The following is a 52,922-nucleotide window of genomic DNA, read 5'->3' as shown; positions in this document are numbered from 1 at the left end:
GAGCACGAGGCCTGCGGCCTCGCGTTTGAATTCAGCGGAAAAAGAACGACGTTGTTTGGTCATCAGACACCTCTATCTGGCGAGCATTCTCGCCTAAATGGGTGTCCGGTTTCATTAGACCACTACATCACCGCCTCACACGTCGCGAAGAACAAATGCCGCCGGCAATGGTGGAACTCCTTCGCGCAATGCTTCCCACAAATGCAAGGAGGCGCTGGTGTGATAACGCTTTCGGGAACGAATCAGGTATGCAGAGCGATGCAAATCGGGTGCAGAAATCGGTCGAGCCCCGTCAAGCATGTTCAAGCTGAGCGCCGCCATGGTGTTCATGACAGCCGTCACATTGTTGTAGCGCGTAGCCTCTGCCAAATCAGACAAAATATCTGACTCAAGATAAATGCACGGCTTAAGACGGGCCTTGGCAAAGGCTGCGTCTAATTGCCGTCGCATCATGTACTCGCTGGGCAGCAAAGCCAATTTACCTTGGGCAAGCGTTACCAAATCAATGCTTTCTCCGTTGTGCGGCGCGTTGCTGATCGCCACAAACTGCTCCTGGAAGCACTTCGTAATCTCCAGGTCCGCAGAAGGTTCAGGATCAAATGTCACCGCCAGTTCAAAATCTCCGCGCAGGACACCATCGGTCAATGCCTGCGCGCTACGCCGGCGTAGAGATACCGACAAAGCCGGCCATTGCTCCTGAGCCCGGCGGACAACCGGTAAAACCCAACATTCGCCATAGGATTGTACGAGCCCTACGCGCACCAACCCGCCAACCTCTTGCGAGCGATCGCTGATGCTGCGCAATGCCGCTTGGAGATCGCCAAGGCAAGCTGAAATCTGCAGATGAAGTTGATTGGCCGGTTGTGTCGGTCTGGCGCGCCCCCCACTGCGATCAAATAGCCTAAGTCCGAGCGTCATCTCCAGAGCTGCAATTTGTTCAGACAAGGCAGGTTGCGAAATCGAACATGATTTCGCGGCTTCGTTAAAGCTGCTGCATTCCATCGCTGCGCTGAAATAGCGCAATTGGCGCAACGAAATGGCTTCTAGAGGGTCGCGATTTTTAATAGGTTTTTCCGATGGCTTTTAAAGAAAAAAGTGAATTTACCTTGGCAAATCCTATTGGAGATACTGGTGGCCGTCAAATGCGGTGGTAGCCAGCCTTTACACCGCAACCTTTTTTCTCTCTCCTGGCCAAACGGGTTTGCCATGCCACATATCAAAATTGAAGCAAGCGCTGGGATTATCGATGTCATCGACTGGGCAAATGTCTTGAACAAGTTGCACACCGGGCTGGCCAATGAGGGCTGGGCCAGGCTGTCAGATCTTAAATCCCGCATCCACCCCTGTACCGCGGCTGTTTCAGCTGATGATCCGAGCGCCCAACAAGTCATCGCGACGTTGGTTCTGACTAATCCAAGGCCTGCTGAAATGCAGCAAGCGATGATCCAGATGGTTCTGGAGTACCTTGGACAAGCCATTGATGCCACCCACCCGGATCAGTGGGTTCAATGCTGCGTCTTTCTGCAGCCGGTTCCCAAACACGATTACATCAAGCAGCAGTGGAACCCTCCGAGTTCAGCGTAACCGAGCAATACCACAACGATTTGTGAGTCACATTTTCCTAACAACAAGAAGCAGACAAAATGAAAAACTCTATTTTCCGCATTGCACTTTTGCTCGCAGGCAGCCCTCTTTTATTGGCGGCTTCACCCACTCAAGCCCAGGATGTCGTCCGTCTCGGCAATCTCAAACTGGCACATTTCGGGGCCGTCTCGTACATGAAGGACCATTGCAGCAAATACGGTTTGAAGGTTGAAGAGCGGGTTTTTTCTAAAGGTACTGACATGCTTCCGGCAATCATCTCGGGTGACCTCGACATCGCCGCTTTTGGCTCGGAGGCAGCCATTTCGGGGCGCTCTAACGGTGTGCCAATCTTTGCTCTGGCTGGTTTCTCGACCGGGGGCGCGCGCATCATCGCCGGAGCCGACAGTGGCATCAAAAGTATGAAAGACCTTAAAGGCAAGCGTGTCGCCGTCACTCGCGGTACTGCGCTGGAGCTAATGCTCTATGGAGAGCTTGAGCTTGCGGGCCTGACCTGGTCTGACAAGCCGGGCAAGGATGTGCAGGTAGTTTTCCTCGCTTTTGCCGATCTCAACAATGCCTTGGTCACCAAGCAAATAGACGCGATGAATCAAGCCGAGCCGCAGGCAACACAAGCACTCAGCAAGAACATCGGAATCGAAATCACCAAGCCCTATAACACAGCCATGGGTAGCCCTTCTCGTCTGCTCGTCATGACCGAAAAAATGTACAAGGAAACCCCCGACGTCGCGCAGCGTGTTGTTACCTGTTTTGTAGAGTCGACCGTACTATTCAACAAAGATATGGCTTTGGCCGACAAATACGTGCGCGAGCAGATGTTCAAGGGACAACTCACTCCACAGGACTTCAAGGACGCCATGGAAAATGCGCAATACACGTACGACGTTACCCTTGAGCATATCGACATCACCACCAGTTACATGGCCAAGTATGGTGCGGGCAAGATGAGCAAGCCACCGAAGGCGGCCGAGTGGGTCAAGCTTGACTTGCTGCAAAAGGCTAAGGCCGATCTGAAGGTGACGCAATGATGCACAAACTCAAGAGCTTAGCCGAGGGGCTGCTGGTCCCGGTCGTGATATTGATTCTCTGGGAAGCTGGTTCGCGTTTCGGGTTGTTCTCGGCGATTCTTCTGCCTTCTCCCACTGCAGTCGCAATCAAGTGGTGGGCCTATCTGCTGCCGCTGCAATCGCAGGAACCCCACCAGAGCTATCTCGCCTGGCTATTCTCCGGCGAACTACTGCATGACGCTTACTCCAGCCTCTACCGCGTGATCGTCGGTTTCATCATCGGTGCCGCGCTGGCGTTGCCCGTCGGCCTTCTAATGGGGGCCAGCAACCGTATCTACCAGCTGCTCAACCCGTTGATGCAGATACTGCGGCCGATTCCACCCATTGCTTATATTCCGCTGGCTATCCTCTGGTTCGGGCTGGGCAATCCACCGTCCTTCTTCCTGATTGCCATTGGTGCTTTCTTCCCTGTATTGATGAATACCATTGCCGGTGTCCGTCAGGTCGATGGAATCTACCTGCGCGCTGCACGTAATCTCGGGGTTAATCAGTGGACGATGTTTAGCCGCATCATCCTGCCAGCCGCGACGCCCTACATCCTGGCGGGTGTGCGCATCGGTATCGGCACCGCGTTTATCGTCGTGATCGTTTCCGAAATGATTGCGGTCAACGACGGCCTGGGCTTCAGGATTCTTGAGGCTCGGGAATTCATGTGGTCGGACAAAATCATCGCAGGCATGATCACCATCGGCATGCTCGGACTCCTTATCGATACCGCTGTCAGTCGACTAAATAACCATTTGCTGCGCTGGCATCGCGGCCTGGAGCAATAGCATGGCCCAAATCATCATCAACAACGTACAGAAGGTCTTTAAGACGCCGGGCAAGGATGTCATTGCGTTGAAGAATATCAATCTGGAGATCAAGCAGGGGGAGTTCGTTTGTTTGCTCGGCCCTTCGGGCTGTGGCAAGTCAACGCTACTCAACGCCGTGGCTGGCTTTGCGCTGCCTTCGGGTGGGGAGATTACCGTTGAGGGCAAGAACATCATCGGGCCTGGCCCGGATCGTGGCATGGTGTTTCAGGAATACGCACTGTTCCCGTGGATGAACATTTCTCAGAATATTGCGTTTGGCCTTGAAGTACAGAAGAAGTCGAAGTCGGAGATCGATTCGACGGTCAATCAGTTGCTGGCGTTGTTGCACCTCACTGATTTCCGCGACCGTTTTCCGAAAGATTTGTCCGGTGGCATGCGCCAGCGTGTAGCCATTGCCCGTGTGTTGGCGCTTGATTCGCCAATCATGCTGATGGATGAACCCTTCGGTGCTCTCGATGCGCTGACCCGGCGCAATTTGCAGGATGAATTGCTGCGCATCTGGGAGAAGCTAGGCAAGACGATTCTCTTCGTCACCCACTCGATAGAGGAGTCGATCTATCTCGCTGACCGTATTGTTGTAATGACTTATCGCCCAGGTACGGTCAAGCGCGATCACATTGTCGAGATACCCCGGCCGCGTGATCCGGCTTCGCCAGAGTTCAACAAACTGAAACGCGAACTTGGCCTGTTGGTCATGGAGGAGCAGCAGCGCCATTCCAATGATGAAATGAAACTTGCCACGGGCGACTGATAAAAGACCGAGAATATTGTTCAGAAGCAACATCTGAACCCCATTCAATCAGTTTTTAAACACCCAATCGTCACACCGCGCTATGACAAGGTGTGACGATTATCTTTTAGAGTATTGGCCTCTCGTGTCTTGTTGCTGTCTATCTGGCGATCGAAGGAAAAATTCTGGTCCAACATTTCGATAACGCTGAACTACCAGTCCTCTAGTGTCTGGCTATCCAATTGCGCAACGCGAGAAATAATGTAATCGCGCAAAGTGCGTATCAACGGGGTGATCTGGCGTCGGCTCGGCAACACCATGAAGAGTGGCGCCGGCTCGGTCGTCCAATGGGGACACAAGGCCTGGAGATGCCCTTGCGCAAGATCCTTGGCCACGTCTAAACGCGCCTTGTAGGCGATACCTTTACCCAGCAGCGCCCAAAGCCGCACGGCGTCGCCGTCGTTGGACACATTGATGCTCCTGACGCGCACGGTAATCTGCGGCTCATCCCCCAAAGAGAAGCGCCATCTGTCACGCACGTTGTCGCCTAGCATAAAGCACAGGCAGGCGTGGTCGGTCAGTTCGTGGGGGCTTGAGGGCGTGCCATGCCTGGACAGATAAGCGGGTGAGGCGCAAAGCACTCGACGGTGCGTCGGTGCCAGCGGGAGAGCCACAAGGCTGGAGTCTGGGGGTTGACCATAGCGGAAGGCCGCATCGACAGGCTCGCTGTACACATTGGCCATGCGATCTGACAGTTGCAGGCGGATTTCAACCTGTGGGTGCACATTCTGGAAGTCGTTGAGCCAGGGCAGCAGCAGGTTACGGCCGAAGTCGGACGATGCCGCGAGCTTGAGAACGCCCTGCAGAACCGGATCGCCCACGGTGATTTGCTGCGCGGCTTTCTGCAGTGTCTGTAAGGCCGGACGGCAATCTTCCAGGAAACGTTCGCCGTGTTCTGTCAGACGCAGGCTGCGAGTCGACCGCACGAATAGTTGCACGCCCAGTTCCGCTTCCAGACGTTTAAGCGCAGCGCTTGCCGCGGCCGGCGTCAGGTCGAGCTTGCGAGCGGTCGCAGATAGGCTTCCGGTGTCAACGGTACGTACAAAAATCTCAAGATCCTGTAGGGCTTTCATCGGTACGCGGGGCTCTCTGCTGGGCATATTTTCAAATATTATTTGAATATACCTTCTCGAAATAGGCTGTTCTTCAAATTATTTTGTTCGTGGATGATCAACACTCATCCACGGGATGTCAGGCGCTCAACAACCTGATCCGATTGCTCTTTGCCCTGCATGCCGCTTGACGTATGGCCGTTGTGATCAACGACTCAAAGTGAAAGCCAAATCTGAGAGAGACTTATGAAAGCCGATGATCGAGACCAACCGTCTATCCAGACGCCCGATAATCCACAGCGACGCACTTTTCTCCAGCACGCGGGGGTAGGTGTCGCCGCCCTCGCAGCCACGACTTTAGTCAATCAGGCATCAGCAGCGTCGGTTCCCGCTCTCGAGGACGGCAACAAAGGCAAGGTCGCTGGCAAGCAGGGGAAGTTTTGGCCCGGTGATACGCGCCTGGTAGTTTCAGTGTCGATGCAGTTCGAGGCCGGTGGTCAGCCTGCGAAAGGCACGGACAGCCCGTTCCCTCGTGTAGATTTTCCAGACAGTGTGCCTTCGGATGCTGCCGCGAATACCTGGTTTGCCTACGGCTACCGGGAAGGTATACCGCGAATGCTTGATCTGTGGGATCGCTACGGAGTGAAAGTCACTTGTCACATGATCGGCGAAGCCGCTCAGCGTCACCCGGAGTTGGCCAGGGAAATAGTGAGGCGCGGCCATGAAGCGTCTGGTCACGGGCCGCGCTGGAGTTCTCAATATGCGATGGGGCGAGATGAAGAGCGAGTGTTTTTACAACAAGCGCGGGACATGGTCGCAGAAGTAACGGGCCAGAGTCCTGCGGGGTACAACTGCAATTGGTTACGGCGTGGCCCAAATACGCTATCACTGCTGCAAGAGTTGGGTTATCTCTATCATATTGACGATCTTAGTCGTGACGAGCCTTTTATTGAGAAGGTGAATAATAAAGACTTTGTGGTAGTTCCGTATACATTGCGCAATAACGACATCCTGTTGGTTGAGGGTCGTAATTATTCACCAAGTCAGTTTTTGGAACAGATAAAATTAGACTTTGATCAGTTGTATGAAGAGAGCAGTACTCGCCGTCGAATGATGTCTGTCAGCGCCCATGATCGCATCAGTGGCTCCCCTCAAATGGTTCGTGTATGGGGAGAGTTTTTGAAATATGCTAATAGTCATGCGGGCGTGAAGTTTATGCGTAAGGATGAAATCGCTCGCTACACCCTGGAAAGTCCACTCTCGTATAGAGAGTCAGAAACGATATAGGTTAGATCAGGTTTGCCCACCCTATAGGTTTTGAAGAGATTTAAGTTTCATCCCGATCAAGGATCATGAGAACCCGCGATATTCGACCATAACGCGAATGTTCTGGATGGTTTCGGTGAACATAAGTTTTACGAGCAGGCTCGCTCCTGCAGAAGCCAGAACTGATGAGCGCCGGGTAAAATTTTCAAGGACCTTGAAAAAGATGGTTTTAAATGGCTTTCGGTAGGCTGTGATTTTATCATCACCCCGATAAATTGCGTATGAGGCGCTGTATGTCCATGAATATAAAAGTTGTTAATTGGCTGTCATTGTTGATCACCACCATGCTGGTTGTATTGTCGGTTAGTTCGTTTTTTATCTACTCCATTTCGAGCTGGACGCTAATGTCGCTAGTGGGGTTGATCGTGTTGCTGGTGTTGTCTTTTTTTTCGCTATGGCAACGTCCATACTCGTTTTTTGCATGGCTTGCTACGATGTTTTCATTGCTTGTAGTCGGTCGTTTATTTTCCACTATGCGCCTCAGCGCCTTGAGTGAAACCGGATCAGCGCTCGATCCGCTACTTCTGGCAGAAACGGGTCCTGGATTACCTTGGGTAACCTGGACGTGTGTAGGGTTATTTGTCTTGTTGATGCTAAAGCTCTGGAGCATTATTCAGCACGATCGCAGTGTGGCTGGTACAAGTTCAGAGCAATGGGGCATGACCGCAATCAGGGTTTATGTCGGTTTGATGTTCATTGCTCATTTCGCCGGGCATTTGTTCGCCGGCCCCCAGGCGTTTGAAGTGTTTCGTAATTACTTCGGGAGTATAGGCCTGCCGTATCCAGCCTATTTTGTGGTGCTGGCCGGGCTAATAGAGTTGGCTGTAGCGTTTGGGCTGGCGTTTGGCTTTCTAACGCGTTTGGCGGCCTTCGGCGGCGCCGTGTACCTGCTGGTGTCCGTTGGAATGGGCGGACACTACGGCGTGGGTTACATATGGGTGTTGCCTACGGGGGGCTGGGAGTTTCCTGCTCTCTGGGCCTTTGTTGTAGGGGTTTTTGCATTTACGGGAGCCGGTCCTGTTTCTGTTGATAATTACCTGCGAACTCCGCGCCGCTGATATATGACGGTTAGGGCTCTACAACAGCCACTTTGATCTCTGCTGGCTTTGTTAAGGGGTTGCGATTGCCTGCGCCAATTGCGTCTGCCTACCGAGCAGGCCAATAGCCGTGCGCATTATCCGGATTAACTGGAATATGTTTCCCGAACTGAGTCGATTATCAAGAAATCCCCTCGTGGATATTCTGTAGTCATTGCCCCCCGACGATTTACCAGGAGACACTGATGTCCACACTTTTCACACTAGGCGTTGTTGGTCAACTTAACACGCCCAACCGTGTAGTCATGGCACCCATGACTCGATCGCGCAGCACCCAGCCTGGCGATGTGCCGAACGCCATGAACGCGTTGTATTACGCGCAGCGTGCGTCGGCTGCGTTCATTGTTACTGAAGCCACGCAGATTTCGCCCCAGGGCAAGGGCTATTCCTTCACCCCAGGGATTTACAGTGAAGAACAGGTCGCAGGCTGGCGCTTGGTGACCGATGCGGTGCATGCCGCTGGCGGACGTATTTTCCTGCAGTTGTGGCATGTAGGGCGCATGTCGCACCCTGACTTCCACAATGGCGAATTACCGGTCGCGCCTTCCGCGATTGCGTTTGATGGCAGCATCTGGAAAGTGGATGCCGAATCGGGTGTCGGCAGTATGGCCCAGTGCCCGATACCACGGGCACTGGAGCGCGACGAAATCCACGCTATCGTCGACGATTATCGTAAGGCTGCGCGTAATGCCATGACGGCAGGTTTCGACGGTGTCGAAGTGCATGGGGCCAATGGCTACCTGATCGACCAGTTCCTGCGTACCACGTCGAACACGCGTACGGATGAATACGGCGGATCTCGCGAGAACCGCCTGCGCTTTCTCAAGGAAGTCATGGATGCGGTAGTTGATGAAGTCGGGAGCGATCGCACGGCGATACGGATTGCGCCGTTTCTTACAGCGCGCGGCATGGCCTGCCCGGACATTCTGCCGACTTTGCTGGAGGCAACCAGCTATTTGCAGGACAAGGGCATTGCGTACCTGCACCTGGTCGAAGCGGACTGGGATGATGCCCCCAAGTTTCCCGAGGACTTCCGCCAAGCCGTGCGCGAGCGCTTTCGCAATGCGATTGTGGTGGCCGGTAAGTACGACCTGGAACTTGCTGAGTGGGTACTGGAAAAAGGCTACGCAGACTTTATCGCCTTCGGACGCAAGTTTGTCGCCAACCCGGATCTGCCGTTGCGGTTGGAGAAGGGTTACCCGTTAGCCGGCCTGGAGGGGGCTGAGTTGTTTGGCGGTACCGAACGTGGTTACTCGGACTTTGCTGCCTGGGCTCAGTAGGGCTGAAAGCTGCACGTCTGATCCAAAAAATCTCCTTGGAGCGCGCTCAGGTCGCCAGCTTCAAGGAGATTTCGTCCATCAGCAGTTTGACCCGGCGCGGTACTGCGTGGCCGGAAGGGTAGACAATCTGCAAGTCCACGCCCGGCAGGGAGTAGGTCTCCAGCACCTCGACCAGTCGGCGTGCGTCCAAGTCATCACGCACATCGATGTAGGACTTGATACAGATGCCGTGACCCGCCTGGCACCATTGGCGCACCTGATCGCCATCATTGGCAATACGCCTGCCCGACACCAGCACCTTGAACGTACGGCCATCGGCGTAGAACTGCCATTCACGGTGGATGCTGCTGCCAAAGCGCATCAGGATGCACTGCTGCTGCACCAAGTCCGATGGGTGTTGGGGAGTGCCGTGGGCCATGAGATAGGCGGGGGATGCACACACGACCCTACGGCCCTCGCTGAGTTTTCTGACGCGCAGGGTGCTGTCGGGCAGGGCGCCATATCGAATGGCAAAATCGATGCCTTGCCCCGCCAGATCCAGGTAGCCATCGGTCAGGTTCAGGTCGAGGCTGACGTCGGGATGTTCCTGCAGAAAATCATCGAGGATTGGCACGATGCGGTTGCGCCCCAGGTCGACGGGAGCGCTCAGGCGTATCAGGCCCGAGATCCGCTCGGTGCCCAGTTTGATATTGCTCTCGATGTCTTCAGCCTCTGCGAGCAGGCGCCGGGCGCCCTCCATCAGCATCCGTCCTTCGTCCGTCAGGCTGATCGAGCGCGTGGTACGGGTCAGCAGGGTTGCGCCGTAGTGCCTTTCCAAAGCCCCAAGCCGTTCTGATACAGACGTGGGCGACAGCCCTACCTCGCGGCCTGCCGCCGACAATCCGCCTTTCTCCACAATCACTAAAAACAGCGCGAGGTTCTCGAAGAGCATTATCCGGATTTCCCTGAATATGATTGTGCTTTTGGCTGGATTCTACGCCTTGTGCTTCAACGATATCGTTTCTCCATTCACTCTTGAGGAGCGACATCGTGCATATCGATCACGTCACCCTACGTACCCGCGACCTTCGCGCTACCTGCGACTTTATGATTCAGGTCTTTGATCTGGAGGAGGGCACTCGCCCCCAAGAAATCCGTGGCATGCGCGGTCACTGGCTGTACAGCGAGGGCCAACCGCTAGTGCACATCATTGAAGCCCACGGCCAAGGCCTGCTGCGTGCCGCCGAATTTATCGACCATGTGGGGTTTCGGATGGGTGACTACGACGCCTTCAAGGCAAAACTCGAACGCCTTGGCATCGAGTACAGAACCATTGATATCCCGACGCTGAATGAGCGGCGGATTTTTTTGCGCACCCCGGGCGGGCAGTTGTTAGAGACCGTTTTCCCAGGCGGCTCTTCTGAAAACAGCTGGTAGTCACCCAACCGTACGCCTGGAGAAACACTGATGAATGATTCAACCAAAATGCCTTTTCAAGTATGGATCCTCACGCTGGCGGCATTCGCCATTGGTACGGCGGAGTTTGTGATCGCCGGTATTCTTCCGCAAGTGGCCGAAAGTCTGGCGATCAGCGAGGGACAGACAGGATCGTTGATCACCGCCTATGCCTTGGCCATTGTCGTGGGCGGCCCTTTGCTGACCCTGTGGCTGTCACGTTTCGAAAAGCGCAATGTACTTTTGGGGTTGATGGCGCTGTTTATCGTCGCCAACCTGATCACTGCACTGAGCCAGGATTACACCGTGTTGCTGATCAGCCGTGTCCTGGCCGGTTTGACCCAAGGCCCGTTTTATGGGATCGGCGCTGTGGTCGCCACGCGTTTGGTTGCACCACAGATGGCTGGCCGTGCCGTTGGGCAAATGTTCGCTGGCTTGACCCTGGCCAATGTACTTGGCGTGCCCGCGGGGGCGTGGATTGGAAATGTGCTGGGATGGCACGCTTCGTTTTTCGTGGTCGCGGCATTGGGAGCCTTGGCGGCGGTGGCGATTGCCAGCTACATCGAGCGACAAGGGCAGGAAAAGGCAATGTCCGTCATCGGGCAACTGGCGGTACTGCGTGACCGCCATTTATTGGCGAGCCTGATGATCACCGTGCTCAGTTGGGTCGGCTTCATGACGTTCTATGGTTATGTGGCGCCCTTTGCCGAGCAAGTGGCCGGCATTGATCGCAGTAACATCACCTGGGTGCTGGTCATTGTTGGCGCTGGCTTGGTCATCGGTAATAGCCTGGGCGGCAGGACCGCCGACGCCAACCTGCGTCTGTCGCTGATTGGCTGGCCTTTGGCAATGATTGTCTCGTTGTTTGTCGCGTACCTGGTGGCGAGCAATCCCTACGCGTTTCTGGTGGCAGCTTTTGCCTTTGGCGTGACCTCGTTTGCCAATGTTCCGGCGCTGCAGATGCGCGTGATGAACTACGGTGGTAAAGCGCCTGAGCTGGCGGCTACGGCGAATATCTCCGCGTTCAATGTTGCCAACGCCCTGGGTGGCATCATTGGTGGCATGGTCATCGACAGCCATTTCGGTGCACAAGCGATCCCTTTTGCGGCGGCGATTATTCCTATCGTCGGTGTGTTGTTTATCCTGACCCAGGAGCGTAAGGGCCCAATTGCAGCGGTTTCGTTGTTTAAATGATAAACAAGGGCGTCCCGTTCAGTTCACCCGCGGTGTGCAACGTTCAGCAAACTCAGCCCGTTCCACGACACTCTAGAACAGGCGCTTGAGCTGATTCGTTTCGGGCGACGCACAACCGCAGGAGTGCCAAGCGCTTTTCGAGCAGATTAACGCCGAGCGCTATGATGGCGGCTACAAAAGCTCACGGCGTTTGTTCGCACCCGGCGAGGTGAGCAAAACAAGTCTTCACGCGCTTTTGTACCGCTAACTCTTGCTCTGGGGGAGGCCTTTCAATTCGACTGGAGCGAAGACAGCCTGATGATCGGTGGTCTGTTTCGACGTCTCCAAGTCTTCCCCATGAAACCGGATAATCCGTGATGACGGTGTGTGGCGACATAGGGTAGGGCGCCGCAGGCGCGGTTCAGATGCGTTCAAACTGGCTGAATTGGTTACTTAGAGTTGAGACACGGCTGGTGATATCTGCTTGCGGTGCGGGCATACCAAGCTTAATGGTGAAGACTCACCAGGGTAGTCTGGGAGCAGGAGGACGAGTCGTCCTGCCGCCACATCCGCACTCACATCCAGCCATGACTTGTAGGCGATGCCTTCGCCGGCCAATGCCCAGCGCCGCACCACGTCGTCATCGTCATCGTCACTGAATAACGGACCTGAAACTTGGACGGTGTGTGAGCTCAGGCACCATTTGTCGTAGACACGACCGTTTTGCAGGTATAGCAAGCAGGAGTGCTGGCTGAGGTCATTGGGGGTTTGCGGGTAGCCATGACGCGCAACATAGTCTTTTGAAGCCACCAGCACTTTGCGATTCACACTTGTGCAAACCCTTCGAAAAACTAAAGCGTTGAACGACTCCGAAAAAGTCTGTTTGCAGACTAAGAGTTACTGTCGAGAAGCGAAAGTCAAAAGTTCAAACGCATGTCTTTTCCCGACCTACGCGCCTTTTGCAGCCTAAGCAACAAATCAAGTCATCCTGCTCGGTCAAGCCGCAGTTGTTTGGGATTGAGTAACGCTCAGTCTGGGATCAGGTGCCGTCCATGACAGGCAGCTATCGACTGTGCGGCATTGTAAGAAGTACTCGCCCGCAAGATGCTGAAGACCCGGTCAAAAGGTTCAAGCTCAGTCCGAAGGCCCTCAATGACAAGCGCACTGTCGCGGTAGAAGGCGCGCAATCGAGCTTTTGTCTGTCTACGTGGCGCTTACCCTTTTTGTCGTTATCCATTTTTTCTTAACAGCTTTCAACTGTATCGCTAATTATCATTTTGCATTCGCTGCCACATGATCGGTTTATGCCATCCCGATCAAAGGAAAGCGCATTTTATGCGAACGGCTCGTCACACCTCCCCGTACTGCGCTCTGTCGAGCGTCCTGCCACGACGAAAGTTCGTATGACAGAAATTCCCGTTATCGAGCTTCCAGTCGCCCCCCAAGCCGCAACGATCGAGATGGACTCGGCGCTGGGATGTTGCCGATTGTTGTTGCAGTTGAGTCAGGGCCATGAGTCGAATATACAGGCGCGGACGGGGCAGGCTGACCTGAGCTCTGCTGTCAGAACCTACGGTGCTGCCAACGGCATTGACTTGCGGCTTGAGCGTCTGTCTCTGCACAAGTTGACGTCCAAGATGCTACCCCTGGCTTGGCGTAACCGGGCCGGCGACTTCTTCCTGCTGGCCCGGCTCTCCGAAACCCAGGCCTTGATCCAGTCTCCATTGGCTGGCACCCCGGATGTGATTGAGCGCGACCAACTGGCCGAGCAATGGAGCGGTCAAGTGATTCGTGTGCGCGAAGGAAGGCTGCGTTTCGACCTGTCCTGGTTTATCCCCGAATTGCGGCACCATCGACGGGTGCTGGGCGAAGTTTTGCTGTGTTCCTTGCTGTTGCAAGTACTGGCACTGGCGACTCCGTTGTTGTTTCAGGCGGTGATGGACAAGGTCATGGCGCACCGGGCGCTGGCGACCCTGGACATGCTGGTGGTGACACTAGTGGTGGTGGGCGTGTTCGAAGTTCTGCTCAAGGGACTGCGCGAATACTTGTCGGCACACACCGCCTTCCTCAATGAAACCGTCGGTAGCAGCGAAACAATCAAGAACCTGGCGGTGGAACCGCAGATGCAAAGGCGTTGGGAGTCGCAGACCGCCGAATCGGTCGAGGCCGGTTTTGCCAGCCAGTCCCTGGGCAGTGCTATCAGCCAGAGCGTGACGCTGTTACAGAAGGTCACCGCCGTCGCCGTGATCTCTGCTGGGGCGCGCACAAAGTGATCGGCCTGGAGATGACCCTCGGACAGTTGATCGCCTTCAATATGATGCTGTCCCACGTCAGTCAGCCTCTGGCCAAGTTGATCGACGTGTGGCAGCAATTCGTCCAAGTGCGGGTGTCGGTAGATAAGCTGGGGGACATGCTCAACCTGCCGGTGGAGCAAGCTCGTGGCCAGCAACGCCCGGTCGAGGCGTTGCGCGGTGAAGTGCGCATCGAGCAATTGTCCTTCCGTTATCGCCCCGACCTCGACTGGGTGCTCAGGGGCCTGGATCTGCATATCGCCGCCGGGCAGACCCTGGGCATCGTCGGGCCTTCCGGCTCCGGCAAAAGCACTCTGACGCGCTTGCTGCAAAAATTCTATGTGCCCGATGCAGGGCGCATCCTGATCGATGGCCAACCGTTGCAGCAATTAGAGCCGGGTTGGCTGCGCAGCCAGAATGGCGTGGTGTTGCAGGAGAATTATCTGTTTAACCGCAGCGTGCGGCAGAACATCGCCCTGCGCCATCCCACCGCCGGCCTGGAAAGCGTGATCGACGCCGCTCGCCTGGCCGGCGCCCAACGCCAGCGTCTAGCCATTGCCCGAGCCTTGATGGGCGACCCGCGACTACTGATTTTCGACGAGGCCACCAGCGCCCTAGACGACGAATCCCAAGCGCTGATTCAGGACAACATGGCGCGGATCGCCGCAGGTCGTACGGTGATCATCATCGCCCATAGACTTTCGGCGGTACGCCAATGCCAAAGGATCATCACCCAGGAGCAGGGACGCATCAGCGAGTCCGGTAAACACCAGGAACTGCTCGCCAATGGTGGCTGTTATGCGCGGCTTTGGGCCTTGCAACAGGCGCTGCTCAAGGAGACTGCATGATGGCCGTTCATACCAAACTCCTGGGGCAAGCTTGGCCTGCCTTGCGCCAAGCGCCCGTGACGCTCAAGCGCAACCGCGACGAATATGAATTCCAGCCCGGCTACTTGGAGATCGTCGAGCGTCCGTCAGCCCCCTGGGCAAGGGCCACTGCATTGCTGCTGATTCTGTCGGTTGTGTTGGCGCTTGGCTGGGCGATCCTGGGTTTTCTCGATATTCATGCTAGCAGCAATGGCCGGCTGATGGTCTCCAGCTACACCAAGACCATTCAGGCCCACGAAGCCGGCGAAGTGAGCGCAATCCATGTGCGTGACGGGCAGCGGGTCAGGGCCGGCGAGCCGCTGGTGGCGCTGAATCCGATTGGCGTCGACGCCGAGTTGGGCGAGTTGCAGGCCCAGTTGGCGTTCAAGCGCTTGGAGCGGGCACGGGCCATAGCGCTGTTGAGCAACGATCCGCTGGGCAGCTATGAGCCGCCCGCGGGCTTAGCCCCGGAACAGGTAGCGACGGCCAGGGCGCAACTGGCAAGCACCTGGCGCGAAATCAGCGCCAACCTCGACAGCCTGCGCGCCGAAATCTACATCAATCAGGCCAACCAGCGCGCCCGCAGCGTGGAGATTGCCGCCTTGGGCAAACTGGCGGGCAATATCCGCCAACGCCTGAACGCCCGTCGGGCGATGGCCGCCGAGCAACTGATGCCGCAGGTCGAACTGCTGGAACAGGAAAAAGAACAACTGGACGTCGAGCGTTCCCTGGCCCAGCAAAACGCTGAACTGCAAGTGCTAAAGGCCGAGGCACAGAACCGCGTCGAACAGCGTGACAGTTTCCTGGCCAGGACCCAGCGCGAGCAGCACGACCTGCTTAACAGCACCCGCCAAGACATCGCCGTGCTCGAGCAGCAATTGATCCGCGGCCGCGACCGGCAGCGCCTGCAAACCCTGCTGGCGCCGGTGGACGGGGTGGTCCAGCAACTGGCGGTCCACACCCTGGGTGGTGCCGTGCAGGCAGCTCAGCAACTGCTGGTGATCGTCCCCGATGGTATCTACTCAATATCTTTAAGGTGTTGATTCTTAGTTGAACCTAAAGAAAGGTAACTGCAATGGCTAATATGTCAAATGATTTCAAAAAATTGCTTGAAGGCCTTGTCGTAAAGAAGGTCAATGAGGGGGGGAGGCAGAGTGAATGGTTCTCCATGGATGGCAGTGAGCTTGGTAAATATATAAGCGAAGTGGGTGACCGGCTAACGGAAATGCAGCAGACCACGCTGAGCGTGTTGGCTGCGCAATATTACCAAATGCAGGAAAACCCTACTTCCATCGATAGTCATTTGCAAAACCTGAAGTTCTGGCGAAATGAAATGGACACTATGCCAAGGACTCCGGCGACTAATAGCTTCAAGAGGCAATTGGATCAAGATATCAAAATTTACGCTCGCCAGCAGGCGGCTATGGGCGTTTATGAACGTGGCTGGCGTGAAGCCTTGAGGGTAATAAATCTAAGTGCGAACGACAGTTGGCAAGCTTTTTCAAAAAAAACTAATACATCAGAGAATCTGATTCAGCTAGACGCTAAAATTGCAGACAAGGAACATACGCTGAGCAACAACTTAGTTGAGCTCAAGAAAACTGATGAATATGCAAAGCTGTTTTCTGAGGTTCAGGCTTTCAAGGCGGTAAGAAAGCTCTACAATGATTTTGCATCAGCGGTTATAGAAAAACGCCCTGGTGAAAAGATCGATCAGATGCTGACTGATTTGCGTCGTGCTCCCGGTGCATCAGATAGTTTGCCGGTCAATGTGTCGTTGTTGATGATGGAAGAGCGTCCTGGCTATATTCGAATGAATGTGGCACTTGTCAATGCTAGCTACGATGGGCGCTACAAGGACTTTTATCTGGAAAATGGCCGGGTAGTGGTTCCTACCGATGGGGTACTCAATTTTTCTTTTGGTACACCTGCTCGTTCCCTAGCCTGGCAAGAACAATATCGGCTTAAGAACGAACCGGCATCTTTCCGTTCACCTACTTATACACCCATTCGTTCGGTTCTCGTTCGCACCAAATTCGTTGCAGAATACTTCGCCAATTACCTGGTCTCTGAGCATACTCTGCGCGAAGGGGTCAAGGCTCAATTATTAAATCAGGGCAACAAGCTTTTACTGACTAACGTTGATCGCAAGTTCCCAAACCAAGTCGGCATCCAACTGACTGGAACAGATCTTAGCGGTCGGAAACCTGTTGAAGTTTCACTCCCAGGTCTTTTAGCTGACCTTATCAATCAGAGTGCGGATATTGATAGCTTTCAGACTATCGGCTTGGAAGGCTTTCGCCAAAGTTACTACAATCAAGACCGCGATGGTCAATTTGTCAATATCCAAGAGTTGAGGGATTCACTAGGTTTTGGCCAGCGTCAATACTTGCTGGAGAAACCTAAAGGTGCTGGTTACGAGTCAGCAACACCCTTCGGGGTCATGACGGTTGATGAAAACGGTAAAGTTTCCAGCGGCCACTTGAGCCGGGCCGAAACAGAAGAGCTATACGGATATAATTCCGATTTTTTCGAAACGCTGGAGAAACTGCGTGATAGCGGATTTGAGCTCAGCGGCTTGCTTGATAGCAGTAAGCGCGCGAGCTTCGAAGCGCAATTAATTCGCTTGCTTGAGCGAAATCATATAACACCAGGCGGTGTTATTTCTACAGATACTGTGCACAGCGGAGTTCGCGATATCAAGGGTAACGCCTTGAATAAGGTTCTATGGGAACAGGCGTTTTCTGATTCTATCTGGCGGAATAGTGCAATCGATAGCACGCTATTCGAGTATGCAAAAAAAATCGCTACCAATAGCTCTCTCTATGAAGCCATCGATGGTGCCTATCTACAGAGTGACTTGGCTCAGGCTAAGGGGCTGCTCGCTGACGTTTATGAACAATGGCATTTTCAGGCTATCGAGGATGAGACGCTACGCGTAGAAAAATTAAATGCAGGAAAAGACCCACGTAACCCGCGCGTGGAAGTTTTTGATCAGCAAAGAGTTGATAAATCGCTCAATAGAAAATTGTTGACGTTTTTCTTGAACGGTGCGGAGGCGCTTGCCGTAGATGATCCAGCGCGGCTATTGCTGCAAAGTACTGAAGGCAATACTCTACGTAAACAGATGCTTTTTCATGCTTTGCGCCCCGTTGCCGAGCGTATGTCAAAAGCAACTGTACCGGTAAATTCACATGCCGCGTTGGCATCTGACGGCAATCCAAATAAACTTACGATTAACAATCGTCTAGATCAACCTGATCCGTATCTTATCCTCAATGAAGGTGTTTCCGAGGAAACCTATCATGATGGAACTTATCTTATAAAAGATGATAAATATCGTAGCTATAATCAATTTCGCCCGGATGGACAAAAAGAAGCGACAAGATACATGAATGACCTGGATGTACCTTTTGTTGGTGGTATCTCGGGTACTACACAGCTTGTTAGCAATGTTCTTTCAGAGTTGTTTGGTAGTAATCTTAGTCTTCATCAGTACTGGCAGTTTCAGTTGGCGAATGCGGCTTTTATGATTCGCAATGGCTATCACTCGTTCTTCGAGGCAGTCTATGTGGCCGCGCGTTATGAACCAAATCTTGCCGGTAGAGTTGGTCAGAAGCTATTGGATATTTTTGATAATTATCGTGCGCAAGGGGCGCAAGCGTCGGAAAGTGGAAAACTCTATGTTGATGTAATGGAGCAGGTACTGCCATTAGTGAATCAGGGCGTAGCGTCGGATAAACACTTTCAACCACCGATTTTTACTGAGTTCGGACCCCGTCCGGTACTGGGAGTTTTGGGCAATGGTGATTCCAGCTCTCCTTACGACACGCTGGGTGAGCGGCTCCGCTTGGTAGCGCAGGTGTATGAGCGGATGACCCGAGGGCAACGTGAAAACGGAACGACGGTCACGCCTGGCCTTGAGCAGATGGCTCAGAGTGACCTTAACGGTCTGAACCTCGAGCGGTTGAAAGATAGCGTGTATTACAAAATTGATGCCATCCTGCAGAATATGACTCAGAAGGGAGAGGACGTCCCAAGACGAGCGCTGACGGACAAAGAAGTTTGGAAAATAACAGATCTTGCGGTCGAGGGCATGGTCCGGCAGAACTTCGCCAAGCGGGCGGAGTTAATGAATTATCTCCAGGCTTTGGGCTTTTCCTTTACGGCTAATAAAAATTCGGATCGGGCCCTGACTTTTGGGTCTGGTGACTTCTCGGTATACAAATCCGTATTGAACGAAGCAATGAAAGCCGGAGGCAGGCCGCCCATAGCGGAAAGCTCCGATGTTCCGGCCGTTGCTTTTGTTCACGAATTGAGAAGTGCTCTAACAGACGCCGTTCATGATCTTGGGTCTGGGGCAAGCTCGAGTATTAGAACCGCTGTGGACCAAGGTGCTCTTTCCATGGTTGGGTTCCTTAGCTCGGCTTATGCAACACTGACTGCTGATAACGGTGGCACCCTCTATGTGATGTCAGAAGGAGGAATGAGGTTCAACAGCTTCTTCTGGAACTCCGAGTTGCCTGTGTTGCGAGAGCTGCAAAAAGCGGGTGTCATAGGCAATATCAGAATTTTGCACGAACCGGCTGAAAACTATCGGGGTAAGTCCCTGGATGATATTGGCTCATTATTAACAGCCTCGAACGTGCAGCTAATTGCTGATCATCGATTTCTGGCAGACCCGGTTTACGTTGAACTTTTGGCTGGCATGCATCGGCGTTGGGTTTACGATAAGCCATTTTCTCATTTGCTCAATTTGCGTGCCGAAGTTGAAGCGTACATTAAAGATCATCCATCCTCAGGGCGTAATGAAGCGTTTACTGAACTTCTTGATCAAGTTAACGCGAAACTCTGGGAGCTGGATGGCATGGATCGCATGGATGCCACCACCCGGGTAAACGCAGCTTATACTGATCGGTTAGGTAATGGAAAAATCTGGACTCGCCAAGAGCTGGCTCCACACGCTTCTGTGTTTGGTAAACCCCGGGGTGAGTCCTATACACGCATTCTATCGCTATTGGATAAATGGGACGCCTATACTCAACCTTCCGCATTTCCTATGCCGACTGATAGGGGTAGTAAATTTTTCTTTGAGTTACCCTTCAATGGTGACTTCATTGATCAATACTCGGAGCAGTTGAAAAGTTTGCTACCGTTTGAATTGTTGCGCCGCATGTGGGGCGTAGAGGTCGAAGCTTCTCCGTCCTATGGTACTGCTACCCTTAAATTCCAAAACGGCGCTCAGACGATTGTCACTTTTGCTGCTGCCAGTACGTTAGAGACGAAAGTGGCTCAGCAACGGGAATTGGCCACTTTACAACGACTGATTCTAGCGAACTTTACCCCCGATAATATTCCGGCGCGTTTGGGTCTGATTCATTCGTATGCAATGCCACGGATATGGGCCGCCAAGAGCTCCGACAGTCCATTTAAGTTTGTGGCAGACCAGCAACCTGATGGTACGTGGCGCACTGATGAGGGGGGAATTGCAACGGTACGTCGCGTTCAAACTATGGTAGATAGTCCTGTTTATACATTGAGTATCCAGAACGTCGACACTTGGGAAAAGCCTTTGTTTCAAGGAAACCCCGAGGGGAGTGACAGTCAATACGCTGCACAAATTATCATCCAAACTGAGGATGATCTTACGGTACGTAAAGCCGCTGCCAATCTGGCAGGTAAACACGTGGATAAGAGCCTTGTGGTACAGCTCGATGCCAGTGGCGAAATGCGAGTGGTGTACGGTGATCCAGCGTTGTTCAAGACGCTGTCTGCAACTGATAAGGTACGTTGGCAGATAGTGGGTCATGGCGATGATAAAAATCACACGTTAACTTTCGGTGGGCGAGATGCCTCAGCATGGGGGCAGCAGCTTCATGACTTCCAGCAGACACTTTACAAGCAATACGGTATTGCTTCGCCGCCGGACCGTATCAGTCTGGTGGGTTGTAGTCTTGAACCCTCCGCGCAGATGAACGGCTTCGCCAGGCAGTTGACAGCTATTCTGAAATCCCCAGGAACTGAGATTTCTGCACGAAAAGCTGACCTCACCGTATCCGACGACGGACGTAAATACACCATGAGTCCGGCTGGCGTATGGCGCCAGGAACCTAGTGATAAAGTGGTGTTGAGGTGGACTCAAGATAGGGGGGTGATCGACAGCTACGAGCATCTGCCCGAGCGAGCCCTGTTGGGGCGAGACGGTGTAGATGTAGGTGCACTGCTTGACGATCTGCAGCAGCGGCGAATTTTACCTGAACAGTTGGGGGTATCCCAGGAGTATGCTCTGAGTCAATTGTTCCTTGGGGGGGATGGCGGTCTTGATCGGGCCGCACTACGTCGGGCCTTGAATAACCCTCTGACGATCGTTCAGTTGCAAGACAGCCTTGCACAATTACCCAACACAATTAACAGCAGCCAACAGAACAGTGTAGATCCCACGACGCTGGTTCAACGGATACTCGATGCTCGTAAGCAGAACCCACCGCTTAAATCTCAAGATGCAGGCTTTGACGTTGCGCCAAATGGGTCGACTTTGCAGGGGGCGGCAGGGTTTGCTTCTAATCGTCAGGTTGCGCTGCAGGTTGCTGAGCTACAACGAAATCTGCAGAAGCTGACCCAGACGGCAGACAACGACGGCAAGGTTTTTGTGGGATACAAGTTGGGGACAGGCAGCGAGGAGGGGCGGCTGTCGTTGGTCTATGCGGATCTTGAGAACCACAAAAAAGCATCGGTAATCATCCCGGTTAATGATCTCGAAATGGTGAAGGCGCTGCGCAGGAATTTTAATGCGCTTGAAGACGTCATGAAGCGGATGCAGCCGATGATGGACCTGCAAGGTCCTGACCTTGATATCAATGGACCAGATTTGCTTAACGCGGGAATGTTGGCGCAAGCGCTCCTGAATCTATCCAAGGGGTTTGGTGATGCCCCGGACTATGTCAAAGCCCAGGCATACCTGGGGATCGCCCAGGGTAGTTTTGAGCTTGTCACCGATGTAGGAGAGGCGTTGGTGACTTTGAGAGCCCTTACAAAGACAGCGGCCCAGGCAGGGGGAGGGGCGCTGTCAAAACTGGGTGGCTTGTTCAAGACGGGGACTCAGTTACTGGGGGTCGCCACCAACATTGCCTCTTTCGGGCTGGATGCAAAAACTTTGGCGGATGCGGTGAACTCCGGCGATCAAGGGTCGATAACGACCGCTGGGGTTCAGCTGGGCTTTAACGGAGCATCACTGATTCTGTCTGGAGCTTCCTTTGTTGCCGGGCTCCTGGGGGCTTCGACAGTGGCTTCTGTTACGGGAGGGATAGCGGTGCCTTTGGCGGGGCTGGGTATCGGCATCACCGCTTTGGTGCAAGCCTTTATGGAAAACAACGCCAAAGCCGCACAGGGCTTCGCGTTTATGAAGGAAATTAACAACGGCTACGCCAATCCGTTATCGTCAATCGACTATCAGGGCAGCAAGGCCTTGATGGTTAACGCAGGGGCGTTGGTCAATCGTATTGACTTCCGGACCAATAAAGTAGGGTTCTCCAATGCGACAATTGGCTCTTCCCTGTCTGCCAGTGCTGACCACTGGTGGACGGAGCGGGTCAGTGATGTCGATGTTTTATGGGTGGGTAACCCAATCGGCGCCTATGATAAGCAGGGAAGAATCGGGCGTTCACGCGAGGACAACCTGGATTTCTGGAGTGTGACGGGGCACCAGGGGCGGGCTGAGATTTCATTGGCTCAGGCGTTCCAGGATCCGTCCAAAGTACTGATTTTAATGACGGCACCCGAGGTGGATGGAGATTACTTCGACTACAGTCGTACAACTTTTAACTCGGATGAATTGATCGATAAGATCCAGAAAAACTCTGACGCAAAAGTGGTTCTAGCAACTAATGACCACTCAGCAACAAACTGGAAGTACACCTCTTACGCCACCACGTTCGAAGTGGATCTGGATATACAGAATCGCGTCTTGGTGCTCCCTGGCCTCACAGATTTCGAGAAAGAAAATCTCTCCACATCAGGCTCTAACGGTCATAGAGGCACCAATTTCTCATACCACGATCAGTCGAAGGTCAACTATCTCTTGGTGGGTGGAGGGGGAAATACGGTGTTGGTTCTGCCGCAAGACAACACTGTCCGCAACCCGGTCACGATCGAGTCGCCCTCGGCAAGGGAGAGTTGGACGTTCCACCTTTCAGATGGGTTGGCCGCAGGAGGCAAGCATCTGAGATTCGGTTCGGCAGGTTCGTTCGTATTTAACGGGCAGGTCATTACTTTTGCATCGCACGCTGGCGGGCCGGTGACCTTGGTAGACGACAAAGTACCCAAGGTACGGGTAACTCTGGATGTAAATAACGGCAAGGCGATGCTGAGTGTGGAGCTTGGCAGTTGGTCATCGAGTACCGACCCGAAACAGGCTCTGGAGAAAGCTTTAAATCAATTGCGACCTACCGCAGGCAAGACTTCGGATATTCTTGAGCTGGCGGCACCAGAGAGGAATGGCGATCGTGTCCTGATTTCGGCTACCTATGAGGGGGCCGCTGTTTCGGGCTTCTACGATACCAAGAAAGATACAGCGGTACTGATGAATGAGGGCAAGTTACTCATTTACCGGGGCGGCCAGGGCGCCACTTGGAGGCCTTTCGATATCAAGGGCTCTGCAGTAACGATCGATGCGTACGGCAACCCGATTGTAAATTATGACGGTACAGTCACCTATCTCAAACCGGTAAGTTTTATTTATTCCGCTGAGACGGGGCGCTTCGAACGTGGCCCGATTGAGTTGACCGACACCGGGCGTGAGGCTCTGGAACGTTGGATGGCGCGTAACTCAAACTGGACATCGCAGACGATAACCCGGTTTGTGCTAGAGGATCTTAGCTACGGTTTGAACCTGGCGGGTCCGAGTGGGTTAGGCGCTAACGACGTTAGCCAGATTACTTACGAGCCGAAGACTTCGGCCAAAAGGGAAAAGTCTGGAGGCGTTGCATATCTCAAGTTGTGGGAAGAGTTGCAGGGAGTGATCGATAGGGCAGGGAGTGATACCTTTAGTCTCGATGCAACTCTCTCCCACAGACTTTATGTGGCGGGTATTGTTGATAGAGATTCTGTCCTCAGAACATACGCTCAACAGTTGCAAGATTTTCAACAATCACTGCTACTTAAGTACGCCGACACGCGTGGCGAACAGTGGAAATACAACGAAGTTGTGCCCCTGTCCAAAGGGGAACGCAGCGAGTTGATGAGTCTTTACAAAACGTTAACGCTTCTCTATGCAGATACAGCCTGGAACAATTGGTTCGTCTTGGGGGCTGATTATGCACAGTCCAGACTTATGGCAACGAGGCTGCGTAATGCGGGATTGGATCTTGGCGTTGATTCGGACAGTTATCGAGGGGGCACTAATACCATCGGCAATGGCGGTCGCTACGACATCACCGTGGATACACTGAACTCTCTGCTCAGGCAGATTGATGTAAAACTGCTTAATGATGGTGTCGCCGGCGGTTACTTCAATGAGGCCGAGGTAAGAGAGAGAACAAGTGTACGTGAGCAACTGAGTAAACTCTATGCGCAAAAGTCCTCTTATGATCAGCATGGTTGGTCGTGGATCCGCTTGGCTGAAACACCTGCCGAGAGCCTAGCATTCGCGAACAGACTGAAAGCTGTCGGCGTTAATATTCGAATTAACGACTCCTCGAACAGGGGGACTGATAATGATGGCAACGGTGGTCGTTACGATGTGACGTTCGAAAGTTTGCGACTGTTCATTCAAGACATTGATCGTCAATTGGACAGCAATCAAATACGCCAGCCTGTTTATCGAGATACGAAGACTCGCCTTGCACAACAATTGGCCGGCTTGATTCCAAGTGAGTTCAGGCAATTTGTTAGTGTTCCAAAAACCTTGGTTGATGCCTTGGAGAATATCGGTTTGACCGTAATTCGTACTGGCCCCTCCGACATTTTTGGTCGTCGGTTTAGCGCTGATAATCCTGCAACTGTTCCAAAGGTTGGGCCGTTAGCAACGACTTTAGGGGTGGCCGCAGCTTCAAAGACATATGGCGACGACTCGTACAACGTAACGAGTGCTACTTTGAATCTGTGGAAAGATCAGCTGAGTAGTGCAGGAGAAGCAGCAGATGAGTGGTATGCACAGCGTTTCGACGGTGTAAATAGTATTGAGATCAAACCTGGCATGGAGGATGCTGCTCGCTTGGCTCTTTTGGGGCGCCTTTGGGAGTCTCTCAAGACCTCAGGGACATCGTTTGTTCTTGATAATGATGTCAATATCAATACTAAGCTCTATACGGCAATTGCGTCGTTGAAAGTCAATAGTATCCAGGCGATCTCTTTCCCTGATCTTTCGCAGATACCGATTTTGACCTCTAATAGTTATGGCGGGTTGCAAGTTGGAAGGCATTTCGCTGCGGGTAGCTTAGTTAGGTCCGGGCTGAGTAAGAATGCTAGCTATTATCGAGTAAAAATTGATGGGTATTACGCCGCTCTCAATAATCCTGGTACGATCAGTGATACGTTGGAGTACCTGGGTACAGCAGGACGCGTGAGTCCGGCTAGAATTTTCGAACTTGCCGGAATGGAATTTTTTAAGGCGAAAGTCGGGCAGGTTTACCGAGCTCCGATGGCTATGGGAATGGGTTACTTCCTGTCGACTGAGCCGGATCCATATTTTCAGGACCTGCCAACCACGGCAACGAGCAGCACGAAGTGGACTTATCTGGGGGACACGATCACGCTCAACGATGACTTGACGCTGAGGTCTGCGCCAAGCGTTGTCGCTGATCTTGCGCGTTCTCCTGTCGCTTTCAACAAGGGCCTTGCTGAGCTGTGGATTCGTCAGCTTACACGCCCATCCCCCGGTGGTTATGAATACCTTTCAATTTTCGAGAACGGGTTCGAAGCCACTACGACAGAGGGCCTCTGGTACCGCTATGGCAAGGGGGTTCTCAGTATTGTCCTTGACGGTGTAGAAACTGATCCGTACAAGCTTTCGGGCGACGCTAAACTGACCAGGTTGTTGCACGATCTAAATGATGCGAAGCCAGGCACTGTGGTTATCTCGAGTAGTGGCCGTCCGCTGGATTTGTCGGGCGCGATGGACACCATGGGAGCCAGTGATATTGTGGTGCTTAAGGATGTTAATACCGTCAAGCGTGATGTGACTCTGGAGTCTACTGCTACCAGCGGGCGTACTTACTTCCAAGGCAATCAATATATCGCTGAGGATGTCATGGGGCGTCGGATCTTGTTCGATGACGCTTTGGTAGGCAAGGAGTCAACGCCTGATGCAAACTTGAGTGTGCGTGTTGCCGGTCAGCCAAACGCAACAGATCTGGGGGCGGTGAGTCTCTTCGTTCAGGGGCATACGGTGACTTTGACTAGCGGGTTTGTGAGCTTCACGCGTCAAGGAAGCGATTTGATTGTGGCAGGGGTGGATAATTTTGATGCGGCACGTATCAACGACTTCTACTTTGTCAAAGGCTCACATCGCCCTGGATATAGTGAGGCATCCGATGTGGTCCCCGTGATCCTTAGGCACAAAGGCGCGGGCGGTGTGTGGACGCAAACTAGACTGAGCCTAGAGCAATTGCGCCAGTTCCAAGCAGCGACCCGGGCTGGTATAAAACTAGAGTTACTCAAGAATGGAGACTGGAAGGCCTACATACCGATAATCGCCCTACATGTGGGTAACGCCATCGTCAATTCTGTAGAGGTAGATGAAGTGTCCGGGGACTTGATAGGTAGGACTCCAGATGGAACTTCTCGGGTATTGATGGCCAGTTATCGAGATTTACCAGCGACATTGCGTACGAAGGTAGATATAAGGGGCGTTAGTCAGCCTCGTATTACCACCGATTTCGAAGGCTACTTCACGGCTACGAACTCAATCGACCATGCTATTCTGCAAAGTGAATACCCGTTGACGCAAATGCAATCCTTCACTGCACTTAATTTTGATCGAGGATACTTCCGTTCGGGGGCTGCCCCGGGCCGTTTCGGTGACTCTCGAGATAATACCCTTAGTGACAGCGATTTTAATATGGAGGGCTCCGCCTATAATCTGCGCGGCTATTCAGGGAATGATACTTACTTGATCAGTAAAATGCAGGGGCAGATTATCGAAGGCATTGATGGCGGTTACGATGAGGTGCGCACAAGTCTCTCCTCATACACCCTGGATGCCAACGTCGAAATGTTGACCATGACCTCGACGGGAGCTGTAAATGGGGTAGGTAATGCTCTGGCCAACTACATCGAAGCCAATGCTTCTAGTGGTGCAACCCTAGACGGTGGGGATGGTGACGATACCCTGTCTGGTTCGACCCGCGGGGACAATCTTAAGGGAGGAAAGGGCAATGACCACATATACGGTGGCGGGGGTATGGATGAAATTTATGGCGGCGACGGTGATGATGTTCTCGATGGCGGTAGCGATATTGACTGGCTCTTTGGCGGCAAAGGCTCTGACACTTTCTATGTTGATGACTCGTCCGATGCAGTTTACGACGATGATGTTAACGTTAGTGATAAAGGAGATCAGGACACAGTTATCTCTAGCATTGACTATAGCCTTGATAACCAACCGCGCCTGGAGAACCTAACCCTAGTTAAGGGGGGGCGCACCGGCACCGGTAGTTGGCGCGACAACAAGCTCCAAGGTAATGACTTGGACAACACGCTCTACGGCCTGAATGGCGACGATAGACTTGATGGCGGTCGTGGTGGTGATACCTTGATCGGCGGTGCCGGTAATGATACCTATGTGGTGGATAACTCGCATGATTCTGTTGTCGAGGAGCAGTATGCCGGCGATGACACTGTTGAGTCCTTTATCGACTACACGCTTGTTGATAACCTTGAGAACTTGACGCTCCTTGGTAGTGCTTCTGTAGGCACTGGTAATTGGCGTGGTAATCATATTGGCGGTAATGATGGTGATAACGTCCTTTATGGAAAAGAGGGCGATGATGTTCTTGATGGTGGTAAGGGCAACGACACGCTCCTGGGAGGGCTGCATAACGATACCCTTACAGGGGGGGAAGGTAACGATCTCCTGAAAGGAGAAGCAGGTAACGACGTTTATGACTTCGCGAGCGGGAGCGGTCAGGACATAATCGACAATACTGGCGTGAGCGGTGATGTCGATACTGTGAGTTTTACCGATGCTCATTATGAAGATCTTTGGCTATCCAAGACGGCAGACCAGAAGAGTTTGCTGATCACCCGGTACAAGACGGGGGATACTGTGGAGCTCAAAGGTTGGTATGACGATTCAGCTGGCACCGACGTGACCGGTGGTCGTTTCAAGGTCGCTAGCATTGACGTAATCGGTGGGCGTCTCAAGGCCAGCTCTGTCGACAGGCTCGTGCAGGCCATGGCTGCGTTTAGCCCCCCTGCAATCGGTGCTAACTCAGCGATGCCGGAAGGTTTCCTCTCGACACAATCAGCGCTTCTTGGGGCCTCATGGCACATGGACAAGCCAACTGCAGCTCGACGTGTGACCTGATGTAGCACGGGAACCAACGGAAGGGGCGCAATGCCCCTTCTGTTCATCCGTCAAGCTGATCGACCGGGTGGTGCGGGTGAGCAACGTCGCCCCGTAAAACCCCGAGTCGCTCCGAGACTGACGTCGGCGAAAGCCCTACCTCACGGCCTGCGGCGGACAGGCCACCTTTCTCGACAATCAACAAAAACAGCGCCAGATTTTCGAAGAGCATTATTCGGATTTCCCTGAATGCAATTGCGCTTTTCGCTGGATTCTTCGCCATCCGAATCAGCGATAGCGTTCCGCCATTGTCTGGCTGGCAAACGTGTTCTCCGGCAACGGATGGCCACACCCCGGGCGATAACGGAGACATTGCTCAGTCCCCGTCAGTGTGTGAATAGCCAGCCGTGGCAAGAGGAACGACAGGGAGCGCGCAATGCACCTGGCAGAGGCTCGTTATCAATTTTTCCTTAACAGTTATCAACTGGGCCGCTGATTATCATTTTGCATTCGCTGCCACATGATCGGGTTATGTCAGCCCCATCAAGGAAAGCGAGTTTTATGCGAAGCGCTCGTCACACCTCACCGTACCGCGCGCCATCGAGCGCCCTGCGATGACGCAGATCTTTGTGACCGAAACTCCTGTCATGGAGCGCCCTGTCGCCGGCCAGGCCGAAGCGATCAGGACGGACTCGGCACTCGGCTGTTGCCGACTGTTGTTGCAGCTGAGTCAGCGCAATGAGGCGGATGTCGAGGCCGGACGGTTTCAGACTGACCTGCGCACCGCCGTTAGAGCCTACGGTACCGCCAATGACATTGACCTGCGTCTTGAGCGCCTGTCCTTGCGCAAGTTGTCCCCCAAAATGCTGCCACTGGCCTGGCGAAACGAGGCCGGTGAGTTTGCGGTGTTGGCCCGACTCTCCGAGACCCAGGCCTTGATCCAGTCACCCTCGGCCGACACCCCGCAGGTGATCGAGCGCGAGCAGTTGGCAGCGCAGTGGAGCGGGCAAGTGATCCGCGTGCGCCAGGGCGGACTGCGTTTCGACCTGTCCTGGTTTGTCCCTGAGCTATTGCACCATCGGCGGGTGCTGGGCGAAGTGTTGCTGTGCTCTTTGCTGTTGCAAGTACTGGCGCTGGCCACACCGTTGTTTTTTCAGGCGGTGATGGACAAGGTTATGGTCCACCGGGCGCTGGCCACTCTGGATGTACTGGTGGTGACGCTGGTGGTCGTGGGCGTGTTCGAAGTCCTGCTCAAGGGGCTGCGCGAATACTTGTCGGCGCACACCGCCAACCGCATCGACATTGGCCTGGGGGTCAAACTGTTCCGTCATCTGCTGGGCTTGCCGCTGCTGTATTTCAAGCAACGGCAGGTGGGCGCGATTATCACCCGGGTTCAGGAGCTGGACAGCATCCGTGAGTTCCTCACCGGCTCCTTGCTGACCCTGTGTGTCGACGTAGCTTTCACCTTGGTTTTCTTCGCGGTCATGGCTTGGATCTCCTGGCCGCTGACGCTCTTGGTTTTGGCGACATTGCCGCTGTATTTCCTGTTGGCCTGGGCCAGCACCGGGCCGCTGGAAAAACGTATTGAGCGGCAATTCCAGAGCGCTGCGCGCAACACAGCCTTTCTCAATGAAACCGTCAGCAGTAGCGAAACGATCAAGAGCCTCGCGGTTGAACCCCGGATGCAACGGCGCTGGGAGGCGCAGACCGCCGAGATGGTCGAGGCCGGGTTTGCCAGCCAATCGCTGGGCAGCGCGATCAGTCAGAGCGTGACGCTGTTGCAGAAGCTTACGGCCGTTGCCGTGATCTGTTGGGGGGCACACAAAGTGATCGGCCTGGAGCTGACGCTGGGCCAGTTGATCGCCTTCAACATGATGCTGTCCCACGTCAGCCAACCGCTGGCCAAGCTGATTGATGTCTGGCAGCAGTTCGTCCAGGTGCGGGTGTCGGTAGACAAGTTGGGGGACATGCTCAACCTGCCGGTGGAGCAAAGCGACGGCCAGCAACGCCCGGTCGAGGCGCTGCGTGGTGAAGTGCGTATCGAGCAATTGGCCTTCCGCTATCGCCCCGACCTCGATCTGGTGCTGCAGAATCTGGATCTGCACATCGCTCCCGGGCAGACCCTCGGCATCGTCGGGCCTTCCGGCTCGGGGAAAAGCACGCTCACGCGCTTGTTGCAGAAACTCTATGTGCCCGACGCTGGGCGCATCTTGATCGATGGTCAGCCGCTGCAAGAGCTGGAGCCGGGTTGGCTACGCAGCCAGATCGGCGTGGTGTTGCAGGAAAACTACCTGTTCAACCGCAGCGTGCGGCAAAACATCGCTCTGCGCCATCCGACCGCCAGCCTGGAAGACGTCATCGAGGCTGCGCGCCTGGCCGGCGCCCACGAATTCATCCTGCAATTACCCCTGGGTTACGACACGGTGCTGGCCGAGGCGGGCAGTTCGCTGTCCGGCGGCCAGCGTCAGCGCATGGCTATTGCCCGAGCGTTGATGGGCGATCCGCGACTACTGATTTTCGATGAGGCCACCAGCGCCCTCGACGATGAATCCCAAGCCCTGATCCAGGACAACATGGCGCGGATCGCCGAGGGCCGCACGGTGATCATCATCGCGCACAGGCTGTCGGCGGTGCGTCACTGCCAACGCATCATCGCGCTGGAACAGGGGCAAATCAGCGAGTCCGGCAGCCACGTCGAACTACTCGCCAACGGTGGTTGTTATGCACGGCTTTGGGCTTTGCAACAGGCGCTGCTCAAGGAGGATGCATGATGGCCGGCTCGACACTCACAGCCCTGCGACAAGCGTGGCGAGCATTACGCGCAGCCCCTGCCGCGCTCAAGCGCAGCACAGACGAATATGAGTTTCAGCCCGGCTATCTGGAGATCGTCGAGCGGCCGCCGGCCCCGTGGGCGCGGGCCACAGCCTTGTTGCTGATTGCGTCGGTCCTGCTGGCATTGGGCTGGGCGATTTTCGGGTTTCTCGATATCCACGCCAGCAGCACCGGCCGGCTGATGGTCTCCAGTTATACCAAGGTGATTCAGGCCCACGAGGCCGGCGAGGTCAGCGCGATCCATGTGCGTGACGGACAACGTGTCAAAGCCGGCGAGCCTTTGGTGGCGCTGAACCCGATTGGCGTCGATGCCGAGTTGGGCGAGTTGCAGGCCCAGTTGGCGTTCAAGCTGCTGGAGAGGGCGCGGGCTCAGGCGTTATTGAATAACGACCCGCTGGGCAGTTATCAGCCGCCCGCTGGCTTGAATCCAGAGCAGGTGGCGACGGCTAGAGCGCAGCTGGCGAGCACTTGGCGCGAGATCAGCGCCAACCTCGACAGCCTGCGCGCCGAGATCAGTATCAATCACGCCAATCAGCGCGCACGCAGTGTGGAAATTGCCGCCCTGGGGAAACTCGCGAGCAATATTCGCCAACGCTTGAACGCCCGGCGGGCGATGGCGGCCGAGCAACTGATGCCGCAGGTCGAATTGCTTGAGCAGGAAAAAGAGCAGTTGGAAGTCGAGCGCTCGCTGGCCCAGCAAAACGCCGAACTCCAGGTGCTCAAGGCTGAGGCACAGAACCGTGTCGAACAACGCGACAGCTTCCTCGCCAGGACCCAGCGCGAGCAGCACGATCTGCTCAACAGTACCCATCAGGACATCGCCGTACTTGAGCAGCAACTGATTCGTGGCCGTGACCGGCAACGCCTGCAAACCTTGCTCGCGCCGGTCGACGGAGTGGTCCAGCAACTGGCGGTGCACACCCTCGGTGGCGCGGTGCAACCGGCCCAGCAACTGCTGGTGATCGTGCCCGAAGGTGCCGAGCTGGATGCCGAGGTCATGGTGCTGAACAAGGACGTCGGTTTTGTCCGCGCCGGGCAACCGGTGGAGGTCAAGATTGATACGTTTCCCTATACCCGCTACGGCACTTTGCGCGGCACTGTCAGCCACGTCTCTGGTGACGCAATCAAGGACGAACAGCTGGGCCTGGTGTTTCCTGCACGCATCCGCCTGGACCGTGCCGCCATCGCCGTAGGTCAGGAATGGCTGGCGTTGCAGGCGGGCATGAGTGTCACCGCAGAGATCCGCACCGGTGACCGCCGGGTGATCGACTACTTGCTCAGCCCCATCCAGCAGTATCAATCCGAAGCGTTGCGGGAGCGTTGAGCATGACTGATGCCTTTATAGTGACGCCCGACCAGGCTCCGCTATTTCTCGATACCGGCTTGCAGGCCCTGTCCTGGGCCGCGCGGCACTTTGATCTGAATATCAGTGTGGCGCAGTTGAGTCATCGCCTGGGACGTGTTGAAGGTACGGCCGATCGCCTTGATCTGTGCCGCTGCGCCGGTTGGGTCGGCCTGCGGGCGCGTACCGTGCACAGCGCGGTCCAGCGTCTGGAACATCTACCGCTACCGGCGCTGCTGGAAACTGTTCACGGCTGGGCAGTGCTCAACAGCGTCGAAGCGGACCAGGTCGATATTTACTGGCCACTGGAAGATCGTTGCCAGACGCTACCGCGCAAAATGCTGACGTCTCTCTGGCACGGCCAGACTCTGCTTTTGGCCGAGCGCCACACGGGCCTGAAGCCTCCGGCATTCGGCATTGCCTGGTTCCTGCCGTCGATCATCAAGCACCTGCGTCAGTTTCGCAGCGTGTTGCTTGTCTCGTTGATGTTGCAATTGGTCGCGCTGGTCACGCCGATGCTGTTCGAGAACATCATCGACCGCGTCCTGGTCAGTCGCGGTCTGTCCAGTTTGCAGGTGCTGGGTATTGCCCTGCTGGCGTTGGCGATATTCGAGCCGCTCTATGGCTTCATACGTTCGTGGTTGTTTTCCAATCTGGCCAGCAAGGTCAATGCCGAACTGTCCTCACGCCTGTATCAGCACTTGGTGCAGTTGCCGCTTGGCTATTTTCAGCAACGCCAGACGGGCGAGATCATCGCTCGCGTCGGTGAGATGCAGCAGATTCGTCAGTTCCTCACCGGCTCGGCGCTGACTCTGGTACTGGACCTGGCGTTCTGCGGGTTGTTTATCGGCGTGATGTACAGCTACGCGCCGACGCTGACCTGGGTGGTCATCGGCTCCCTGGCGTTGTATTTACTGTTCTGGTTATGCGTGGGGCCGCTGCTGCGCAGTCGGGCGCTGCGCGAATACGAGCTGGGTGCGGATAACACGGCTTTTCTGACCGAGGCCGTGACGGGCATTGAGACCATCAAGACCGGCGCCACCGAAGGGCTGTTCCAACATCAGTGGCAACGCCAGTTGGCCGCCTATGTGCGGGCTGCGTTTTCGACCCGCCTGGTCGGTATCTGGGCGGGGCAGGGCATTGGCCTGATCCAGAAACTCACTTCGGCAATCTTGCTGTGGTGGGGCGTGACCCTGGTGATGGACGGGCAGATAACCCCGGGCCAACTGGTGGCGTTCAATATGCTCGCCGGTCATGTGGTGGAACCGATCCTTCGTCTGGCCCAGGTCTGGCAGGACTTCCAGCACACCCTGATTTCGCTGCGGCGCTTGGGCGACATCCTTGAAACCGAGTGCGAAAGCGGCAGCGGTGGTCTGGCCTCGGTACCGGCATTGGCGGGCAGCATGAGCTTTCAAGGCGTGCGCTTTCGCTATGACGAGGACGGCCAGGAAATTCTGCGCAATCTCAACCTGGACATCCAGCCCGGGGAATTTGTCGGCATCACCGGCCCCTCGGGTTCCGGCAAATCGACCCTGACCCGTTTGTTGCAACGCCTCTATGTGCCACAGCACGGCCGCGTGCTGGTGGATGGCATCGACCTGGCCATCGCCGACCCTGTGGCGCTACGTCGCAACATGAGCGTGGTGCTGCAGGAAAGCGTGCTGTTTGCCGGCAGCATCGCCGAAAACATCCGGCTCTGTCGGCCACAAGCCACGGATGCCGAGGTATACGAAGCGGCGGCTCTGGCCGGTGCTGATGAGTTTATCCAGGCCCTGGGTCAGGGCTACGACACCCAGGTCGGCGAGCGCGGCGGCCAGCTTTCCGGTGGTCAGCGCCAGCGCATCGCTCTGGCCCGAGCCCTGCTGACCCAGCCGGCCATTCTGTTGCTCGACGAAGCCACCAGCGCTTTGGACTACGAGTCCGAAGCCGCGGTCATGGCCAACCTGCACCGCATCGCCCAGGGCCGCACGGTGATCAGCGTTGCCCATCGCCTCAATACCTTGCGCCACGCCTCGCGAATTCTGGTGATCGACAAAGGCCAGGTGGTGGAGCAGGGCAGTCATGAACAGTTGCTCGCCCTGGACGGGGTGTATGCCCGGCAGTGGGCATTGCAGATGAAGGATTGACGAAAAGACTGTCGGCGCAAGGGCGGTTGAACGCGCCATTTATTTTTATTCGGACGAAGAGAAGGTAACGGGGTGAATACTATGAAGTTCAATCAAGAAGGTATTAAAGCCGACCAGGCATCAGGCGTTCCACAAGCACTGGTGGACGAATATAAAACCATCGCCAAAAACAATAAAACCATCTTGTTGTTCAGACTGGTCAACCCGTTTTCCACCGGGTTGATCAGTGAGGGCAGCAGCACCAAAAACCTCCAGGTTCACGCGAAATCTGCCGATTGGGGGCCACAGTCTGGCTATATTCCCGCGGATCCGTCGTTGTCCAAACTCTGGGACGGCACTACCGCCGTATTTGAAAAGGCGAAAGCTGATGTCAGCCACAGTCTTGAGCTGGGGTATACATCGCCGCAATTGAAGTTGAGTGAGCAGCGATTTCAATTTCTGCTGCAATCCAGGCTGATCAGCACGATCAAACCGGATGGCACCTTTTCAGTGTTCGGAAAAGGAGAGGGCGCCTTTGAGTTTCGTGCGGTCGCCGAGGGCAGTCATTACGCTATCAGTTACCGACGCCCGGGTGAATCTGCCTACACAGCGCTGCGCATACTGGCAGACCGCAAAGGCAGCCCGTTGACGGCGGACATTGATATGTTTGCCATTGTTCCGCACTTGTCGAATTTCGCTGAACCCGCATCCTCCGGAGCCACCGTGGTTGACGCTGGGCAAAAAAAATCTGCGGTGATGTGGGGCAAAGCGGTGGAGGGCGCATTGAGAAACCTCGGCGCGGCAGAGCGTCGGACCACTCATGACATGCTCGGAACCATCAGCGACTTTGAGCTCAATATCCGTTATCTGATGAATGACGCGGCCCTGTCATTGGGCATGAAAGAGGTCGTCAATCATGGCACCGAGCAAGATAATCCGTATCCCGAAAAAGACGAATTCATTTACGGGATTGATCCGGGAGGGGCGTCGTTCATCGCCACCAGAGCGCAATTAAAAGACTATATCGCCGCACAACGCAGAGAGGGTTTTGTCTTTCATGAAAACCGCATGTACTCCGCAACCGCCTTGCAGATTATCCAGGACGCCGCGGCTGATCAGTCTAAGTTGATTACATCGCAGGTTGTCCCAAAAATGCAGGCCAGACGCCTGGCCTCTTATCTGAACGAACTAAAAGCGGTGTTTTCGCCCTCGGGTACCTTCCCTGATCGCAAATCCCTGGATCGCGGCCCTGTCGGACGGCTCAGTGAACGCTTTGAGGTGATTGGCGAGGTGCATGATCTGCTGAGCAAGCAACTGCTCGAAAGCGCTGTGACTCCAGCAGCGAATGCCGGGCGGCTCACCAGAAGTGAACTCGACGCATTGAATCTCGGCGGGTTGGAAAAGGCCCTTGTCGAACGTGTCAGCGCGATGCCGCTACCCGCCGGTACCACGTTGACTCAAAGCCAGATCGCGCGAATCGCGAACCTCGCGGTCGACGGTATTATTCGACAGAATTTCCGCAAGCTCACGGAATTGATGACCTATCTTGGATCACTGGATTTTCCCTTTGAATCAGGAATGAATACTGACCTGCTGCTGGCATCCGGTGGCGCGGTAAATGCGCAGTATCAGGCTGCGTTGAATGAGCGGATGCCGGCGGAAGGCAAGCCGCTGGTAGCGACGCCGAACGATATCGCGGCTATTGGTTTCGTGCAGAAAATAGCAGAGAGCCTGACCCAGGCTGTCAATGCCCCAGCGTCTGCTACAAACGACGCGATCAAGAAAGCCACGAGTCAAGGTCATCGGGACATGGAGGGTTATTTGCGCTCGGTGAGTGCGACCCTCGCTGCTAATGCTTACGGCACCGTTTATGTGGCGCCTGATGCCGGGGGCAAGTTCGACGGCACCTTCTGGAACGCCGATCTCCCGATGTTGCGTGCCTTGCAGAAGTCGGGGCTGATCGGCGACATCCGGGTTTTGCATGAGCCGGCGGATAGTTATCGGGGTAAACAGCTCAAGGATGTCGGATCGCTGCTGACCGCACAGGATACCGAGTTACTGGTCAACTCCAGGAGTCTGGTAGAACCGGTGTATCTGGAGGTGCTCGCCGGCATGCACAAGCGATGGGTTCAAGGCGAACCCATGGCTGACCTGATCAGTTTGCATCGCGAAGTGAAAGGTTACATCGACTTTAATCCGAAATCCGCACGCAACAACGCATTGCTCCTGCTGCTTAAGCAAACGGGGAACAAGCTGCTGGAAATCGATGCCATGGATCGCATGGATGCGGGTAGTCGAGTGACAGCGGCCAAGGCTAACCGCTTGGGTGAGTCGCAAATCTGGACCCGTGAACAACTGACTGCCCATGCAGCGGTTTTTGGCAAGACACGGGAAGAGTCCTACCTGCGCATTCTGTCGCTACTCGATGCATGGCAAGGCCACCGGCAGTCTGACTCATTCCCGATCCAGGCGGACAAAAACGGCGAGTTCGTCGCTTATTTGCCTTTTAAGGGCGACGTTATAGACCAGTACTCGAATCAGATTTCAAGCAAACCGGCTTTCGACATGTTGCGCAGCATGTGGTCCGATATTGAGGTGGTCAGCGATGCCGCCGCTGGCAAAGCCACATTCAAGTTTCAGACAGGCGCGCAGACCGAGATCACGTTCAGTCCCGCCAGTACGCTGGCACAGGCGTTTGCCCAGCAAAAACAATTGGCGAATCTGCAAATTGTCCTGTTCATGAGCTTCAAGCCGGAGACCATGCCCGCGCAAATCACGATCCTGGGCGATCAGGTGACGGCCAGCAAAAACATCGGTGATACACCCACGGTCATCTCCAACGCCCAGAATGACGGCTCATGGAGCACGCCCACGAGCGAAGCGTTGCTGGCGGTAAGGCGTGATGCCCCCGCGAGTTCGACGCCTGTGGTGTCAAGCCGGTACGTCGACCGCTGGGCTACGCCTGTGGTTCAAGGCAGCCCGGACGGCAGCGATAGTCAGTACGCGGCGCAGATCATTGTTCAGACCCAGAATGAGGGCACAGTGGCGCGGGCGGCTGCCGATCTGGCGGGCAAGCACCCTGACAGCTCTTTGGTGATACAACTTGATGCCGATGGCAACATGCGGCTGGTCTACGGTGATCCAGCGATCTTCCAGAAGCTTGACGCAATCGACAAAGTGCGCTGGCAGATTGTCGGACACGGTGAGGGTCCGGTCGGCGCGCGCACGCTCGGTGATCTGGATGCTGCCCAGTGGTCACAGCACATTCGCCGTTTTCAGCAAAGCCTTTACGACGAGTACAGCATCAGTTCGGTGCCGGCGCGGATCAGCCTTGTCGGCTGCGCGGTCGAAGACGCCGACCTGCTCGGTGGTTTTGGGCACAAGCTGGTGGAAGCCTTGCAAATCCCGGGTCTCGAAATATCGGCCCGCAGTGCCAACGTCGTTGTCCAGGCGAAAGGAATCAAAACCACCAGGGATGCCGACGGCAAGTTGTGGCACAAAGACCCTAGGCACAAGGTCGTGCTGGAATGGAGCCCGGACCAGGGTGTGACCGAGGTTTTCGAGTCGCTGCCGTCACGGGCACTGCTGGGGCGCGATGGTATCGACGTAGGGGCCCTGCTCGACGACCTGCGCCTGGGTCGGGTTGCATTGGAACAGTTGGGGGCAGCGCAGAATTATGTCCTGACGCTGCTGTTCCCCGGGGACAATGACGAACTGGATCAGGCGCAATTGCGTAGCGTTCTTGAAGATGCAAGTACCTTTAAAACCTTGCAGGACCTGCTTGCCCGGATGTTCAAAACCCCTGGTAGCAAGGTTGATCCGGTCAGCGTGGATGCCGCTGATCTGGTCCGCCAGGCTTTCGATATCAATGGGCAAATCAATGCCGGATCGGCGAGTACGCGCGGCGATTTGGGCGGTCGTGCAGGCAGCATCGATATCCGTCAGTTCGCCGCCAACCCCGCGCTCTTTGCCAAGACCCATGCCCTGAGTGTCGAGACGCTGGTCAGCTCAGGACGGTTGCCGGACCAGGCTTTTGCCAAGTTGATCAAGATGAACGCCGATGTGTACGAGGTCGAATACACCGCGACCAGTGGCTCTGACACCGTGGCGGCTTACTTCCTCGGTTACAACGGCCCCAATCAGGGCAACGCGTCGCCGGCCTACATCGATATCCCCAAACAGGCCGCAGCCGGGAGCTTTCTGTTCACCGGTACGTTGTCAGGCTCCTCGCTGGTGGTGACCAGCCTGGATGCCAATACTTTACGTGTTTACCACGATGGCCGGGTCAACAGTTCCGTGCTCTACGACAATGTGGTGATGTCGGTGGACTGGAACGACTACCGGATCGGCGCTACGGCGGAAGGGATCGCCGCGGCGTACCTGCAGTTCGTCGATGGTCAATGGCAGTTGGCGGTCCAGCGCCAAGAGTATCGCGGCGCTGACAGGGCCCTCTCGCCAACACTGAGGGTCATGGACGAACCACTGTCAATCCAGCTCGCCGATAGCCAGATCGGACCGCACAAACTGGCCGAATTCACTGACTATCGCGAACAGGTACACCAACGACTGAAGAAACTGGCCGGCCAGTTCGCTGTGTCTACCGAAGGCGTCAAGGACGGTGTGTACAGCGGGGGAGCATTCTCCTACGACCATCCGGCAATTGCCGCATGGACTGCCTTGCGCCAAGAGGTTAATCGCAAGTATTTACTTGAGATCGCCCAATTGAAGGCTCAGCGCGACGAGCTTTATGAACAGCGGAGTACCGCGTCGCGGCCACAATTGATCGATCAACAGATCAAGCAAAACCTCCTTACCCATGAATATTACAAGGCGCAGTTCGACCCGGTCTTGCGTGAGAGCGGTTCTGTCGACCGAAGCTGGCTATGGACGCAGATCAAGGCCAAGGAGGGAATGCCAGGCGTCCTTCGTTTTGACGATACCGACCTGCGCGGTGGAGACCAGGATGCAACCAGCAGCCTGGGCGAGCGCTACGCAAACTTCGAGGCGTACCAGCGAGGCGCACTGGGCGCTGAGTTCATGCAGGGATTACGCGCTTTTCGCGACATCAGTATTCCTGGCGTGACCCAGAAAATGTCGGCGCTGGACATGAAGCAGCTGTTCATCGAAGGGCAACTCACCGCGCAACAACGGGGAGCCTTGAGTGCTCGTATCGAAGAAATCAGTCAGGCCGAAAACATTGAAAAGGTACTGAAACATACAGCCTTGCTGAGCGAGGGCTTCAAGCGCGCGGGAAGTACGTTCAGTCAACTGGCCCCGCGGGACTTCTATCTGTCGCTGGTCGGTGATCGATTCGGTGGCCGCTGCTATCCATTGGTCAGGGCGATGGCGGTGGCACTGGCCGACGCCGGCTCTACTGGCATCAACAGTCTGGTGCAAAAACTGTTCCTGGCGGCCGCGGAGCCGCAAGCAGGAAGTTCGACGTTGCTCAAGAACAGTCTGGTCGGGCTGCATTCCAATGGTGATGCGGTGCAGGCGTCTACAGCGGTAGGCAAACTGAATTTGGCCGATGTGGTCGGGCGGCTCAAAGGGGCGACTGGTACCTCGACATTTGCCCTCAACACCCGCAATCACTCAATGCTGGTAGCGAGCACGGCTATGGCTAAGGGCCGTCGCTATTATTTTTATGATCCAAATGTCGGGATCTTTGCCTATGACGATACAGCCAGCTTTCTCAAGGCAATGGAGCAGCATCTGGTAGGCAGAGGGCTGGCAGATTTTTACGGCGCTTTCGGCAGCAAGCAGTCTCCGGAATTCAATCTGGTTCAGATCGATGCCGACAAGATGGCCAGAGTCCAGGTAGGTAATGGTTTGGAAGTGGCCGATCTGAGCCGTCCAGGCGAACTGGCGACAGTGATCGGTCAGCGTCGGCAAGTGCAGGAAACCGTCAGCGCCCAGTCGCGGATTGCCGAAGATATGCAGTTGCGCGGCAGCCTGATGAGCCTTGATGTTGAGCAATGGGGCGCCAGATTCGCCGAGTCCAGCACGCGGCTTGCGACGGAAAATGGCCTTGACCCGCGCTGGATGCCGATCATCGCCACAACCGAGGACCAGGGTGCAGGCAATTATCGGGTGCAATTCATCAACCGTGATCAGCCGGAGCAGAGTCGCTGGCTGAACACCCGGGATTCGAACTTTACCGAATTTCGTCGCTTTATTGATGAGCACACCGCTACGCTGGGCAAGCATTTCACCCTCGAACGCGGGCAGATGCGGCCTCGGGGCAGTGTGGGTGAGGCCGGTTCGATTGATGGCCTTAACGCCGGATTTGCCTTGCAGACACTGATTCAGTGGTTTGCCGACAAGCAGCGTGACGACCGCGCCCGTGGTGTCGATTCGACTGATCTGGCGACTGCACTGAAGATCCATGGCTACCTCAATATGGTCCAGATGGGCCATGGGGTTTTGCAGGACGTGGGTAAGGTCACCGAGCTGGTGCGCACCGCGCTGCGTGGCGAAGTGGTCGCCGGCGAGGCCACTGTCAAAGACTTCGCGTCGACCCTGGGCCACACCGTCAGTGAAGGGGCTGGCGTAATCTTCGGCGGCGGTATGGTGATTCTCGACGCCTATGAACTGGCCCATGCTGAAAATGAAACTCAGAAGGCAGTGTTCGGCACTCAATTGGCCTTTGATTCGGCAAGCTTCATCACCGGGGCCGCAGGTATCGGTGCGGGCATGTTGGGCGCGACTTCGGCAGGAGCCTTGCTGGGCGGTGTCGGAGTGATTGTCGGCGGGCTCGCTGTTGGCTTTACCGGATTGGCTCAGGCCTTTGGGGCGGTCGCCGAGGATGCCAAGGCGGTGGGGCGCTACTTCGATACGGTCGACGATGCCTACAAGGGCCATGGCTACCGCTATGATCAAGCGCACAAAATGTTGGTGCCACTGCCCGGGGCGGTGGTCAAGACACTCGACCTGCAACGAAACCAGATCAGCTTCGACAGTCAGTACATCTACCGCACTCACTCGGGCAGCTCGGGCTCTGGCAAAATCAACTATTTCGTTTGGGCCGGCGATTATCCGGTAATGGTCAAAGACCGCAATCAGGCGATCGAAATACGCAGCGGAATCGGCTACCGGAATGCAACCTCCACACTCGATCACGGCGAGAGTAACGTGGTGATTTTGCCGGGTACGCCCAAGTCCTACATCAGCTATGAATACGGGCAGTTGCCTTTCGCGACCATTCGCCACGATGCCGGTTTCGATGTGATCCGACGCCTTGAGGAAGACAAGCGTTTCGACTATGACTTCTACATTTTTCCTGCCGAGCGGACGATCCGCAAAATCTTTCAAGAATATGTAGCGACCTCAGTCGAGGTGAAACTTGATCAGCGTAACCGGCAATTGATCGTGCCCGAGTTGCCCAAAGAGCTTCACGGTTTCATGAGCTACGAGATCAAGGGGGCGGGCGGCGAGTATCTGGTCAGCCTTAAGGAAGGCGCTTGGTTGAAACTCTCAAGCGAGGTTCCGGCTTTCGCTGCGAATACCGAGGTTGAGATCCATTCACTCGATGGCACGGTGGGTGGCGGTGTTCCATACAGCCTGGTGGGCAACAAGCCTTCGCGCTGGATCATCGACACTAGCCGGCTCGCTGGAGGCAACATCCAGGTCCTGCGGGATCGGGTGGTGATCGGTGGGGTCAGTGTTCTGCTGGACCCGGCCACTAATGGGCGGGTATTGCTGGTCAATGGCAAGGATGAGGTGCGTGAAGTCGATTTCACCAACCTGAGTGCTCGCGTGGTGTCCGAGGATGCTAGCAAGTGGCAAGCTCCCGGCCAGGGAATCGAAAAACATCTGAAGGATCTGGCCAGCGCGCATCAGTTACATGGGCAGTACGTGGTAGTCGATAACTACCAGCACAACGGGCGCAATCTTGGACGCGCTTACTACAACGTTGCCAAGGACCGCATGATGTTCACCGACACCTCCGAAGTGAAGGCCGGGAAGGCTCAGCTCGGCGCGGTGATAGGTGACTACGCCTACTTCCACGATGACGAGAACGCAGCGGCATGGCGCGTCGATATCGCCAGTGGCAAGGTCGACGCGCAGTACACGCCATGGTTCAACGACAGCGTGGGCAAGATCAGTCGATTGTGGGCGGAGGGCGGAGAGGTCTATCTGGCGCGTCGGTATGACGGCCAGGGAGAACTCAGTTACCGCCTCGTCGGTGATCGTATGGAACTGGTCAGCGCTGTCGGCGACGATGCTCTGCTCAAACTGTTGGCGCGTACCCGTCAGCATGACGATGCATTCGTGAACTTGCTGCAAGGCTACGAAAGCTTCAGCACGCAGCGCGAAACTCCGGTTTACAAGGTCGGTGGGCGGCTGATTCATCCGGTTCCCGCCGCCTTGGTCACGGTGTTTGGAACCGATGCGGCGGGGGTGGCGCATCGTTATTGGATACGCACTACCGATGGCATGCTGATCAAGCCGAATCTGGCACCGCCGGCGGATCAGGTTCTGCGTTTTGAGTCGCCCGAGAGGACCCGCAGTGCCTGGACAATTCCAGCCGATCTGGTATTGGCGGGCAGCATTCACCAGCCCAATGGGCAGGAAGTGTTTTTCTTCTACAGCAAGTCGCAAAAGGTCCTGTTCCGCCAGAACGGAGCAGGCCAGGCGATTCTCGATGCCACTCATCCAACGGCTTTGCGCATGGATATCCCGGAGCTGGCGAACGTGTTGGCGCTGGAGGGCCAACTGCTTGCGGTCACTGTGGACGGGCGTGTGGCCCGGCTTGATGCGCAGGGCTCGCTGAGCTACGAGGCCGTCAATGAGCATTGGCTCAAAGGGCGTCCGACGTGGTGGCTGGACTTGCCCAAGGTCACCGGCGCTGACGCCACCCTGGCCGTGTTCGGGGTCAAGGATCGCGACGGCCAAGGCGCGCTGTCGGTGTGGTACCACAGTGGTCGTGTGGTGGTGGCTGCATCGTCATTGCAGGGCAAGCCATTGCAATTTGTCGGCTTTGAAGACGATGGGGTCACGGCACGGCTGTTCGAACCCGGCAGCGGCAAACTTTATCTCCAGCCCTCCATGGCTGCGGATGCGTTGGCCACGGCATTCGGCAACGATGCAGTGCTGGATGCAGCGGCGAAAACGCCTGTCGCGAGCGAACTGACACCGACGATGCAGCTCAAGTCAGTGCTGCAAGTCGAGAGTGGATTGCGTCTGACAACGCACAGCGGCGAGATTTTGTTGCGCACCAACAAGGGCAACTTACAGCTGGTGGCAGTCGATGAAAAATGGCAGCAGGACAACCTGACGCGCTTGCCAAAAGCCCTTGCCGAGTTGGCCGGGCAGTGGCGGGCGAAGGGTGTGCTGACCTTGCAGGGCAAAGCAAGTCGAGGCTGGTTCGATATCGACAGTGGCCAGATGTTCTCCGGCAAAGGCATCGCTGCCACGGACAACCTTGATTTTGTCGGGGTAGGCGAAGGCGAGCAGGCGGCCTATGTGTACAGTTCGACAGCCCAGGTTCTTTATCGGGTCAACAGCGAGGGCGCGCAGGCCTGGAATCACTTCACCGGGGTCGACCGTACCGATTCCTCCCTGTTGCTTCAGGGCACGGGGGGGGCAAGCGGCACAGACGAACTGGCACCACCGCTGCTCACCGGGATCGCTACGCTGGTGCTCCATGGTGGCGGTGGTCACGATACTTACCGTCTGAGCCAGAAAGCTTGGGGGCACTACCGAACCATCGTCATCGACAATGAAGATTCAGGCCTGGCACTGGACCGCCTGATTCTGCCGCCGACCGTTTCGCCAGACATGCTGGTCAGCCGGCATGGCGACGACCTGATTCTGACTGACTCAGCGACGGGCACCGCACTGATGATCCGTAAGGTGCTTGGCGAGCAGGCAGCGGTGCATCGTCACCTGCTGATTGAACTGAAAAGCAACCGGGAGGTGATCGACATCAATTACCTGGCCAAGGACTTCGCTGGAAAGGAAAGTCTTCAGGACGGACTTGTCCAATTGTCCTGGAGCAAGCAGCAGTCCGCCAAGCCGTTAGATGAGGGGGGTGTTTTCGCACACACGAAGAGTCCAAATCTGGCCAAGTTAAACGGTATCATGGCGACTTTCCCTGATGAGGGCGGTAGCCGCGAGAAACTGCCGATGAACCGCCAGAGTGTGCCAAGCGTTCTGGTGCCTTCGATGTCTTGATGGCGCAGAGGAGATGACAGGAGGAGCGCAATGCTCCTTCTGTCGCTGCGTACTTTCGATCCTTTTTTTGCGGAACAACCCAGCATCATGAACCGATCAATAATTTTCTCACGGCAAGCCGTTGCCGGCTGGCTGCTGGTCGCTTGGCTGCCCGCCGCGCCAGCCATCGCCGCCACCAGCGATCTCTGGCAGGTCTACCAGGATGCTCAACAGAACAACTCCGAACTGGCCGCCGCCCGTTTTGACCAGGCTGCCCGGGCCGAGGCTGTGCCCCAGGCAAGGGCCGCATTGTTGCCGACGTTTTCGGCGGGTGCGGAGATCAATAACAATGAGACCACACTGCAACAGCCTGCGCAGCAGACCCGGCGCAGCGGTACCAGTTATCAAGCGACGTTGAATCAACCACTGTTTCGCATCGATCGCTGGTTCAGCCTCAAGGCTGCCGAGGCGCAGAGTGAACAGGCATTGCTGGAGTTATCAGCGGCCGAGCAGAAGCTGATGCTCGACAGCGCTCAGGCTTATTTTGGCCTGCTCAAGGCGCAGGATGGTCTTGCCGCGAGCAAAGCCGAGGAGGCGGCGTTCAAGCGTCAGCTCGAACAGGCTGACAGAGGGCTGCAATTGGGGGTGTCTGATCGCACCGATGTGCTGCAGGCCCAGGCCAGCCATGACACGGCACGGGCCAGTCGAATCGTCGCGCAGAAACAACTGGACGATGCCTTCGAAGCCCTCGATACCCTGAGCCATCAGCAATATCCGGCAATCCAGGGCGTGCGCCACGATATGCCAGTGTTGCTGCCCACACCCAACGATGCACGCGCCTGGGTCAACACCGCCATGCAACAAAACCTCACACTGCTGGCGAGCCGGCAGGCCCTGGAAGCCGCGCAGCAAACCCTGAGCGCGCGCAAGGGCGGGCATGCGCCTACCCTGGATGCGGTGCTGCGTTATCAGACCGGCGACAACGATAACCTCGGCTACGGTAACAGCAGCCTCAGAGGTGGCGGTTATGGCGGTGATGTCGAGCAACGCTCGATCGGGCTGCAACTCAATATCCCGCTGTTCAGCGGTGGCCAGGTGAGTTCTCAGGTGCGCGAAGCGCATCACCGGCTGAACCAGCGCGATGCTCTCAACGATAACCTGCGTCGCCAGGTGGTCGAGCAGACCCGAAATCTGCACCGCGGTCTCAACAGCAGCGTCGAACAGATTCAGGCACGTCGCCAATCGATCATTTCCAACCAGGGCGCGGTGCTGGCCTCGCAGAAGGGTTTCCAGGTCGGTACGCGCAATATCGTCGATGTGCTGGAGGCCCAGCGTCAGCTCTACAGCGCGGTACGCGAGTACAACAACAGCCGGTATGACTACATTCTCGATACACTGCGCCTGAAGCAGTCGGTCGGAACCCTGGCCCCTGAGGATCTTCGAGCGCTCTGCGACTTCCTCAAGCCGGACTACGATCCGGATCGTGATTTCCTGCCGCCGGAGTTCCCCCGCCAATTGGCGAGACGCTGATCGAGGCGCAGCAGGTGGTGGAGGGTTACAGTGACGGGCAGGGTGATCAGCGGGGGATCCGATGTTGCATAGATTAATGACGTTCTTTGATCGCCATAAAGTGTTTTGCTACGCATGGGGCATAATCCTTTCCGTCGGTGGTGGGCTGCTGCTGGGCAATCTCTACCGCGCACAGGCCGAGCAGCGTTACCGGATCGATACCCAGGCCATGACTGAGGACTATGCCGCGCGCCTTGGCGCCTGGAACGCTGACGGTTTCGCCATTGGCGCACTGTCGATGCTCGGGCGGCATGCGCAGTCGCTTAAACAGGTGATCAGCGAGCCTGCGCCTTCGACCGCTTTGAAAGTAGAGGCCGCCACTCCATTGAAAAGCCTCGCCTTGGTGGTTGGCGCAGGTCATGCCTATGTCGTCAATCAGCAGGGTGTGATTGTGGCGGCGTACGATAGCCTTGGACGTTCGGTGGAAGGTTTGAACATAGGCTTTCGCCCCTATTTCAAGACCGCGATGCAGGGCAAACCGACTGTCTACGGTGCCATCAGCCGCACACTGGGCCAGCGCATGTTTTTTATGGCGGCGCCGGTGTATGCCTCCAGCACCAGCCAGGATAAACCTATCGGCGTGGTGGTGGCGGGCTTTGATGCACGGGTTCTGGACGCTGAGCTGAACAAAACCTCCCGCCACCATCTGCAGATGATTCTCTCGCCTGGTGGGGTCGTGCTGTCCTCCAATCTTTCCTCGCTCTTGCTCAAGTCTGATCGGTCGTGGTCACCTGAGACATTTACCGGTGATGTGCGCCAGCAATTTGGCAACTACCCATTCACCAACGGCGTACCTGAACGGCTGCCGTTCGATGTCGGGCAACCGGTGGTGTCATTCGAGGGGCAGCGCTACGCCGTGTCCCGGAACAGTTTCGACTGGAACGACCCGAATGGTTCCTGGGCCGTTATCAGCCTGGACAGCCTGGATGCAGTCCTTTCCGAAGGTCAGTTTCTGTTGATCGAAGGCGCCAGTGCGCTGTTGTTATTCCTGATGTTTTGGGCTGGCCTGCGGCGGCTGACCGATGCTGTGCAACACAAGCGTGATATGCAACGTATCGAACAGAGTGAGCGGCGCCTGGACCTGGCGCTGCAAAGTGGCGCGTTGGGCTTGTGGGACTGGAATGTCAGCCTGGGCACTATCATCAACAACGATGTCTGGATGCGGATGCTCGGCTACAGTCAGCCGGAGCTTGATCGGACATTTGGCAATGGTCTGGAACGCTGGACCTGCCTGGTTCATCCCGAAGACCGTGAACCGACCATGACGAGGCTGATGGACCACCTCAATCATCGCGTCGGCGAGTATCGCGCCGAATACCGGATGCGTCACAAGAGCGGGCGCTGGTTATGGGTACTGGACATCGGCAAGGTCATGGAACGCGACGCTCGGGGAGAGGCCATTCGTGTGACCGGGGTGCTGCAGGACATCACCCAGTCAATCGAAGTGCAGCGATCCATCGTGGACAGTCAGACCAAACTGCAGTCGATGATTGCGAACATTCCCGGCGTTGTGTTTCGCAGTCTGCCCAGTCGTGAGCGCGAGATGGTATTTCTCAGCGATGCCATAGAAACGCTCAGCGGCTACCCCGCGCACCATTTCCAGTCCGGGCATGCCTATCGGGAAATCGTTCACCCTGATGACCTGGAGATTTTCAACCGCAGCCTGGACAGCACCAGCTATATCCTCGAATACCGGATCATTATGGCCAGCAACGAAGTGCGTTGGGTCTATGACAAGGGCCAGATCATCCAGAACAATGGCTTGCCGCAGTACCTGGACGGGGTTATTTTCGATATCAGCGAGCGCAAGGCAGTGGAGGCGCAAGTACAGCAGTCACGCCAGGAGGCGGAGCTGGCGACCCAGGCCAAGTCCGAGTTTCTCGACAACATGTCCCATGAAATCCGCACGCCGTTGAACGCCATCATCGGCATGGCTCATCTGGTTCTGGGCATGCCGTTGGAGAGGGCGCAACGACAATACATCGAGAAGATGGATCGCGCGGCCAAGGGGTTGGTGAGTGTCGTCAACAGCGTGCTGGACCTGTCCAAGATCGAGGCCGGCAAGTTAAGTATCGAACAGGTCAGCTTCGATCTTCATGAGATGGTTCAGGATGTGCTCGGCCTCATGAGTCAGCGCGCCCGTGAGCGGAACATCGAGCTGCGGCTGGATATCCCTTCACACTTGAGTCGCGTCTATATTGGCGATCCATTTCGCCTCACTCAGGTGCTGATCAATCTGGTGGACAACTCGATCAAGTTTACTGACGTCGGGCATGTGACCCTCGGTGTGCGCCAACTGAGTCAATGGAGCGACACCGCGATGCTGTGCTTCAGCGTCGCTGACACGGGCCTGGGCATGAGTGAGGAGCAGCGCATCCGCTTGTTCAGCGCCTTTGTCCAGGCCGACCCGTCCATCAGCAGACGGTACGGCGGCACGGGGCTGGGATTGACGATTTCCAGGCGCATTGTGCGTCTGATGCAGGGCGATATCTGGGTCAACAGCATCGAGGGGCAGGGCAGTGAGTTCAAGTTCACGGCCCAGTTGAAGTTGGCGCACCCTGCGTCGACCAAAGAACTGTCGCCCAGACCGGTTTGCTTTGCGGGTAATACCGGTGGTGTTACCACGCTCACTGATTCGGGAATGTCCACCTGCGACTATGCGCAGCTATTAGCCGGTGCGCGAATCCTCGTGGTGGAGGACAACCTGTTGAACCAGGAAGTGGTGGACGGGTTACTGCAACACGCCAAGGTCCACGTGGTGATGACGGAGAGTGGCGAAGAGGCGCTTAACCTCTTGATGCGCGACGCACAGTTCGATGCTGTGCTGATGGACTGCCAGCTTCCCGTCATGGATGGCTACGAAACGGCCAGGCAGATTCGCCTTCATGCTCATTTGCAGAGGCTGCCGATCATCGCGGTCACGGCCAACATCCTGGCGGATGTGAAGGGCCGAGCCTTATCTGCCGGAATGAACGATTGCATTACCAAGCCGTTGGAGATCAAGGCTTTCTACCGGACTCTGGTGCGCTGGATCAAAACGCGGGAATTGCAGGTGCTGCCGTCGGTCATTGAGCCACCGTCGGCGGCAATGGTGTCCCCCCCGGAGTCATTGCTGGCCCTCGACGGCTCGTCGATCAACACCGCACTTGGCCTTGCGGTGGTCAATCAGGACGAAGCGCTCTACGCGCATCTACTAAGGATTTTTTATGCGGATAATCAGCAACTGCTTGAGCATCTCTGGCTTGCTCACGAAGCTTTGGACACGACCGCCATCGGCCGTCTGGCCCACAGTCTGAGGGGGTGTGCCGGGCATATCGGGGCGACGGCGCTGCAAGAGGCTGCAGGATTGCTGGAAGAAGGCTGCACGCGCGAGGTTGATACCGCGTCGTTGATTCACCGCGTGGCTGACTGTCTACGGCCGGTGCTCGCCGATCTTGCCGATTTTACCGCCGAGGCGGTGCCCCCAACGGCTGTCAGTCCGCCTCTGACAAATGACGAAAAAGATCTGCAACTGGATCGACTTGCTCGTTTGCTGGTGGAGGACAATGCCGAAGCCCTGAGCCTGATTGATCGACTGTGCCAGCAAGACGACGGCGCCGGTTTGTGGGTTATCCAGGAACTGATCTATGACCTGGAGTTTGCCCAGGCCCACGCTTTACTGGTGCACTACCGCCAGTCGGTCACCGACCGCATGCAGTGAGGAGCGCCTGACAGGCCGCCACACGCTCCTCACACACTTGCACCAGTCGACGGTGCAGGGCCCGCAACGGTTCGCAGATCTGCGAACGGTGCGACACCACCAGGTTCAGCGGGGCCGGATCCCCCAGCCAGCCGCCCAATAATGGCAGCAGGCGGCCGGCGGCCAAGTCGTCGGCGACAGTCAACAGCGGCAGGTAGATCACGCCATGGCCGGCCAGGGCCCAACGGCGGGCGGCGTCGCCATCGTCGCAGTGGAAGAGTCCCTGCACCCGCACCTCTTCGACCTCGCCCTGGGCATGGAAACGCCAGCGCGATTCCGGCCGGCCGATGCTATGACTGATGATGCAGTCGTGTTCGCCAAGTTGCGCCGGGGTGACGGGTGCCGGGTTTGCGGCCAGATAAGCCGGGGCGGCACAGACAATGAAATGGTGGTGCTTGAGTACCGGCAGTTCCACCAGATCCAATGACAGGCTGCGGCCAAAGCGCAAGGCTGCGTCGAACTTTCCTTTGAGCAGGTCTTCTTCCTTGTCGCTCAGAGACAGCTTGATGTGCAGTTTCGGTTTCTCCTGCTTCAGTTGGGCCAGCAGGTCGAGCAACAGATGACGCCCCAGGTCTGAAGACACGGTGAGTTCGAGCATGCCGTCATCATGAGTCAACGAGCGCTTGCCCATTGCGAGGATCTTCAGAGCATGCTGTGCGCTTTCCAGATAGCGTGCGCCCTCGGAGGTGAGTTTCATGGTGCGGGTGGAGCGGGTAAACAACCGCACGCCCAAGCGGTTTTCCAGACGCTTGAGCGCCATGCTGGCAGCGGCGGGGGTGATGGACATGGCACGAGCAGCAGCCGACAGGCCTTCCAACTCGGCGATGAGTACAAACAGCTCTAGATCTTCCAGGTTGGCCATAGTGAATACTCGCTGTTTGCTCAGAGGCCGGGAAAGTTAGAGGAGGCGGTGAGCATCGCCGCTGACAGTGCCTGCTGGTCACTGGGCAGGCATGACATCAGTTGCTGGTGATCGAGCATCTGCCTGAAGGCGTGGGCATGCCGTTGGGGTAGATCGATGCCGGGTTGCAGAAGCGCCAAGTGATAGATCAAGGCCAGGGTGAACAGGCGTGTCGACAGTGGCGTGGACTCGAGATCTTTAGCGCTTGCCCGACTATCGAGCAGAACGCTGGCGTGGCTGATGCTCCAGGCCTGGTTGAGCAAACGGTCTTCCGGGTCGACATGGTTGAGTATTTCCTCAATCAGCAACCGGCTATTGACGAGCGCCTGGGAAAGACTGGCATAGGGCTGATTGAGGCCGATCAACGCCAGGCAGGCAGCGCTGCGAAACTCCGCCGGGTCGCTTTCGACGACGCTGTTGTCGAGCAGGATCGTCAGGGTATCGAGGAGCGCATCCAGGCGAATGTGCGGGTTTTGCGCCAGCTGCAGCGCCAGTGCGCAGGTAAAACCGTCACGCATATTGCTGCCCGCTGACGGCTCGGCGGCCGGCTGCGGGCTATGTAGCGGTTTGTCCCGGTACCCCAATTGCGCCGCCACCCGGGCCAGCACGACTGGCGGCGAAATCGGCTTGGCGATGTAGTCCGCAGCGCCAAGCAGCAAGCCAAGACGCTCGTCCTCAATGCTGCTGCGCGAGGTCAGGAAAATCACCGGAATGGTCGCCGTGGCCGGATGGTTCTTCAACTCACTGAGCACCTGGAAACCGTCCATGCCCGGCATGGTGATATCGAGAATGATCAGGTCAGGTCTGGAACTATGAGCCAGCTCGATCCCGCGTTCGCTGTTCTTGGCCAGCAGCACCTCATATTCAGTGGTCAGCGTCTTTGACAGCACGATCAGCGATTGCGGATCGTCGTCGATGGCCAGAACTGTATAGGAATTGGAGAGGCGCGCAGAGTGCATGGTATGTTGGCCTGTGCAAGGTAGGAGCGCAGTCTAGCCTATTTAACTTGAATCAATAAATCGCCCCGGATTTTCTAGACACCTTGCAAGCTCATTGCAGAACGTTTTTCAAACTCTATCGGTGACAGCTGATTGTTGAAATATTCCTGGGCAGTAGAACGTTCGCAACTGAGCTGGAGAAAATTGAGCTCGTGGAAGCACTCGATCAGTAAGCGTTCAACGAGTGCTTGTAGCGCAATACATGATTTAACGAGTGGGCGATGTCAGATGTTCATGAATCGCTCATCGGGAGAACACCGCTGGCTTAATGCTCCAGAAATGAATGCGGCTGTTCATCGATTGATGTTCATAGACCTAGTTTTCTCCGCCGTCCTTAGCCTCGTCGCCCCGACCTCTGATGGTCCCAGTCCAGATGGTGATGGATGCTGATTTTCAAAAAACCATGTTTGGGGATCTGTTTGGAAATCGGGTAGTCGCTGGCAGGCTAAGAATTGGGCAGTGTTGCCTGTCCCGGATCTGGTCGCTCATGGCCCCTCCTTATACGGAGGTAATTAGGGAAGCGGAGCCTGTTCACTATCCCTTGAGCGAGCTGAAAAATGTCAAACCTCTGTTCACGCTCTCGGCCTGCTGTTATTCATTTCCGACTGCAACCTTGACGCAGCGGTCACCCGCTTAGCACAAATTGCCTTCAGCAAACTAAAGGTGGATGAAACTTTGGGCAATTTGATGGGGCTCAACCCTTTCCATGACTTTGCAGCTTGGTTCACGCTGAAGAGCATCCAAAATTTGCCTCCAATCCTGATCCCTGCGATGAGCGTGAAAGAGGAAATCACCTTGAAGGTCGTCGAAATGAAGACGCGCGCTGGGTTACCAAACTGAACCCGCGCGGACAACCTTCTTAGGGAAACTCTGAAGAAGACTTCCTGATTTTGGCAAAATACCGGGACTCCACCCGCCGAGTTTTCCGATGAAACAGATGACCTTCGCTGACGCCGAGTACGCAGGCAAGCGTAAGCAGACCCGCAA

At 55.8% G+C, this 52,922-nt stretch carries 24 protein-coding genes and 3 pseudogenes; 20 read left to right on the top strand and 7 right to left on the bottom strand.

Annotated features, from left to right (window positions below; all coding sequences use genetic code 11):
* Positions 1-135: 135 nt before the first annotated feature.
* A complete protein-coding gene (locus CKW18_RS22380) occupies positions 136-1,032 on the bottom strand; it encodes a LysR family transcriptional regulator (protein WP_202864012.1) in 897 nt (298 codons plus the stop codon).
* A gap of 99 nt (positions 1,033-1,131) precedes the next feature.
* On the opposite strand from CKW18_RS22380, the gene CKW18_RS22375 reads away from it, so the two are divergent.
* The 4 genes from CKW18_RS22375 to CKW18_RS22360 are packed head-to-tail and all read left to right on the top strand — an operon-like array spanning position 1,132 to position 4,235.
* The gene (locus CKW18_RS22375) at positions 1,132-1,584 is read left to right on the top strand and encodes a hypothetical protein (RefSeq protein WP_218274353.1); all 453 of its coding nucleotides are present in this window, start codon (positions 1,132-1,134) and stop codon (positions 1,582-1,584) included.
* A 59-nt stretch (positions 1,585-1,643) separates the two neighbouring features.
* Positions 1,644-2,630: an ABC transporter substrate-binding protein gene (locus CKW18_RS22370; protein WP_095190794.1), complete on the top strand. Its 987-nt coding sequence runs from the start codon at positions 1,644-1,646 to the stop codon at positions 2,628-2,630.
* Positions 2,630-3,442 (top strand): ABC transporter permease, encoded by an 813-nt coding sequence (locus tag CKW18_RS22365; protein ID WP_218274352.1) that lies wholly within the window; start codon positions 2,630-2,632, stop codon positions 3,440-3,442. The genes CKW18_RS22370 and CKW18_RS22365 overlap by 1 nt, the downstream gene beginning before the upstream one ends.
* 1 nt (position 3,443) lies before the next feature.
* Positions 3,444-4,235, top strand: a complete 792-nt coding sequence (locus CKW18_RS22360; RefSeq protein WP_095190792.1) for an ABC transporter ATP-binding protein — start codon at positions 3,444-3,446, stop codon at positions 4,233-4,235.
* Between the two features lie 191 nt (positions 4,236-4,426).
* Here CKW18_RS22360 and CKW18_RS22355 read toward each other — a convergent pair whose 3' ends face one another.
* Complete coding sequence (locus tag CKW18_RS22355; protein WP_095190791.1) at positions 4,427-5,347, bottom strand: LysR family transcriptional regulator; 921 nt, start codon at positions 5,345-5,347, stop codon at positions 4,427-4,429.
* 225 nt (positions 5,348-5,572) lie between these two features.
* Between CKW18_RS22355 and CKW18_RS22350 the strand changes: the two genes are divergently transcribed.
* From CKW18_RS22350 to CKW18_RS22340, 3 genes are all read left to right on the top strand, one after another.
* Positions 5,573-6,613: a polysaccharide deacetylase family protein gene (locus CKW18_RS22350; RefSeq protein WP_095190790.1), complete on the top strand. Its 1,041-nt coding sequence runs from the start codon at positions 5,573-5,575 to the stop codon at positions 6,611-6,613.
* A gap of 278 nt (positions 6,614-6,891) precedes the next feature.
* A complete protein-coding gene (locus CKW18_RS22345; RefSeq protein WP_170947303.1) occupies positions 6,892-7,710 on the top strand; it encodes a DoxX family protein in 819 nt (272 codons plus the stop codon).
* A 221-nt stretch (positions 7,711-7,931) separates the two neighbouring features.
* Positions 7,932-9,029, top strand: a complete 1,098-nt coding sequence (locus CKW18_RS22340; protein ID WP_371857643.1) for an alkene reductase — start codon at positions 7,932-7,934, stop codon at positions 9,027-9,029.
* Between the two features lie 46 nt (positions 9,030-9,075).
* On the opposite strand, the gene CKW18_RS22335 is transcribed toward CKW18_RS22340, so the two are convergent.
* Positions 9,076-9,960 (bottom strand): LysR family transcriptional regulator, encoded by an 885-nt coding sequence (locus CKW18_RS22335; protein ID WP_095190787.1) that lies wholly within the window; start codon positions 9,958-9,960, stop codon positions 9,076-9,078.
* 98 nt (positions 9,961-10,058) lie between these two features.
* Here CKW18_RS22335 and CKW18_RS22330 point away from each other — a divergent pair, with 98 nt between their 5' ends.
* The 3 genes and pseudogenes from CKW18_RS22330 to CKW18_RS22320 all read left to right on the top strand — a co-directional run.
* Positions 10,059-10,445 carry a VOC family protein gene (locus tag CKW18_RS22330; RefSeq protein WP_095190786.1) on the top strand — a complete coding sequence of 129 codons (387 nt, stop codon included), beginning with the start codon at positions 10,059-10,061 and terminating at the stop codon, positions 10,443-10,445.
* A gap of 30 nt (positions 10,446-10,475) precedes the next feature.
* Positions 10,476-11,657, top strand: a complete 1,182-nt coding sequence (locus CKW18_RS22325; protein WP_095190785.1) for an MFS transporter — start codon at positions 10,476-10,478, stop codon at positions 11,655-11,657.
* A gap of 27 nt (positions 11,658-11,684) precedes the next feature.
* A pseudogene (locus tag CKW18_RS22320) lies at positions 11,685-11,999 on the top strand (IS21 family transposase); the annotation flags it as partial.
* Between the two features lie 90 nt (positions 12,000-12,089).
* Here CKW18_RS22320 and CKW18_RS22315 read toward each other — a convergent pair.
* Positions 12,090-12,461: pseudogene (locus tag CKW18_RS22315) on the bottom strand (LysR substrate-binding domain-containing protein); the annotation flags it as partial.
* A gap of 578 nt (positions 12,462-13,039) precedes the next feature.
* Between CKW18_RS22315 and CKW18_RS31555 the strand changes: the two are divergent.
* From CKW18_RS31555 to CKW18_RS22300, 3 genes and pseudogenes are all read left to right on the top strand, one after another.
* Positions 13,040-14,775, top strand: a pseudogene (locus tag CKW18_RS31555) (ATP-binding cassette domain-containing protein).
* A complete protein-coding gene (locus CKW18_RS22305; RefSeq protein ID WP_256587060.1) occupies positions 14,772-15,836 on the top strand; it encodes an HlyD family type I secretion periplasmic adaptor subunit in 1,065 nt (354 codons plus the stop codon). Before CKW18_RS31555 ends, CKW18_RS22305 begins: the two are co-directional and overlap by 4 nt.
* Before the next feature lie 32 nt (positions 15,837-15,868).
* On the top strand, positions 15,869-28,315 hold the full coding sequence (locus tag CKW18_RS22300) for a C80 family cysteine peptidase (protein WP_095190784.1): 12,447 nt from the start codon (positions 15,869-15,871) through the stop codon (positions 28,313-28,315).
* A 43-nt stretch (positions 28,316-28,358) separates the two neighbouring features.
* On the opposite strand, the gene CKW18_RS22295 is transcribed toward CKW18_RS22300, so the two are convergent.
* The gene (locus CKW18_RS22295) at positions 28,359-28,526 is read right to left on the bottom strand and encodes a LysR family transcriptional regulator (protein ID WP_238156248.1); all 168 of its coding nucleotides are present in this window, start codon (positions 28,524-28,526) and stop codon (positions 28,359-28,361) included.
* A gap of 415 nt (positions 28,527-28,941) precedes the next feature.
* Here CKW18_RS22295 and CKW18_RS22290 point away from each other — a divergent pair, with 415 nt between their 5' ends.
* The 6 genes from CKW18_RS22290 (at position 28,942) to CKW18_RS22265 (ending at position 49,997) form a co-directional block, all read left to right on the top strand.
* On the top strand, positions 28,942-31,065 hold the full coding sequence (locus CKW18_RS22290; RefSeq protein ID WP_095190796.1) for a peptidase domain-containing ABC transporter: 2,124 nt from the start codon (positions 28,942-28,944) through the stop codon (positions 31,063-31,065).
* Positions 31,065-32,450 carry an HlyD family type I secretion periplasmic adaptor subunit gene (locus CKW18_RS22285; RefSeq protein WP_256587059.1) on the top strand — a complete coding sequence of 462 codons (1,386 nt, stop codon included), beginning with the start codon at positions 31,065-31,067 and terminating at the stop codon, positions 32,448-32,450. The genes CKW18_RS22290 and CKW18_RS22285 overlap by 1 nt, the downstream gene beginning before the upstream one ends.
* Positions 32,451-32,452: 2 nt before the next feature.
* On the top strand, positions 32,453-34,594 hold the full coding sequence (locus CKW18_RS22280) for a type I secretion system permease/ATPase (RefSeq protein ID WP_095190782.1): 2,142 nt from the start codon (positions 32,453-32,455) through the stop codon (positions 34,592-34,594).
* A gap of 81 nt (positions 34,595-34,675) precedes the next feature.
* The gene (locus CKW18_RS22275; RefSeq protein WP_095190781.1) at positions 34,676-44,749 is read left to right on the top strand and encodes a TcdA/TcdB pore-forming domain-containing protein; all 10,074 of its coding nucleotides are present in this window, start codon (positions 34,676-34,678) and stop codon (positions 44,747-44,749) included.
* Positions 44,750-44,836: 87 nt separating this feature from the next.
* Positions 44,837-46,258 carry a TolC family outer membrane protein gene (locus tag CKW18_RS22270; RefSeq protein ID WP_095190795.1) on the top strand — a complete coding sequence of 474 codons (1,422 nt, stop codon included), beginning with the start codon at positions 44,837-44,839 and terminating at the stop codon, positions 46,256-46,258.
* Between the two features lie 61 nt (positions 46,259-46,319).
* On the top strand, positions 46,320-49,997 hold the full coding sequence (locus tag CKW18_RS22265) for a PAS domain-containing protein (RefSeq protein WP_095190780.1): 3,678 nt from the start codon (positions 46,320-46,322) through the stop codon (positions 49,995-49,997).
* On the opposite strand, the gene CKW18_RS22260 is transcribed toward CKW18_RS22265, so the two are convergent.
* Positions 49,978-50,898 carry a LysR substrate-binding domain-containing protein gene (locus CKW18_RS22260; RefSeq protein WP_095190779.1) on the bottom strand — a complete coding sequence of 307 codons (921 nt, stop codon included), beginning with the start codon at positions 50,896-50,898 and terminating at the stop codon, positions 49,978-49,980. The two genes, CKW18_RS22265 and CKW18_RS22260, sit on opposite strands and share 20 nt — an antisense overlap.
* Positions 50,899-50,918: 20 nt before the next feature.
* A complete protein-coding gene (locus tag CKW18_RS22255; RefSeq protein WP_095190778.1) occupies positions 50,919-51,896 on the bottom strand; it encodes a PleD family two-component system response regulator in 978 nt (325 codons plus the stop codon).
* A 702-nt stretch (positions 51,897-52,598) separates the two neighbouring features.
* On the opposite strand from CKW18_RS22255, the gene CKW18_RS30655 reads away from it, so the two are divergent.
* Positions 52,599-52,775 carry a hypothetical protein gene (locus tag CKW18_RS30655; RefSeq protein ID WP_170947302.1) on the top strand — a complete coding sequence of 59 codons (177 nt, stop codon included), beginning with the start codon at positions 52,599-52,601 and terminating at the stop codon, positions 52,773-52,775.
* Positions 52,776-52,922 lie beyond the last annotated feature (147 nt).

The sequence above is a fragment of the Pseudomonas sp. Irchel 3E19 genome (assembly GCF_900187585.1).
Classification (GTDB): Bacteria; Pseudomonadota; Gammaproteobacteria; order Pseudomonadales; family Pseudomonadaceae; genus Aquipseudomonas; species Aquipseudomonas baetica.
Note: the sequence above shows the minus strand (reverse complement) of the source record. Positions and strands in the feature narration are given on the sequence as shown.

Bases quoted from the DNA above. Each gene is read 5' to 3' on its own strand.
- CKW18_RS22365 (WP_218274352.1), top strand. From the start codon at position 2,630: ATGCACAAACTCAAGAGCTTAGCCGAGGGGCTGCTGGTCCCGGTCGTG.
- CKW18_RS22285 (WP_256587059.1), top strand. From the start codon at position 31,065: ATGGCCGGCTCGACACTCACAGCCCTGCGACAAGCGTGGCGAGCATTA.
- CKW18_RS22345 (WP_170947303.1), top strand. From the start codon at position 6,892: ATGAATATAAAAGTTGTTAATTGGCTGTCATTGTTGATCACCACCATG.
- CKW18_RS22355 (WP_095190791.1), bottom strand. From the start codon at position 5,347: ATGAAAGCCCTACAGGATCTTGAGATTTTTGTACGTACCGTTGACACC.
- CKW18_RS22265 (WP_095190780.1), top strand. From the start codon at position 46,320: ATGTTGCATAGATTAATGACGTTCTTTGATCGCCATAAAGTGTTTTGC.
- CKW18_RS22280 (WP_095190782.1), top strand. From the start codon at position 32,453: ATGACTGATGCCTTTATAGTGACGCCCGACCAGGCTCCGCTATTTCTC.
- CKW18_RS22270 (WP_095190795.1), top strand. From the start codon at position 44,837: ATGAACCGATCAATAATTTTCTCACGGCAAGCCGTTGCCGGCTGGCTG.
- CKW18_RS22275 (WP_095190781.1), top strand. From the start codon at position 34,676: ATGAAGTTCAATCAAGAAGGTATTAAAGCCGACCAGGCATCAGGCGTT.
- CKW18_RS22295 (WP_238156248.1), bottom strand. From the start codon at position 28,526: ATGCTCTTCGAAAATCTGGCGCTGTTTTTGTTGATTGTCGAGAAAGGT.
- CKW18_RS22260 (WP_095190779.1), bottom strand. From the start codon at position 50,898: ATGGCCAACCTGGAAGATCTAGAGCTGTTTGTACTCATCGCCGAGTTG.
- CKW18_RS22300 (WP_095190784.1), top strand. From the start codon at position 15,869: ATGGCTAATATGTCAAATGATTTCAAAAAATTGCTTGAAGGCCTTGTC.
- CKW18_RS22335 (WP_095190787.1), bottom strand. From the start codon at position 9,960: ATGCTCTTCGAGAACCTCGCGCTGTTTTTAGTGATTGTGGAGAAAGGC.
- CKW18_RS22370 (WP_095190794.1), top strand. From the start codon at position 1,644: ATGAAAAACTCTATTTTCCGCATTGCACTTTTGCTCGCAGGCAGCCCT.
- CKW18_RS22305 (WP_256587060.1), top strand. From the start codon at position 14,772: ATGATGGCCGTTCATACCAAACTCCTGGGGCAAGCTTGGCCTGCCTTG.
- CKW18_RS22255 (WP_095190778.1), bottom strand. From the start codon at position 51,896: ATGCACTCTGCGCGCCTCTCCAATTCCTATACAGTTCTGGCCATCGAC.
- CKW18_RS22325 (WP_095190785.1), top strand. From the start codon at position 10,476: ATGAATGATTCAACCAAAATGCCTTTTCAAGTATGGATCCTCACGCTG.
- CKW18_RS22290 (WP_095190796.1), top strand. From the start codon at position 28,942: ATGGAGCGCCCTGTCGCCGGCCAGGCCGAAGCGATCAGGACGGACTCG.
- CKW18_RS22350 (WP_095190790.1), top strand. From the start codon at position 5,573: ATGAAAGCCGATGATCGAGACCAACCGTCTATCCAGACGCCCGATAAT.
- CKW18_RS22360 (WP_095190792.1), top strand. From the start codon at position 3,444: ATGGCCCAAATCATCATCAACAACGTACAGAAGGTCTTTAAGACGCCG.